Origin of the sequence: Providencia sp. NPDC089933 (assembly GCF_049545585.1) — a bacterium.
Classification (GTDB): domain Bacteria; phylum Pseudomonadota; class Gammaproteobacteria; order Enterobacterales; family Enterobacteriaceae; genus Providencia; species Providencia huashanensis.
The window spans coordinates 150,559-203,904 of record NZ_JBMWDT010000010.1 but is presented as its reverse complement, the minus strand read 5'-3'; the positions used below and the strand labels follow the sequence as shown (position 1 = coordinate 203,904).

At 41.4% G+C, this 53,346-nt stretch carries 44 protein-coding genes and 6 tRNA genes; 39 read left to right on the top strand and 11 right to left on the bottom strand.

Annotated features, from left to right (window positions below):
* Positions 1-12: 12 nt before the first annotated feature.
* Together ACPEH5_RS15485 and ACPEH5_RS15480 are read left to right on the top strand one after the other, a co-directional pair.
* A tRNA-Asp gene (locus ACPEH5_RS15485) sits at positions 13-89 on the top strand.
* 8 nt (positions 90-97) lie between these two features.
* Positions 98-173 (top strand) — tRNA-Trp (locus ACPEH5_RS15480).
* 662 nt (positions 174-835) lie between these two features.
* Here ACPEH5_RS15480 and hdfR read toward each other — a convergent pair.
* On the bottom strand, positions 836-1,693 hold the full coding sequence (gene hdfR, locus ACPEH5_RS15475; protein ID WP_042845915.1) for an HTH-type transcriptional regulator HdfR: 858 nt from the start codon (positions 1,691-1,693) through the stop codon (positions 836-838).
* 112 nt (positions 1,694-1,805) lie between these two features.
* Here hdfR and ACPEH5_RS15470 point away from each other — a divergent pair, with 112 nt between their 5' ends.
* Complete coding sequence (locus ACPEH5_RS15470; protein ID WP_042845913.1) at positions 1,806-2,144, top strand: DUF413 domain-containing protein; 339 nt, start codon at positions 1,806-1,808, stop codon at positions 2,142-2,144.
* A gap of 77 nt (positions 2,145-2,221) precedes the next feature.
* Here ACPEH5_RS15470 and ACPEH5_RS15465 read toward each other — a convergent pair whose 3' ends face one another.
* Positions 2,222-3,748: a YifB family Mg chelatase-like AAA ATPase gene (locus tag ACPEH5_RS15465; protein WP_129466660.1), complete on the bottom strand. Its 1,527-nt coding sequence runs from the start codon at positions 3,746-3,748 to the stop codon at positions 2,222-2,224.
* Positions 3,749-4,233: 485 nt separating this feature from the next.
* Here ACPEH5_RS15465 and ACPEH5_RS15460 point away from each other — a divergent pair, with 485 nt between their 5' ends.
* From ACPEH5_RS15460 to ilvA, 6 genes are all read left to right on the top strand, one after another.
* The gene (locus ACPEH5_RS15460; RefSeq protein ID WP_071548712.1) at positions 4,234-4,335 is read left to right on the top strand and encodes an IlvGEDA operon leader peptide; all 102 of its coding nucleotides are present in this window, start codon (positions 4,234-4,236) and stop codon (positions 4,333-4,335) included.
* 134 nt (positions 4,336-4,469) lie between these two features.
* Positions 4,470-6,116 carry an acetolactate synthase 2 catalytic subunit gene (gene ilvG / locus ACPEH5_RS15455; RefSeq protein ID WP_281110888.1) on the top strand — a complete coding sequence of 549 codons (1,647 nt, stop codon included), beginning with the start codon at positions 4,470-4,472 and terminating at the stop codon, positions 6,114-6,116.
* Positions 6,113-6,382 carry an acetolactate synthase 2 small subunit gene (ilvM, locus tag ACPEH5_RS15450; protein WP_042845909.1) on the top strand — a complete coding sequence of 90 codons (270 nt, stop codon included), beginning with the start codon at positions 6,113-6,115 and terminating at the stop codon, positions 6,380-6,382. The genes ilvG and ilvM overlap by 4 nt, the downstream gene beginning before the upstream one ends.
* Before the next feature lie 11 nt (positions 6,383-6,393).
* Positions 6,394-7,320, top strand: a complete 927-nt coding sequence (locus tag ACPEH5_RS15445; protein ID WP_042845908.1) for a branched-chain amino acid transaminase — start codon at positions 6,394-6,396, stop codon at positions 7,318-7,320.
* A gap of 67 nt (positions 7,321-7,387) precedes the next feature.
* Positions 7,388-9,238, top strand: a complete 1,851-nt coding sequence (gene ilvD, locus ACPEH5_RS15440) for a dihydroxy-acid dehydratase (RefSeq protein ID WP_042845907.1) — start codon at positions 7,388-7,390, stop codon at positions 9,236-9,238.
* Positions 9,239-9,240: 2 nt separating this feature from the next.
* Positions 9,241-10,815: a threonine ammonia-lyase, biosynthetic gene (gene ilvA / locus ACPEH5_RS15435; protein ID WP_042845906.1), complete on the top strand. Its 1,575-nt coding sequence runs from the start codon at positions 9,241-9,243 to the stop codon at positions 10,813-10,815.
* Here ilvA and ilvY read toward each other — a convergent pair.
* Positions 10,807-11,703: an HTH-type transcriptional activator IlvY gene (gene ilvY, locus ACPEH5_RS15430; RefSeq protein WP_042845904.1), complete on the bottom strand. Its 897-nt coding sequence runs from the start codon at positions 11,701-11,703 to the stop codon at positions 10,807-10,809. The two genes, ilvA and ilvY, sit on opposite strands and share 9 nt — an antisense overlap.
* A gap of 174 nt (positions 11,704-11,877) precedes the next feature.
* Between ilvY and ilvC the strand changes: the two genes are divergently transcribed.
* Positions 11,878-13,350, top strand: a complete 1,473-nt coding sequence (ilvC, locus tag ACPEH5_RS15425) for a ketol-acid reductoisomerase (RefSeq protein ID WP_129466659.1) — start codon at positions 11,878-11,880, stop codon at positions 13,348-13,350.
* A 281-nt stretch (positions 13,351-13,631) separates the two neighbouring features.
* Positions 13,632-15,665: a DNA helicase Rep gene (gene rep / locus ACPEH5_RS15420; protein ID WP_042845901.1), complete on the top strand. Its 2,034-nt coding sequence runs from the start codon at positions 13,632-13,634 to the stop codon at positions 15,663-15,665.
* Positions 15,666-15,706: 41 nt separating this feature from the next.
* Here rep and gppA read toward each other — a convergent pair whose 3' ends face one another.
* Both gppA and rhlB read right to left on the bottom strand, forming a co-directional pair.
* A complete protein-coding gene (gppA, locus tag ACPEH5_RS15415) occupies positions 15,707-17,209 on the bottom strand; it encodes a guanosine-5'-triphosphate,3'-diphosphate diphosphatase (RefSeq protein WP_129466658.1) in 1,503 nt (500 codons plus the stop codon).
* A gap of 11 nt (positions 17,210-17,220) precedes the next feature.
* Complete coding sequence (rhlB, locus tag ACPEH5_RS15410; protein ID WP_042845897.1) at positions 17,221-18,507, bottom strand: ATP-dependent RNA helicase RhlB; 1,287 nt, start codon at positions 18,505-18,507, stop codon at positions 17,221-17,223.
* Positions 18,508-18,624: 117 nt separating this feature from the next.
* Here rhlB and trxA point away from each other — a divergent pair, with 117 nt between their 5' ends.
* From trxA to ACPEH5_RS15315, 19 genes are all read left to right on the top strand, one after another.
* Positions 18,625-18,951: a thioredoxin TrxA gene (gene trxA / locus ACPEH5_RS15405; protein ID WP_042845895.1), complete on the top strand. Its 327-nt coding sequence runs from the start codon at positions 18,625-18,627 to the stop codon at positions 18,949-18,951.
* A gap of 710 nt (positions 18,952-19,661) precedes the next feature.
* The gene (rho, locus tag ACPEH5_RS15400) at positions 19,662-20,921 is read left to right on the top strand and encodes a transcription termination factor Rho (protein WP_042845893.1); all 1,260 of its coding nucleotides are present in this window, start codon (positions 19,662-19,664) and stop codon (positions 20,919-20,921) included.
* 628 nt (positions 20,922-21,549) lie between these two features.
* Positions 21,550-22,635: a UDP-N-acetylglucosamine--undecaprenyl-phosphate N-acetylglucosaminephosphotransferase gene (gene wecA, locus ACPEH5_RS15395; protein WP_042845892.1), complete on the top strand. Its 1,086-nt coding sequence runs from the start codon at positions 21,550-21,552 to the stop codon at positions 22,633-22,635.
* A gap of 29 nt (positions 22,636-22,664) precedes the next feature.
* On the top strand, positions 22,665-23,723 hold the full coding sequence (gene wzzE / locus ACPEH5_RS15390) for an ECA polysaccharide chain length modulation protein (protein ID WP_042845890.1): 1,059 nt from the start codon (positions 22,665-22,667) through the stop codon (positions 23,721-23,723).
* A 98-nt stretch (positions 23,724-23,821) separates the two neighbouring features.
* Positions 23,822-24,952: a non-hydrolyzing UDP-N-acetylglucosamine 2-epimerase gene (gene wecB, locus ACPEH5_RS15385; protein ID WP_048605856.1), complete on the top strand. Its 1,131-nt coding sequence runs from the start codon at positions 23,822-23,824 to the stop codon at positions 24,950-24,952.
* The gene (wecC, locus tag ACPEH5_RS15380) at positions 24,949-26,211 is read left to right on the top strand and encodes a UDP-N-acetyl-D-mannosamine dehydrogenase (RefSeq protein WP_042845888.1); all 1,263 of its coding nucleotides are present in this window, start codon (positions 24,949-24,951) and stop codon (positions 26,209-26,211) included. Before wecB ends, wecC begins: the two co-directional genes overlap by 4 nt.
* Positions 26,208-27,275 (top strand): dTDP-glucose 4,6-dehydratase, encoded by a 1,068-nt coding sequence (gene rffG / locus ACPEH5_RS15375; RefSeq protein WP_042845886.1) that lies wholly within the window; start codon positions 26,208-26,210, stop codon positions 27,273-27,275. Before wecC ends, rffG begins: the two co-directional genes overlap by 4 nt.
* 8 nt (positions 27,276-27,283) lie before the next feature.
* Entirely contained in the window at positions 27,284-28,165 is an 882-nt protein-coding gene (gene rfbA / locus ACPEH5_RS15370; RefSeq protein WP_048605787.1) for a glucose-1-phosphate thymidylyltransferase RfbA, read from the top strand.
* Positions 28,143-28,883: a dTDP-4-amino-4,6-dideoxy-D-galactose acyltransferase gene (gene rffC, locus ACPEH5_RS15365; protein ID WP_166687219.1), complete on the top strand. Its 741-nt coding sequence runs from the start codon at positions 28,143-28,145 to the stop codon at positions 28,881-28,883. The genes rfbA and rffC overlap by 23 nt, the downstream gene beginning before the upstream one ends.
* Positions 28,870-30,000: a dTDP-4-amino-4,6-dideoxygalactose transaminase gene (gene rffA / locus ACPEH5_RS15360; RefSeq protein WP_166696435.1), complete on the top strand. Its 1,131-nt coding sequence runs from the start codon at positions 28,870-28,872 to the stop codon at positions 29,998-30,000. The genes rffC and rffA overlap by 14 nt, the downstream gene beginning before the upstream one ends.
* A complete protein-coding gene (gene wzxE, locus ACPEH5_RS15355; protein WP_042845879.1) occupies positions 30,000-31,250 on the top strand; it encodes a lipid III flippase WzxE in 1,251 nt (416 codons plus the stop codon). The genes rffA and wzxE overlap by 1 nt, the downstream gene beginning before the upstream one ends.
* A complete protein-coding gene (locus ACPEH5_RS15350) occupies positions 31,247-32,329 on the top strand; it encodes a TDP-N-acetylfucosamine:lipid II N-acetylfucosaminyltransferase (protein ID WP_042845878.1) in 1,083 nt (360 codons plus the stop codon). Before wzxE ends, ACPEH5_RS15350 begins: the two co-directional genes overlap by 4 nt.
* Positions 32,326-33,681 carry an ECA oligosaccharide polymerase gene (gene wzyE, locus ACPEH5_RS15345; protein ID WP_042845876.1) on the top strand — a complete coding sequence of 452 codons (1,356 nt, stop codon included), beginning with the start codon at positions 32,326-32,328 and terminating at the stop codon, positions 33,679-33,681. The genes ACPEH5_RS15350 and wzyE overlap by 4 nt, the downstream gene beginning before the upstream one ends.
* A 9-nt stretch (positions 33,682-33,690) precedes the next feature.
* Positions 33,691-34,443: a lipopolysaccharide N-acetylmannosaminouronosyltransferase gene (gene wecG, locus ACPEH5_RS15340; protein ID WP_042845875.1), complete on the top strand. Its 753-nt coding sequence runs from the start codon at positions 33,691-33,693 to the stop codon at positions 34,441-34,443.
* 223 nt (positions 34,444-34,666) lie between these two features.
* Positions 34,667-36,043, top strand: a complete 1,377-nt coding sequence (gene thrP, locus ACPEH5_RS15335) for a bifunctional threonine/serine APC transporter ThrP (protein ID WP_042845874.1) — start codon at positions 34,667-34,669, stop codon at positions 36,041-36,043.
* Between the two features lie 167 nt (positions 36,044-36,210).
* A tRNA-Arg gene (locus ACPEH5_RS15330) sits at positions 36,211-36,287 on the top strand.
* 79 nt (positions 36,288-36,366) lie between these two features.
* Positions 36,367-36,442 (top strand) — tRNA-His (locus ACPEH5_RS15325).
* A 15-nt stretch (positions 36,443-36,457) separates the two neighbouring features.
* Positions 36,458-36,543 (top strand) — tRNA-Leu (locus ACPEH5_RS15320).
* Between the two features lie 46 nt (positions 36,544-36,589).
* Positions 36,590-36,666: transfer RNA gene (locus tag ACPEH5_RS15315), tRNA-Pro, on the top strand.
* Between the two features lie 767 nt (positions 36,667-37,433).
* On the opposite strand, the gene ACPEH5_RS15310 is transcribed toward ACPEH5_RS15315, so the two are convergent.
* Complete coding sequence (locus ACPEH5_RS15310) at positions 37,434-37,661, bottom strand: hypothetical protein (RefSeq protein WP_042845873.1); 228 nt, start codon at positions 37,659-37,661, stop codon at positions 37,434-37,436.
* 346 nt (positions 37,662-38,007) lie between these two features.
* On the opposite strand from ACPEH5_RS15310, the gene ACPEH5_RS15305 reads away from it, so the two are divergent.
* Complete coding sequence (locus ACPEH5_RS15305; RefSeq protein ID WP_281110886.1) at positions 38,008-38,805, top strand: DUF1460 domain-containing protein; 798 nt, start codon at positions 38,008-38,010, stop codon at positions 38,803-38,805.
* Positions 38,806-38,939: 134 nt separating this feature from the next.
* On the opposite strand, the gene hemY is transcribed toward ACPEH5_RS15305, so the two are convergent.
* From hemY to hemC, 4 genes are read right to left on the bottom strand one after another with little or no spacing between them, the layout of a single operon-like run.
* Positions 38,940-40,133: a protoheme IX biogenesis protein HemY gene (hemY, locus tag ACPEH5_RS15300; RefSeq protein WP_129466654.1), complete on the bottom strand. Its 1,194-nt coding sequence runs from the start codon at positions 40,131-40,133 to the stop codon at positions 38,940-38,942.
* Between the two features lie 2 nt (positions 40,134-40,135).
* Entirely contained in the window at positions 40,136-41,371 is a 1,236-nt protein-coding gene (gene hemX / locus ACPEH5_RS15295; protein ID WP_048605790.1) for a uroporphyrinogen-III C-methyltransferase, read from the bottom strand.
* Positions 41,372-41,374: 3 nt separating this feature from the next.
* Entirely contained in the window at positions 41,375-42,130 is a 756-nt protein-coding gene (locus tag ACPEH5_RS15290; protein ID WP_042845868.1) for a uroporphyrinogen-III synthase, read from the bottom strand.
* Positions 42,127-43,071 carry a hydroxymethylbilane synthase gene (gene hemC / locus ACPEH5_RS15285; RefSeq protein WP_042845867.1) on the bottom strand — a complete coding sequence of 315 codons (945 nt, stop codon included), beginning with the start codon at positions 43,069-43,071 and terminating at the stop codon, positions 42,127-42,129. Before hemC ends, ACPEH5_RS15290 begins: the two co-directional genes overlap by 4 nt.
* Before the next feature lie 668 nt (positions 43,072-43,739).
* On the opposite strand from hemC, the gene ACPEH5_RS15280 reads away from it, so the two are divergent.
* Positions 43,740-46,313 carry a class I adenylate cyclase gene (locus ACPEH5_RS15280; RefSeq protein ID WP_042845864.1) on the top strand — a complete coding sequence of 858 codons (2,574 nt, stop codon included), beginning with the start codon at positions 43,740-43,742 and terminating at the stop codon, positions 46,311-46,313.
* 16 nt (positions 46,314-46,329) lie between these two features.
* Here ACPEH5_RS15280 and cyaY read toward each other — a convergent pair whose 3' ends face one another.
* On the bottom strand, positions 46,330-46,647 hold the full coding sequence (gene cyaY / locus ACPEH5_RS15275) for an iron donor protein CyaY (protein ID WP_281110885.1): 318 nt from the start codon (positions 46,645-46,647) through the stop codon (positions 46,330-46,332).
* Positions 46,648-46,863: 216 nt separating this feature from the next.
* Here cyaY and lptM point away from each other — a divergent pair, with 216 nt between their 5' ends.
* The 7 genes from lptM to ACPEH5_RS15240 form a co-directional block, all read left to right on the top strand.
* Positions 46,864-47,049 carry an LPS translocon maturation chaperone LptM gene (lptM, locus tag ACPEH5_RS15270; RefSeq protein WP_042845861.1) on the top strand — a complete coding sequence of 62 codons (186 nt, stop codon included), beginning with the start codon at positions 46,864-46,866 and terminating at the stop codon, positions 47,047-47,049.
* Between the two features lie 21 nt (positions 47,050-47,070).
* Positions 47,071-47,895, top strand: coding sequence for a diaminopimelate epimerase (gene dapF, locus ACPEH5_RS15265; RefSeq protein ID WP_042845859.1), 825 nt, complete (start codon positions 47,071-47,073; stop codon positions 47,893-47,895).
* 41 nt (positions 47,896-47,936) lie between these two features.
* Entirely contained in the window at positions 47,937-48,641 is a 705-nt protein-coding gene (locus ACPEH5_RS15260; RefSeq protein WP_281110884.1) for a DUF484 family protein, read from the top strand.
* The gene (xerC, locus tag ACPEH5_RS15255) at positions 48,623-49,552 is read left to right on the top strand and encodes a tyrosine recombinase XerC (protein ID WP_210788859.1); all 930 of its coding nucleotides are present in this window, start codon (positions 48,623-48,625) and stop codon (positions 49,550-49,552) included. The genes ACPEH5_RS15260 and xerC overlap by 19 nt, the downstream gene beginning before the upstream one ends.
* Positions 49,552-50,268 carry a 5-amino-6-(5-phospho-D-ribitylamino)uracil phosphatase YigB gene (yigB, locus tag ACPEH5_RS15250; protein WP_042845853.1) on the top strand — a complete coding sequence of 239 codons (717 nt, stop codon included), beginning with the start codon at positions 49,552-49,554 and terminating at the stop codon, positions 50,266-50,268. Before xerC ends, yigB begins: the two co-directional genes overlap by 1 nt.
* Before the next feature lie 218 nt (positions 50,269-50,486).
* Positions 50,487-52,649 carry a DNA helicase II gene (uvrD, locus tag ACPEH5_RS15245; RefSeq protein ID WP_048605792.1) on the top strand — a complete coding sequence of 721 codons (2,163 nt, stop codon included), beginning with the start codon at positions 50,487-50,489 and terminating at the stop codon, positions 52,647-52,649.
* A 202-nt stretch (positions 52,650-52,851) separates the two neighbouring features.
* Positions 52,852-53,346, top strand: a 495-nt coding sequence (locus ACPEH5_RS15240; RefSeq protein WP_423727057.1) for a hypothetical protein, incomplete at its 3' end; no start/stop codon positions are given.

Sequence of the window (53,346 nt, the reverse complement as noted above, 5' to 3'; positions counted from 1 at the left end):
AAAAGAATAAGTGGAGCGGTAGTTCAGTTGGTTAGAATACCTGCCTGTCACGCAGGGGGTCGCGGGTTCGAGTCCCGTCCGTTCCGCCACTTAATTTAGGGGCGTAGTTCAATTGGTAGAGCACCGGTCTCCAAAACCGGGTGTTGGGAGTTCGAGCCTCTCCGCCCCTGCCAGTTACCAATTAAGTAATAATAAAAGAAGTATCTATTGATAACCCGATTACCTTAATCGGGTTTTTCTTTATATACCATCCGGTTGCCACGTAATAACTCCTTTCCATTTATATTAATAATCCCCTTACTAATCCATGAATAGCTCAATACTTCTGACTATTTATTTAATTTTTATTATTTAATTTTTAAACGCAAAAATTATCTACTTACCTATATCATTGTTTAATAATTGTGCTCTTTTGCTGTTTTAGTTAGCTAATCTATTAGTGGCTTAACTAATTATTTACTCTGAAATTTTTATACTGTGCTCACAGATAAAGGTTAAAGTTTCAGTTGAATAAAATCATAGTTATAAGAAGGATAAGTTAGCTAAAGTAGAGGGATGCATGAGTTTTTTTGTTGTTTTAAGATAACTAGTAATCAATAGACTAAAAAACGTTATAAACCATATGCTAATGGACGGTTACATTGCTTTTGGCTTCTGCCATTAATGACCAAGCACTATTATTCTTAACTTTCATTAATGAGCTTTGACATAAATTTGTATTATTCACTAGAAGTGATTAAAGCAACGTTTATTCATATTAACCCTTTAGTTGATACCCGCTAGGCGTTATTAGTAAATACGGGCAGCTCAGCAATAGTATAGAGACGAGTAAAGCTTACTCGTCTTTTGGGTTTTCTTCGGTCAATAGAGCGTTTTTTATTGGTGTTTTAATCAACTGATTAATAAGCGCTTGCTGATCATTTTTTTGTAACCAGACAGCATAGAGAGGTTTACTTATTGAAGTTTCTGAGAGAGTTTTTAAGCCTGGGTATTGATATACCCAATGTGCAGGTAAAAATGCAGCTGAAAGCGATACAGGAAGTAATTGACGGGTAATATGAGCAGAGGTGGTTATCATTACTGGCGTATCATCTTGCGTTAATATGGATTCACTTTTAGGCTGAAAATCGGCCCCCCACTCAAGCTTGATATAATTATATTTTGTTAATGCAACATTTTTTTGTGAAGCCATCAGTTGTAAGTCAATAGTACCAATAATGGTACTTTCGAACTCATCCATTTTGGGCGGTTCAGTTGCAATTAATAAATCTAATTCTCTTGAATGAAGCTGTTTGACTAATGATTGACGTGTAGAAACCCTTGCTTCAAGCCGTAACTCATCGTGTTGACTATAAAGAGCTTCTATCCAGTCTACTAAATAGCCTTCCCAAAGAGATGCTGTTGCACCAATTGAAAGCTCTGTATGTTGTGATGCATGGGATATTTCTTTTTTGGCTTGTAACCATGTATTCATCAATGATTCAGCATATGGAACGAGTCTTTCACCTGCTGCGGTTAAGCGGATATTATTTCTATGGCGGGTAAAGAGACTTGTTCCGAGTTGAGTTTCTAATTGTCGAATACGAAAGCTGACTGCTGATTGTGTCAAATAGAGTGATTCTGCGGCTCTACCGAAGTGCCTAGTTTTACTAACTTCTAAAAAAGTTCTCAATAACTCGCTGTCCACACTCATCTCCAATTTTTTTTGTCGTGATGATTTAAATGTTTTGTTTTACAGATTGCTTATGCTGTCTAATACTCCGCGCCATATAGAGTTTGACTGTAATAAGTTAGGAGTGTGTCAGATGGCAGATAGCTTCATCACGACTAATCGTTTTTTTGATAACAAAAATTACCCACGTGGCTTTTCTCGTCATGGTGATTTCACCATCAAGGAAGCCCAGTTACTAGAACGCCTAGGCCAAGCTTTTAATGAGCTAGATACTGGTAAACGTGCGGCACAGACAGAAGAAGAAAAACTTTTCGTTGCTGTATGTCGCGGCGAGCGTGAACCAGCTACCCCTGAAGAAAAAGTTTGGGCAAAATATTCTAGTCGTATTAACCGTCCAAAACGTTTCCATACTTTATCAGGCGGCAAACCTCAGATAGACCCATCGGAAGACTACACCGATACAGATGATTAATATTGTCATCGTATGTTAAGAGGGACTTCGGTCCCTTTATTTTTATCCGATAATTAATATTCTCTTCTCTACCCCGCTCAGCTTACTTGTTTTTGCAAATGAAGCAATAACTTATCCATTGTCCTGTACCCAAGGGCTTCTAATAAATGTGCCCGTTCTATATGCTCAGATGCATTAAGATCGGCAATGGTCCTAGAAACCCTTAATACCCTGTGCCAAGCCCGAATAGAAAGCCCTAACTTATTTAACGCATGCTCTAAGAATAACGCATCTTTAGCCTTTAGCGGGCAAAATTGTGTGGTTTCTCTCGACGTGAGTAAATTATTTATTTTTCCTGCACGCTCAAGTTGCCTATTTCTAGCCGTGATCACTCTTTGCCTGACTTGTTCACTAGTTTCACCTTGATAATTTTGATTGCTTAATGAGCCGATAGGTAATAATGGTATTTCAATCGAAATATCAAATCTATCTAGAAAAGGGCCTGATATATGCGAAAGATAGCGCAATATGCGGGCGGGAGATGAGCGGCTCATTTCACCTTGGTAGTGACCTGTTGGACTTGGATTAAGTGCAGCAATGAGTTGAAAGTTTGCAGGGTAGCAAACTTTTGCTTTTGCACGAGAAATACTCACTCTTTTTGACTCAAGAGGTTCTCTTAATGAATCAAGGACAGAACGACTGAATTCAGGTAATTCATCTAAAAATAAAATGCCATTATGAGCAAGAGAGATTTCGCCAGGTTTTGGAAGAGAACCCCCGCCGATTAATGCAGCTATTGATGTGCTGTGATGAGGCGTTCTGAAAGGCCTTATAGGCCAATTCACTTTATCACGAGTGGTTTCAGTCAGGCTATATAATGAAGCGACCTCTAGTGCCTCCTGAGGCGTTAATGGAGGCAATAAAGTCATTAACCTGCTGGCTAGCATTGTTTTTCCTGTACCAGGGGGGCCTAGTAGAAGTAAATTATGACCACCTGTGGCGCAAATTTCTAATGCACGTTTTCCTTGTTCTTGCCCAATAATATCATTGATATCACCTTCATATCGAGCCGATGAGGGGGCTTCGTGGATTTGTTGGTTACTGGCTAAGACCTGTTTACCATGTAAGAAGTGGCAAAGTTCTAACAAAGATGTTGCAAAATGGACGCTATTGTCAGCGAGTAAGCTTAATTGGTGCTGATTTTCAATTGAAAGTATTAATACTCGACGTTGTTCTAATGCTGATTGTGCTGCAGGAATGGCACTGTTGACGTAACGTATCAGACCAGATAATGCCAGTTCACCTAAAAACTCATGTTGATTTAATGTTTCATTAGGAATTTGTCCAGATGATGCAAGAATAGCAATTGCAATTGCAAGGTCGTAGCGCCCACTTTCTTTTGGTAAATCTGCAGGCGCTAAATTTACGGTCATTTTTTTAGCGGGATATTCAAACCCACTATTTAGTAAAGCACTTCTTACCCGATCCCTAGCTTCTTTGACGGCGGTTTCAGGGAGACCAACAAGTGTTAGGCCAGGAAGCCCATTACTAATATGAGCTTCAACAGTGACAAGTGGAGCTTCCATGCCAATCGATGCTCTAGTATAAACAATCGCCAATGTCATAAGCCCTCCAATATTATTTGAGTTAACAGAGTAATATTCTGTTGAGAATAAATTGATTTGTAGAGCTGTTTTGTTGTATTTGCGAAGCGGTTCGATAATTTAATTACTTAGTTTCATAGCTGTTTCAGTTTTTTAGAAAACGGCTCGAAATGTTGGTATAACAAAGGTTGCCGTTATTTAATAAAGAATTAAGAATGGAGATACCTTGGATAGGCATCAATAAAACTAATCAATGGGTAGGTGTATTTTTACCTGCTTTTATTTGTGGAGTCTGGATGATGTAGCTGATTGTGCTATCAATTACATTTAATATTACTGTGAAATTACCTTTTTAATGGTTTTTTATTCTTATTTTTATTTAACATTATGATTTTAAAGTAGTTAAATATTTTGAAAATAAATAAATTAAATAAAAGTTGTCAAAGTGATTTTAAAATGATACCTCTTTAATAAAGATAATTAAGAATGTTGAAAAATTAAAACTCATGAACGCATTTATCCAAGCAGTTAGCCTAATTATTATTCGTGTGGTGGTGATTATTATCCCACCGTGCGGGGCTGCACTTGGACGACGAAGGCTAAAATAACAGCCAGATCTCACGAGAACCCCGCACCGAAAGGCGCGGGGTTTTTTTTGACACTAAAGTTTGTTAAAGCAAATAAAATAGATAAAACATAATAAATACAAATAGATAAAAAGTGGACGGACAGGAGATAAAGCATGAACGGAGCACAATGGTTAGTTCAAGCATTGCGAGCACAAGGTGTTGATACGGTATTTGGCTATCCTGGTGGTGCAATTATGCCAGTTTATGATGCGTTATATGACGGTGGTGTGGAACATCTGCTGTGTAGGCATGAACAAGGCGCAGTGATAGCAGCAATAGGTTATGCGCGCTCAACAGGTAAAACTGGTGTGTGTATCGCGACATCAGGGCCTGGGGCAACAAATGTTATTACAGGATTGGCGGATGCTTTGTTAGACTCGGTTCCGGTTGTTGCTATCACTGGTCAAGTTGCCTCTGAGTTTATCGGAACAGATGCTTTTCAGGAAATTGATGTCTTAGGGTTATCTTTGGCCTGTACTAAACATAGCTTTTTAGTTGAAGCGATAGAAGATTTACCTCGCATCCTTGCTGAAGCTTTCGCAATCGCAAATAGTGGACGTCCTGGACCTGTACTGATTGATATTCCGAAAGATATTCAACTACAACATGCTGAACTATCTCCATTCCTAATGCCTGTTGAACAAGAGACGACCTCTCCATTATCTGAAATCCAGCAAGCAAGAGCATTATTACAACAATCCGAAAAACCGATATTGTACATTGGTGGCGGTGTTGGGATGTCTGGAGCTGTTAGTGAATTACGAAAATTTATTGAATTTACAGGTATTCCCTCTGTTGCAACATTGAAGGGCTTAGGTGCTGCACACCCATCTGATGAAAATTATTTGGGGATGTTGGGTATGCATGGCACTAAAGCAGCAAATATTTCCGTACAACGCTGTGATTTACTGATAGCTGTTGGTGCTCGCTTTGATGACCGAGTCACAGGTAAATTAAATACTTTTGCTCCGAATGCTAAAGTCATTCACCTTGACATCGACCACGTTGAGCTGGATAAGCTAAGGCAAACTCACGTTGCATTACATGGTGATGCGAAGGCTTTATTACCTGAACTGGCACTTAAAAAATCAATCGCTCCTTGGCAGCAGGAAGTTCAGCAACTGAAGAAAGAATTTGGTTGGCGTTATGATCACCCTGGAGAGCTCATCTATGCGCCACTCTTATTGAAACAACTATCAGATAAAATGAAGCCAAATACGGTGATTACGACGGATGTCGGACAACACCAAATGTGGTCTGCACAACATATCACCGTCGATGGCCCAGAGAATTTTTTAACATCAAGTGGCTTAGGCACGATGGGGTTTGGTATCCCAGCGGCAATTGGAGCCCAAGTTGCAAGACCTGAAGATGTTGTTGTCTGTGTATCTGGTGATGGTTCTTTTATGATGAATGTCCAAGAACTTGGAACCATTAAACGTAAACAGCTTCCCGTAAAAATTCTGTTAATTGATAACCAACGCTTAGGCATGGTTCGCCAATGGCAAGAACTGTTTTTTGAGCAGCGTTATAGTGAAACTATTTTGACAGATAACCCAGATTTTATCGCATTAGCTAGCGCATTTGGCATTAAAGGCCGACGTATTACTGACAAATCTGAAGTGAATGCTGCCCTTGATGAGCTGTTAAATAGTGAGGGCGCTTATTTATTACAAGTGTCCATTAATGAATTAGAAAATGTCTGGCCATTGGTTCCACCTGGGGCTAGTAATGAAAAAATGATGGAGAAACCATTATGATACAACATCAACTCTCAATATCGGCCCGTTTCCGTCCTGAGGTTTTAGAGCGTATATTAAGGGTCACCCGCCATCGCGGATTTCGTATTAGTGCCATGAATATGGGCCAGTCAATAGATGGCGATAATGTTAACATTAAACTGACCGTAAGTAGTCCGAGGCCGTTAACGCAACTTTGTGCTCAGTTAACTAAGCTCTCAGATATTACGGAAGTTGAAGTACTACAACAAGAATCACGACTATTAAGCACACAAAGTGCAATGTAAGGAATATACAAATGACTAAGAAAGCTGACTTTATTTGGTTTAACGGTGAAATGACGCCATGGGCTGATGCAAAGGTTCATGTAATGTCTCATGCTCTGCACTATGGTACATCTGTGTTTGAAGGCGTCCGTTGCTATGATTCACATAAAGGTCCTGTGGTCTTTCGCCATCGTGAACACATGCAACGTTTGCATGATTCAGCAAAAATTTACCGTATGCCTGTCAGCTATAGCGTTGAAGAATTAATGGAAGCATGTCGTGAGACGCTGCGTAAAAATAACTTAGTCAGTGCGTATATTCGTCCATTAGTATTTATTGGTGATGTCGGCATGGGTGTAAACCCACCAGAAGGCTACAACACCGATGTTATTTTAGCTGCTTTCCCATGGGGTGCCTATTTAGGTGAAGAAGCACTTGATCAAGGTATTGATGCAATGGTGTCTTCTTGGAATCGTGTCGCACCAAATACTATTCCTACAGGTGCAAAAGCGGGTGGTAACTATTTATCATCTTTGTTGGTTGGCAGCGAAGCACGTCGCCATGGCTATCAAGAAGGTATCGCACTAGATGTTCATGGCTATCTGTCAGAAGGTGCGGGTGAAAATATTTTTGAAGTGAAAGACGGTATCTTGTACACCCCACCATTTACCTCTTCAGCTTTACCGGGGATTACGCGTGATGCAATCCTAACACTAGCAAAAGATATGGGCATTGAAGTACGTGAACAGACACTGTCTCGCGAATCACTGTATTTAGCAGATGAAGTCTTTATGACAGGAACCGCAGCAGAAATCACCCCTGTTCGTAGTGTTGATGGCATTCAAGTAGGAATTGGCCGCTGTGGCCCTGTGACGAAAAAAATTCAGCAAGCATTCTTTGGCCTGTTCACTGGAGCAACTGAAGACAAATGGGGCTGGTTAGATCAAGTAAACCCTTAATAACTAAATTGAAATAGATGTTACAGGCGGACGTTCCCCGCCTGTTTTAAACACGGGAGTTAAAGATATGCCTAAGTACCGTTCAGCAACAACAACTCATGGTCGTAATATGGCTGGCGCTCGTGCATTATGGCGCGCGACAGGTATGACCGATGCTGATTTTGGAAAACCCATTATTGCAGTTGTTAACTCATTCACACAGTTTGTTCCTGGCCATGTGCATTTACGTGACTTAGGCAAACTAGTTGCAGAGCAAATCGAAAATGCGGGTGGCGTTGCGAAAGAGTTTAATACGATTGCCGTTGATGATGGGATTGCCATGGGGCATGGCGGAATGTTGTATTCCTTACCTTCCCGTGAATTAATTGCTGATTCAGTTGAATATATGGTGAATGCACACTGTGCGGACGCGATGGTGTGTATTTCAAACTGCGACAAAATTACTCCGGGTATGTTGATGGCGGCATTACGTCTAAATATTCCTGTTATTTTCGTTTCAGGTGGGCCGATGGAAGCTGGAAAAACCAAGCTTTCAGACCAAATTATCAAGCTCGATCTAGTCGATGCAATGATCCAAGGTGCTAACCCAAATGTTAGCGATGCAGATAGTGAACAAATCGAACGCTCTGCTTGCCCAACCTGTGGTTCATGTTCAGGAATGTTTACAGCAAACTCAATGAACTGTTTAACGGAAGCGCTGGGGCTTTCTCAGCCGGGTAATGGTTCATTATTAGCGACACATGCAGACCGCGAAACACTCTTTATTAATGCGGGTAAGCGTATTGTCGAATTAACTAAACGTTACTACGAACAAGACGATGAAAGTGCGTTACCACGCAATATCGCTAATAAATCTGCATTTGAAAACGCGATGACTCTTGATATTGCTATGGGAGGGTCAACGAATACGGTACTTCATTTGTTAGCAGCAGCACAGGAAGCCGATATTGACTTTACCATGGACGATATAGACCGATTATCACGTCAAGTTCCTCATTTGTGTAAGGTTGCACCAAGTACGCAAAAATATCATATGGAAGATGTTCACCGTGCTGGTGGTGTTATCGGTATTTTAGGTGAATTAAGCCGCGCAGGCTTGCTGCAAGAAAATGTAACGAATATTTTAGGGTTAACCTTCCAAGAGACATTGGCGCAGTATGATGTGATGTTAACCAAAGACGAAGGTGTGAAGTCGATGTTTTCCGCGGGCCCTGCCGGTATCCGCACGACAAAAGCGTTTTCACAGAACTGCCGCTGGCCGTCATTGGATACTGATCGTGAAAATGGGTGTATCCGTAGCATTGAACACGCCTATAGCTTAGATGGTGGCTTAGCCGTCTTGTCCGGCAATATTGCCGAAGATGGTTGTATTGTGAAAACAGCAGGGGTTGATGAAGGCAGCTTAACATTCCGTGGCCCAGCCAAAGTATTTGAAAGCCAAGATGACGCAGTAGAAGCCATTCTGGGTGGTAAAGTCGTTGAAGGGGATGTGGTTGTTATTCGTTATGAAGGGCCTAAAGGTGGTCCGGGTATGCAAGAAATGCTTTATCCAACCTCTTACTTAAAATCAATGGGATTAGGCAAAAGCTGTGCATTAATCACGGATGGCCGTTTTTCGGGGGGGAGCTCCGGTCTCTCTATCGGTCATATTTCACCAGAAGCGGCAAGCGGCGGGCTATTAGCATTAGTTCATGATGGCGATATTATTGATATTGATATTCCAAACCGGACAATGGTGCTTGATGTTAACGAAAGTGAATTGAACCAACGTCGTGAGGCTGAATTAGCTCGTGGTGATAAGGCCTTTACTCCACGTGGTCGTCAGCGTGAAGTTTCTTTTGCGTTACGTGCTTATGCTTCCCTCGCTACCAGTGCTGATAAAGGTGCGGTGCGTGATAAGTCGAAGTTGGGAGGCTAATTGTGGCTGCAGCAAAACCCTTACCCGCAACTCCAACTGGAGCGGATTACTTAAAAGCGGCGCTAAGTGCGCCGGTTTATGAAGCTGCGCAAGTTACGCCTCTTCAGCAAATGGATAAAATATCTTCGCGTTTAGGTAATACAATTTTAGTGAAACGTGAAGATAGACAACCCGTGCATAGCTTTAAGCTACGTGGTGCGTATGCCATGATCGCTAGCCTAACAGAAGAACAAAAAGCTAAAGGGGTAGTGACTGCTTCAGCAGGAAACCACGCCCAAGGTGTTGCATTATCAGCAAACCGTGTTGGTGTAAAAGCAAAAATTGTTATGCCTGTGGCAACGGCAGATATCAAAGTTGATGCAGTGCGCAGTTTTGGCGGTGAGGCTATTTTGCACGGTGCTAATTTTGATGAAGCCAAAGCTAAAGCTATTGCGATGGCGCAAGAAGAGGGTTATACCTTCGTCCCACCTTTTGACCACCCTTCTGTGATTGCAGGCCAAGCGACCATTGCTCTGGAATTATTACAACAAGACGCGCACTTAGATCGTATTTTTATTCCTGTCGGTGGTGGTGGTTTGATTGCTGGTGTTGCTGTTTTAATCAAACAGTTGATGCCAGAAATTAAAATTATTGGTGTTGAATCGGAAGATGCTGCTTGCTTAAAAGCGGCATTGGAAGCTGGTCATCCTGTTGATTTACCTCGCGTTGGGTTATTCGCTGAGGGAGTTGCAGTAAAGCGTATTGGTGATGAAACTTTTAGGCTGTGCCAACAATATGTTGATGACGTCATAACTGTTGATAGTGATTCTATTTGCGCAGCCCTTAAAGATATTTTCGAAGATGTCCGCGCAATCGCAGAGCCTTCAGGCGCATTGGCTTTAGCTGGGTTGAAAAAGTATGTTCAGCAGCACAATATCAAAGGTGAGCGATTAGCGCATATTCTTTCTGGCGCGAATATGAATTTCCATGGCCTTCGTTATGTTTCTGAACGCTGCGAAATTGGTGAGCAACGCGAAGCCTTGTTAGCGGTGACTATCCCTGAGCAAAAAGGCAGTTTTTTACGTTTTTGTCAGTTACTCGGCCATCGGTCAATTACTGAGTTTAATTATCGCTATACGGATGCCGACCCAGAACGTGCTTGTATCTTCGTTGGGGTGCGTTTAAGCGGCCGTGAAGGGGAACGTGGTGAGATTATCCAAGAACTCAGAAATAATGGTTATGAAGTCGATGACTTATCTGATGATGAAATGGCAAAACTACACGTACGCTACATGATTGGTGGTCGTCCTTCTAAGCCACTAGATGAACGCTTATACAGTTTTGAGTTCCCTGAGTCTCCGGGGGCATTATTGAAGTTCTTAGAAACACTCGGAACATATTGGAACATAACGCTATTTCATTATCGTAGCCATGGTACGGACTACGGGCGTGTACTTGCCGCATTCGAACTTTCTGGGCCAGAAGTGCGCTTTGACCGGCACCTTGATGCGCTAGGTTATGAATATCATGATGAAACTGGAAATCCGTCTTTCCGCTTTTTCCTAGCGCCACAAGATAACCAAAAAGTTTTAGATTGATTGGTCTGGGAGCAGTTCCCAAAAGGCTTTAATCAATGGCTCGCTAAGGCGTTTGCTTAATAAACAGACGCCGAGCTCGAATGGTTCGACCATCGAGATATTATCGAGCTGTGAAATACGGCTACGGACTGGTTCAGGGCTGTTGTCGACAACCACACTGGGGATTAGGGCGATACCACAACCGAGAGCCACCATTGACACTATTGCTTCATGGCCAGAGACAGTTGCATAAATAACTGGGTTGTTTATGTTGTGGCGACGAAACCAGAGTTCAATACGTTTACGAGATGGCCCATGCTCGGGCAAGATAAACGGTACTGTTGACCAATCAGGTTCGGCTTCGGTTACCATCGTTCGTACGGCACATGGCAGTGATGGCGCAATCAATACCAGTGGGATTTCACCAATTTTAGTGAATCGGACGTTGTCAGGTAAGCGCTCTGGTTTCCCTGCAATACCAAGGTCGGCTTCATTTGTTTCGACCTTTTCGACTGCATCAGCGGCATCACCTGTTGTGAGTTTTATTTCCACTAGAGGGTGCAATGCTCGGAATTTATCGAGCACTTGAGGTAAGTGGCTATAAGCCGCGGTAACAGAACAAAATAGACGTAGTTCTCCACTCAGCGAGGGGCTTTGTTGGTTAAGGGCATGTCGAAGTTGTTGGTATTGCAATAATGTTTGTTGAGCAAACTGTTTCAGGTGCTCACCAGCCTGAGTTAGCTTTACGGAACGGTTATCCCTTACAAACAATGGATGGCCAAGCTGCTCTTCTAGGCGCTGTATTTGCCTAGAGAGAGTTGATGGGCTGACATGCATCGCTTTAGAGGTGCGCCCGAAATGTAAGCTCTCCGCCAAATGTAAAAATAGCTTTAAATCACGGATATCCATTTTGCCCTCGATGAAGTAATTAATGGTGTTGCAAATATCGCAACATTGTATTGTTAATATATCAATTTAAGCAATGCAAAACATCGCATATAGTAAATCCATAACCGCTCAAAATGAGCGACAGGCAAATAACTGCCTGACATAACGAACACAACAGAACAATGGAGTATGACAATGGCGAATTATTTTAATACATTGAATTTGCGTGAGCAGTTGGCTCAATTAGGCAAGTGTCGCTTTATGAAGCGCGAAGAATTTGCAGACGAAGCAGGTTATCTGAAAGGTAAAAAAATCGTCATCGTCGGTTGTGGTGCTCAAGGTCTGAACCAAGGCCTGAATATGCGTGATTCTGGTTTAGATATTGCTTATGCATTGCGCGCTGAAGCGATCAGTGAAAAGCGTGCTTCATGGCGTAAAGCAACGGAAAACGGCTTTAAAGTTGGGACTTATGAAGAACTTATCCCAACAGCAGATTTAGTTATTAACTTAACGCCAGACAAACAGCACTCTACTGTTGTTCGTGCTGTTCAGCCTATGATGAAACAAGGTGCGGCTCTGGGCTACTCTCACGGCTTTAACATTGTTGAAGTTGGTGAAGAGATCCGTAAAGATATTACTGTTGTGATGGTTGCTCCAAAATGCCCAGGTACAGAAGTTCGCGAAGAATACAAGCGTGGTTTCGGTGTTCCGACATTGATCGCTGTTCACCCAGAGAATGACCCTAAAGGTGAAGGTATGGCCATTGCTAAAGCATGGGCGGCAGCAACAGGTGGTCATCGTGCAGGGGTACTGGAATCTTCATTTGTTGCCGAAGTTAAATCTGACCTGATGGGCGAACAAACTATCCTGTGTGGTATGTTGCAAGCCGGTGCGTTATTAAGTTATGACAAAATGGTTGCAGATGGCGTAGAGCCGGGTTATGCAGGTAAATTGATTCAATTTGGTTGGGAAACTATCACTGAAGCGCTGAAGCAAGGTGGTATCACGTTGATGATGGACCGTTTATCGAATCCAGCAAAAGTACGTGCGTATGCATTATCTGAGCAATTGAAAACCATTATGGCGCCATTGTTCCAAAAGCATATGGATGACATTATTTCAGGTAAATTCTCATCAGATATGATGGCAGACTGGGCAAATGATGATAAAAACTTGCTGACATGGCGTGAAGAGACCGGCAAAACACCATTTGAAAACTACCCTGAGTATGAAGGTAAAATTGCTGAGCAAGAATATTTTGACCATGGAGTTCTGTTAGTCGCGATGGTTAAAGCAGGCGTTGAGTTAGCATTTGATACGATGTTAGAAGCAGGTATCTATGAAGAATCAGCCTATTATGAGTCGCTGCATGAGTTGCCGTTGATTGCCAATACTATCGCACGTAAGCGTCTGTATGAAATGAACGTTGTTATTTCAGATACTGCAGAGTACGGTAACTATTTATTCTCATTTGCGGTTGTTCCAATGCTAAAAGATTTTATGACTAAATTGCAAGCAGGGGATTTAGCAAAACCAGTTGCTGATAATGGAACTGATAACGCGCAGTTACGTGATATCAATGAAGCAATCCGTAATCATCCTATTGAGAAAATCGGTAAGACATTACGTGGTTATATGACGGATATGAAGAAGATTGCGGTCGGCTAACTCATTTTTCGTCACTCTTCGCGTGATAGGCGCGTTGGCAGCACTCGGTTACCCAAGTCACATACTTAATATATGCTCCTTGGGCTAACCTCCTTTGCCGCCTTCCTCTAACACGAATAGTTTAGAAAAATGCATTATTGATATAACCACATTGTTCTAGTGAATAGTGTGGTTTTTTTGTTTTTTATAAATAGACGGGATCGTTGCTCAAGAGTTGGTTGGGTTTCTGCTACAATCTGTAGCGAGTTCCATTTTGAATAACTAGGTGATGTAGAAAAACCATGCGATTAAACCCAGGCCAGCAACAGGCAGTTGAATTTGTCGATGGTCCTTGCCTTGTATTGGCAGGGGCAGGATCAGGCAAAACACGTGTTATTACGAATAAAATTGCGCATTTAATTCGCCAGTGTGGCTATCAACCTCGGCAAATTGCAGCGGTGACTTTTACCAATAAAGCGGCTCGCGAAATGAAAGAGCGTGTTGCTCAAACATTAGGGAAAAAAGAAGCCCGTGGTTTGATCATTTCTACCTTTCATACATTAGGACTAGAAATTATTAAACGTGAATATAAGGCATTGGGTATTAAAGCCAATTTTTCATTGTTTGATGACCAAGACCAGCTAGCACTACTTAAAGAGCTGACTTTTGATTTGCTTGAAGAAGATAAGGATCTTTTACAACAGCTGATCTCTTCGATCTCTAATTGGAAAAATGATCTTCTTTCACCAGAAAAGGTGGTGGGGCAGGCTCGTAGTGAGAAAGAGCATCATTTTGCCGAGTGTTATCGCCGCTATGAGTTACATTTAAAAAGCTGTAATGTGCTGGATTTTGATGACCTTATCAGCAAACCCACTTTGTTGTTATATCATAATGAAGAAGTGCGTGAACGCTGGCAGCAAAAAATCCGTTACTTGCTGGTGGATGAGTATCAAGATACCAATACGAGTCAATATCAACTTGTTAAATTACTCGTAGGAAAGCGAGCAAGGTTTACCGTTGTGGGGGATGATGACCAATCAATCTACTCATGGCGTGGTGCTCGCCCACAAAACCTTGTTTTACTTAGCCAAGATTTCCCTAAGTTGAATGTCATTAAACTTGAGCAAAATTACCGTTCTTCTGAGCGAATTTTGAAAGCTGCGAATATTTTAATTGCGAATAACCCCCATGTGTTTGAGAAAAAGTTATTCTCTGAATTAGGATATGGCGCACCATTAAAAGTCTTAACTGCCAATAATGAAGACCATGAAGCGGAAAAAGTTATTGGGGAACTGATTGCTCATCATTTTATCAATAAAACAGAATATAAAGATTACGCTATTTTGTATCGTGGTAATCACCAATCACGTATTTTCGAAAAAATGTTGATGCAAAACCGCATCCCATATCGTATTTCCGGCGGGACATCATTCTTTTCACGCCCTGAAATCAAAGACTTATTAGCTTATTTGCGAGTACTAACTAACCCTGAGGATGATAGTGCATTTTTACGTATAGTGAATACACCGCGTCGGGAGATTGGCCCCAAGACAATTCAAAAACTAGGTGAATGGGCGAACCAACGAGGTAAAAGCTTATATCAAGCTAGCTTTGATTTGGGGCTAGAGCAAACACTAAAAGGTAAAGGCTTAGAAGCATTACAACGATTTACACATTGGATGGATGGAATTGTACAAACTTCGCAAAGAGAGCCTTTGATTGCTGTACGTGATTTATTGCGAGAAATGGATTACGAAAGCTGGTTATATGAAACATCCACGAGTACTAAAGCGGCTGAAATGCGAATGAAAAACGTCAACCAATTGTTCACATGGATGAGTGAAATGGTTGAAGGCGATGAACTTAATGACCCAATGACTTTGAGCCAAGTGGTAACACGTTTTACGCTACGTGACATGATGGAGCGTGGAGAAGACGATGAAGAATCCGATCAAGTTCAGCTTATGACATTGCATGCATCTAAAGGTCTTGAATTTCCATATGTTTTTCTTGTTGGTATGGAAGAGGGGTTACTGCCACATCAAAGTAGTATCGATGAAAATAATATTGATGAAGAGCGCCGTTTGGCTTATGTAGGGATCACTCGAGCACAAAAAGAGCTGTTTTTTTCTCATTGTCGTGAGCGTCGGCAATATGGCGAATTAATCCGCCCTGAACTGAGCCGATTTTTACTTGAGTTACCTCAGGATGATGTGTTGTGGGAGCAGGAACGCAAAGTGGTTAGTGCGCAGGAGCGTATGCAAAAAGGGCAATCGGCATTAGCAGATATTAAAGCGCGCTTAGGGTTAAATAAGAAAACAGAGAATAACAATTAATTAGGTTCCACACTAGGTTTCCCCTAGTGTGGAAAGAACTCTCAATTTGAACTATTACGTTCTTCTAGCTCTAATAGCCAATTTACATAACCTTGCCATTGGACTTCTTGCTGTAAATTTTCTGCGCGCAAAGGGTGCTCTGCTAACCAACGATAAGGCAGCATAATTGTTAACCCATTAGCATCCGTATTGAGTCTCAAAGCTGGTAATGTATCATCACGTCTACGGCTAGAAAAAATAATGGCTAGCCGCAGTAAACGGCATAAATAGTATGCCTGCTGTATGGGTAATGCATTTTGTTGGCTCAAAGATGCTAAGTCGACAGGGCCTTGTTGGTTTCTTAATAGTGCTGCGAGTAACCGTTTTTGCGCAGGGGTAAAACCGGGCAAATCAAGGTGTGTTATTAGATAGCTGGCGTGTTCAGGGCTTTTACGGAAATCAACGCTGAGGCCTATTTCGTGTAAAGCACAAGCACTTGATAATAAATCACGACAACGAGTATCTAACCCCCAATTTTTTGCCACTTGTAGGAAAAAGTACTCCGCAAGTTGACGAACTCGACTCGCTTGCTCAATGTCAACTTGGAAGCGGCGTTGAATATTACGAACAGTACGGGCTCGAATATCTTGCTCGATAGGTAATTGCAACATACCGTAGACGAGCCCTTCTCGAAGAGCGCCCCCAGCTAGTGTCATGTTATCAATCCCCAAAGCTTCGAAAATTGCGATTAGAATCGATAATCCACTTGGAAAAACAAGGGCTCGCTCAAAGGTTAAACCCTCAATTTCAAGTTCTTCAAGTTTTTGGCATTGAATTGCTTTACGCTTAAGCTGTTGTAACTTTGAGAGGGTGATTAATTCATCCATGCCTTGAGCAATCATAATTTCTTGAATTGCTTGGACTGTTCCTGATGCTCCAACACAAATTTTCCATCCATGGGTTTTTAAGGCGTCAGCAATTGGGGCGATGACTTCTTGTGCAGCGGTTTGGGCTGCAGAAAAATTTTCTTCTGTTAAACTTCGGTCGCTAAAATAGCGTTCAAGCCAAGTAACACAGCCCATTTCAAGGCTATAAAGTTGCTCCGCTTTAGCACCAGTCCCTGTGACTAGCTCAGTGCTGCCCCCGCCAATATCAACGACTAAACGTTGATCAGGGCCGCCTGTCGTATGTGCGACACCTTGGTAAATTAGGCGAGCTTCTTCTTCTCCTTGAATAACTTTAACGGGGTTTCCTAGGATATTACTGGCTTTCTCGATAAATAGGTCAGCATTTTTAGCTAAGCGTAATGTCGCTGTGGCGACGACTCGAATTTGCGTGTTCGGAATATCTTGTAGGTGTTCCGAAAATAGGCGCAGACACTGCCAGCCTCGTTCCATCGCTTGTTCAGAAAGAAGGTTGTTTTTATCTAACCCAGCCGCAAGCCGAACTTTGCGTTTAACCCTAGAAATAACCTGAATGCTGCCAGCAGTTTCGCGCACTACTAGCATATGAAAACTGTTTGAACCCAAATCGATGGCAGCATAAAGAGAAGAAGATTTCAGCATATCGTTTTTACTCAGCCTGGACGTTTATGGTTATTACGTGGGCCATTGTGGCGACGCGGCGAATTTGAATTGCGGCGAGGGCCCCCAGGGCGAGGACGATGACGGCGTTTTGGTGCCGGTAAATCATCCAATAGTGCTTCGCTATTATATTTACTCACAGGGATTGAGTGTTGAATATACTCTTCGATAGCCGGTAAGTTGAGTGCATATTCTTCACACGCGAGGCTGATTGAGCAACCACTTTCGCCAGCACGGCCAGTACGACCAATTCGGTGAACATAATCTTCACAATCGTCAGGTAAATCATAGTTAAAAACATGAGTTACAGATGGAATATGTAAACCCCGAGCAGCCACGTCAGTTGCGACGAGAATATCAAGGCTACCTTGTGTGAATTGCTCTAAAATACGTAGGCGTTTTTTCTGTGCGACATCCCCAGTAAGTAGCCCCACTCGGTGACCATCTGCAGCTAAATGAGCCCAAATATCATCACAACGATGCTTTGTATTAGCGAAAATGATACAACGTTCCGGCCATTCCTCTTCAAGTAAGGTTTGGAGTAAACGCATTTTTTCTTCATTAGAAGGGTAAAATAACTCTTCTTTGATACGATGACCTGTTTTTTGCAAAGGTTCTACCTCAACATATTCAGGGTTATTCATTTGTTCAAATGCTAATTCTTTGACGCGGTAAGATAGTGTTGCGGAGAACAGCAGGTTAAGCCTTTCTGTTGCAGCCGGAATACGGCGAAATAGCCAACGAATATCTTTAATAAACCCAAGGTCATACATGCGATCAGCTTCATCGAGAACAATGACTTGGATTGCGCTTAAATCGACGTAGTTTTGTTTGGCATAGTCGATAAGACGACCCGTTGTGCCAATTAAAATATCGACGCCATTTTGTAGAACTTTTAATTGTTCATCATAACCATCACCACCATAGGCTAGTCCCATTTTCAGGCCAGTATATTCAGCAAGCTCTTTAGCATCTGAGTATATCTGAACTGCCAGTTCACGAGTTGGTGCCATAATTAGCGCGCGAGGCTGGTTAGTTTTTTTCCCCTCAATAGCGGGATGAGTTAATAAATAATGAAATGTAGACGTTAAAAATGCTAACGTTTTACCTGTACCAGTTTGCGCTTGACCCGCTACGTCTTTGCCTTCGACAGTAAAAGGCAAAGTGGACGCCTGAATTGGCGTGCAATAATCGAAGCCTTTTTTATTAAGAGCTTCAATGACTTTAGGGTGCAATGCGAAGTCGGAAAACTTCTTTTCTGTCAAGTGTGCTTTACTCATAGTATGTTAGAATATCAGTTAACGGTTGGTTTACGAAAGTGTATCTTTTGAAATAAAGCATACTGCTGCCAATAATGTTACACTAAGTCTGCAAAAGATGAATTTTTGGAGTACAACATGAGCGATAAAATTATACATATAACTGATGCAAGTTTTGCAACTGAAGTTTTGAACGCAAGTTCACCTGTTCTCGTCGATTTCTGGGCAGCATGGTGTGGTCCTTGTAAAATGATCGCGCCTATTCTTGATGAAATTGCTGATGAATATACAGGCAAATTGACCATCGCAAAACTGAATATTGATGAAAACCCGGCTACCGCCCCAAAATATGGAATTCGTGGTATCCCGACACTTCTTTTATTCAAAAATGGTGAAGTTGCTGCAACCAAAGTGGGCGCATTATCAAAAACGCAACTGAAAGAATTTCTAGACGGAAATCTGTAAGTTATCGTTATATACAAGCCAAAACGTTTAGCGGTATATCTATTTTATCTAGAGAGCCGCTAGACGTCTTCACTTAAGCATGATAAGTTATCATTATTCCTCGTATAGCACCCATATGAATTACTTTGTATTCCATTGCTCTTATCTTATATATCTAGTTTGTTAGTTCTGTATTGTGATAATTGTTTCGTAATGATTGTTAATGATCAAAAACTGATGACACAATGATTTTAAATATGAGAATTTAGACGTTGAGTTCAAGCTACTGCTGCATTCAATATCATTTATTCCAATGTGTTTTTCATCTTAGTTAAAGATAGTGCATAAGCTACAGTAATCTAATGTTATTAGATCTTAGGGGATAGTAACAAACTGGGAAAAGTTAACGTTCAGTTCAAATGTGTTATTTAATGCGGTTCTGGCGTTAAATTTGCGATATTGGGATAGATGTTGTCCTAAATGTACAAAAAACTATTGCTAATGTTGTGTGTGTTTCTAATAATATACCGAACATCTTTCAGGTGAATCGTAGTCACATGTTAGAAAAATCATTAGTAATGACTAGCAAAAATTTTTATGCATTGTTGTGAGCGTATGATGAATCCGTTACCAACAGGGCTGTATAAAGTTAAACTGGCACTTAGTTATTAAGTTGCCGTCAATTTACGTTCATAGTTCGAGAATTACCCCGAGTTAAAGAACCCACCATTATGAATCTTACCGAATTAAAAAATACGCCAGTATCAGAATTGATTACGTTAGGCGAAAACATGGGGCTAGAGAACTTAGCCCGTATGAGAAAGCAGGATATTATTTTCTCTATTTTGAAGCAGCATGCAAAAAGTGGAGAAGATATTTTCGGCGACGGCGTACTGGAAATATTGCAGGATGGATTTGGTTTCCTCCGTTCAGCTGATAGTTCTTACCTCGCAGGTCCTGATGATATCTACGTTTCTCCTAGCCAAATCCGCCGTTTTAACCTACGTACAGGTGACACAATTTCAGGAAAAATTCGTCCTCCTAAAGAAGGTGAACGCTATTTTGCCCTCCTGAAAGTCAACGAAGTTAACTTCGACAAACCTGAAAATGCCCGCAGTAAAATCCTTTTTGAAAACTTAACACCATTACATGCCAATAGTCGTCTGCGTATGGAACGCGGTAACGGTTCTACGGAAGATTTAACTGCGCGTGTACTGGATTTAGCTGCACCAATCGGTCGTGGGCAACGTGGTTTGATCGTGGCTCCACCTAAAGCAGGTAAAACAATGTTACTGCAAAATATTGCAGCAAACATTGCACATAACCACCCTGATTGCGTTCTGATGGTACTGCTTATTGATGAGCGTCCAGAGGAAGTGACAGAGATGCAGCGTTTAGTTAAAGGTGAAGTTATTGCTTCGACTTTTGATGAGCCAGCTGCACGTCATGTTCAAGTTGCTGAAATGGTGATTGAAAAAGCTAAACGTCTGGTTGAACATAAAAAAGACGTTATTATCTTACTTGATTCCATTACGCGTCTTGCTCGTGCATATAACACCGTCGTTCCTTCATCCGGTAAAGTATTAACCGGTGGGGTTGATGCCAACGCATTACATCGCCCAAAACGCTTTTTTGGTGCTGCTCGTAACGTTGAGGAAGGTGGAAGCCTAACAATCATTGCGACTGCGTTAGTCGATACCGGCTCTAAAATGGATGAAGTTATCTATGAAGAGTTTAAAGGTACAGGTAACATGGAATTGCATCTTTCTCGTAAGATTGCAGAAAAACGTGTATTCCCTGCTATCGATTACAACCGCTCTGGTACCCGTAAAGAAGAGTTGCTGACGTCGCAAGATGAGCTACAAAAAATGTGGATCTTACGTAAGATTATTCATCCTATGGGTGAAATCGATGCGATGGAGTTCCTCATTAGTAAACTCGCAATGACTAAAACAAATGAAGAGTTTTTTGACTTCATGAAAAGAGCATAGCAGCTAAGATTTTCAAATCTTATAAATAGGTGCCATTATTGGCACCTATTTTTTTGCACCCATATCTTTGCTGAATACAAAAAATGAAGTTATAAAATAAGCTATAAATGATATTTATTGTTGTATGGTGTTAGTTTAGATAAATTAACCCTATGTTTTATTTCTTTATTTACACGCTGTATTAGTTAAACAAGTGTATATTCTCTACGCTACAATAATTAAAGACATACAAAACAATGGGTTTCTTTTAGTTCATTGAATTTAAAGAAATTAATTGGTTTTATATATTTTTGTGATTGAAATTAAATTTATTTAGGGCGTTTTATTATTTAATCTTTAAATGATTATTTAATGGTCAATTGATTAACTCTATTTTAGCGTATTGATTTTATGGCATGCATATTGCAGCTATAAAGTATAAACTTGGAAATGTTTCGTTATCGAATTAAAAACACACGTGTAGTGTGTATATTGATAATGTTATAGGAGTCTTTGTACGAATGAAGATTCGTCTTATAGCGGATTTTATTGCCAAGATGATAATGCATTGGCGCTTGCTTACTTATCGGCATTCACCAAAAAAAATTTAGTTTTGAAAGTTAAATATAAAGATTAAGAGAGTCGAACAGTGGACACCATACACTTTGTAACCAACCTCTTCTACGTTTTCTTGTTTTCGTTAGCCTTTATTTTTCTGGCCCGAGTTGTTGCGATAAAAATCGGGTTAGTTGATAAGCCTAACTTCAGGAAAAAGCACGTAGGATTAGTTCCTCTTGTTGGGGGAATTTCCGTTTTCTTTGGGATCTGTTTTGCGTTTTATATAACTGAAGAGTATATACCTCATAAATGGCTGTATATCAGTTGTGCAGGTTTATTGGTCTTTATCGGTGCGCTAGATGATAGGTTTGATATTAGTGTAAAATTAAGGGCAGGGATCCAAGCTATTGTTGCGGTTGTTATGATGACAGCAGCAGGGCTAAAACTTGAATCATTAGGCCATGCATTTGGGCCATGGGAACTCGTTCTTGGTCCATTTGGTTATATTGTCACTCTCTTTGCCGTATGGGCTGCAATCAATGCATTTAACATGGTTGATGGTATTGATGGGTTACTTGGGGGGTTATCTTCGGTTTCCTTTGGGGCACTCGGCTTTTTACTTTATCAAAATGGTAATTTTGCATTAGCCTTTTGGTGTTTTGCCTTTATTGCAGCTATCCTTCCTTATATTCTGTTAAATTTAGGCGTGTTAGGGCGTCGTTTTAAAGTATTTATGGGGGATGCAGGAAGTACTTTGATCGGTTTCACCATTATTTGGATCTTAGTCGCTTCAACTCAGGAAGAAGTTCACCCTATTAACCCAGTAACAGCTTTATGGATTATTGCGATCCCATTAATGGATATGGTTGCCATTATGTATCGCCGAATTCGTAAAGGTATGAGTCCATTCTCACCAGACCGCCAACATATTCATCATTTGATTATGCGTTCCGGTTTCACGCCAAAAGGTGCATTTGTATTGATTACTTTATCTGCAGCTATCTTGGCATGTATCGGAATTATTGGCGAAAGGTTAACATTTGTACCAGAGTGGGTAATGTTGGCATTATTTTTGCTTGTATTTATGATGTATGGTTATTGCATCAAACGAGCTTGGAAAGTCGCCCGTTTTATTAAACGAGTTAGACGTAGAGTCCGTCGAGGTGCAGTACGGTAACGACAAAACGAAAATAGAGGTTCTGTGCAGTGAATAACTCAGAAACACAACCGAGTCAGCATCAAACACCAATAGAGCCGGAATTGGATATCCGTGGTTTATGCCGCTCATTGTGGCAAGGCAAAATTTGGATCATTGCATTTGCAGTTATTTTTGCTGCAATTGCATTGGGAGCATCTTATTTTATGCAACCCAAGTGGAGCGCAACCGCAATCACGGATTTACCAACTGTAAATAATCTGGGAAGCTATTACTCTCAGCAGCAATTTCTGCGCAACCTCGATTCCCGTATAAATAATACCGGGCAAGAAGGGCAATTACCGACGATCGCAAAAGAAGCGTACCAAGAGTTTACAAAACAACTTGGTTCTTATGATACACGCCGTCAATTTTGGTTGAGTACTGATTACTATAAGCAACGCTTGGAAAATGACCCAAAAGCGGATGCTGCATTATTGGATGAACTCATCAATAATATTGAATTTACTCCCGCCGATGAAATCAAAAACCTAACAGATAGTATTAAGTTAGTGGCTGAAACATCAGCAGATGCGAATCAATTATTGCGCCAGTACACTCAGTTTGCGAATCAACGCGCAACAACGAACCTGAACGATGAAATTAAAGGTACTTGGGCAACTAAAATGCAATCCATGAAAGCCTTAGTTAAGCGTGAAGATATGGTTGCCAACGCGGCTTATGAAAGACGTCTGAATGTCTTAGAACAAGCACTTAAAGTCGCGGAAAAACAAGGTATTGTGCGTAATCAAAGTACAACACCAGTGGATGAACTCCCTGACTCTAAAATGTTCATGTTAGGTGCCCCATTATTACAGGCACAAATTGAAACATTGAAAGCTACAGGTCCTGATCATGATACCGATTATGATCAAAATATTGCCATGTTATCAACATTGAGCGTAGGACCAACTCTCCAAGATAATTTCCAAGCATATCGCTACCTGCGGACTCCTGAAGACCCCGTAAAACGCGATAGTCCTCGTCGAGCCTTTATGATGGTTCTTTGGGGAGCCATAGGGTTGTTAGTTGGTGCCGGAGTGGTACTTGCTCGCCGTCGCCCATCTTGATTTTGGGATATGCCACTGATGTTTTCATCAGTGGCATTATGAAGTCATTAAGATTACAAAAGCAGCACACTGCGAAAGATAAATATAAGAGAGTCACTGTGAAAGTATTGACTGTATTCGGCACACGGCCTGAAGCTATTAAAATGGCACCGTTGGTTCATGCACTTGCTGCGGATGAATTTTTTGAAGCAAAAGTATGTGTCACCGCTCAGCATCGTGAAATGCTAGATCAAGTACTGAAACTGTTTGAGATCACTCCCGATTATGATCTCAATATTATGAAACCTGGGCAAGATTTAACCGATATTACATGCCGTATTCTCGAGGGGTTAAAAGCTGTCTTTGCTGATTTCCAACCTGATGTTGTCTTGGTTCATGGAGATACAGCAACAACGATGGCGACTAGCCTCGCCGCATTTTATCATCGTATCCCAGTCGGGCATGTTGAAGCTGGGTTACGCACTGGTGATCTTTATTCACCGTGGCCTGAAGAAGCAAACCGTAAAATTGCAGGCCATTTAGCCATGTATCATTTTGCTCCAACTGAAAATTCGCGCCAAAATCTATTAAAAGAGTCAATCCCTGATAGCCATATTTTTGTCACGGGTAATACGGTTATTGATGCACTATTGTGGGTGCGCGATAAAGTGATGAGCGACCAGTATATGATGGAAAAATTGGCAGCTAATTATCCATTTATTGACCCAAACAAAAAAATGATTTTAGTGACAGGCCATCGTCGCGAAAGTTTTGGTGGTGGTTTTGAACGTATTTGCCATGCATTAGCAGAGATTGCCCAAGCACACCCAGATGTCCAAGTTGTTTACCCAGTTCACTTGAACCCTAATGTGGGTGAACCAGTTAAACGTATATTGCATGACATTGATAATATTATTTTAATTAGCCCTCAAGAATATTTACCGTTCGTTTACTTGATGAATCATTCCTATTTGATTTTGACGGATTCTGGCGGTATTCAAGAGGAAGCTCCTTCTCTCGGTAAGCCGGTTTTGGTTATGAGAGACACCACAGAACGCCCTGAAGCAGTTGATGCAGGTACAGTTCGCCTTGTGGGGACAGATACACAAAAAATTGTGGAAGAAGTTAATCGGTTACTGACAGATGACGCGGAATATCATGAAATGAGCCGCGCACATAACCCGTATGGGGATGGTCATGCATGTCAGCGTATTCTTGCAGCATTAAAAGGTAATCAGGTGAAATTATGAGTTTTGAAACTATTTCTGTTATTGGCCTTGGTTATATTGGTTTACCGACAGCAGCAGCCTTTGCATCACGTAAAAAGCAAGTGGTTGGTGTAGATGTTAATCAACACGCCGTTGACACCATTAATCAGGGGAAAATCCACATTGTCGAACCTGAGCTGGATGTTGTGGTGAAAAAAGCCGTTGAAGAAGGTCACCTGAAAGCCTTTACTACACCACAGCCTGCCGATGCTTATCTTATTGCTGTGCCAACACCGTTTAAAGGTGAGCATGAGCCTGACCTCACTTATGTTAGGGCTGCGGCAGAGTCGGTCGCTCCAGTGCTGAAAAAAGGCGATTTAGTGATCCTTGAGTCGACATCCCCAGTGGGAACGACTGAGCAAATGGCACAATGGATGGCAGAGGCTCGTCCTGATTTAACTTTCCCTCATCAAGCTGGTGAAGAGGCAGATATCGATGTTGCATATTGCCCTGAGCGTGTATTACCGGGGCAAGTCATGGTCGAATTGATTAAAAACGACCGTGTCGTGGGTGGAATGACGCCAAAATCTTCCCTACGAGCCAGTGAGTTGTATAACATTTTCCTTGAAGGTGAATGTGTTATTACCAACTCTAGAACAGCTGAAATGTGTAAACTAACGGAAAATAGCTTCCGTGATGTTAATATCGCTTTTGCAAACGAATTATCATTGATTTGTGCTGAACAAGATATCAATGTGTGGGAACTAATTAGCCTCGCTAATCGCCACCCTCGCGTTAATATTCTTCAGCCGGGACCGGGTGTTGGAGGGCACTGCATCGCAGTTGACCCATGGTTTATCGTATCGCAAAATCCAAAACAATCCCGCTTAATTCATACGGCGCGCTTGGTCAATGATGGCAAGCCTATTTGGGTAGTTGATCAAGTAAAAGCTGCGGTTGCAGATTGTTTAGTGGAAACGGGTAAAAAAGCCAACGAAGTGACGATTGCGTGCTTCGGTTTATCTTTTAAACCGAATATTGATGACTTACGTGAAAGCCCAGCGATGCACATTACTAAAATGGTGGCGAACTGGAACCCGGGTAAAACCTATGCGGTTGAGCCTCATATCCATGAATTACCAACCTCTTTAAAAGGTATTTCTGAATTAGTATCGATTGAACAAGCCGTTAATGAAGCGGATGTGATCCTCATGTTAGTTGATCACAATATGTTTAAAGGTATTCAAGGTTCAGCTATTCCACAAAAATGGGTTGTTGATACAAAAGGAGTGTGGCGTTGAAACGCATATTAATTACTGGGGGCGCAGGGTTTATCGGTTCTGCGGTTGTTCGTCACATCATTGAGAACACTGGCGACAGTGCGGTCGTGGTTGATTGTTTAACTTATGCTGGCAATTTAGAGTCCTTAGCGGCTGTTGCCAGTCACCCCCGCTATGCTTTTGAGCAAGTGAACATTTGTGATAGAACGGCACTAGACAAAGTATTTGAACAATATCAACCAGATGTAGTCATGCATCTGGCTGCTGAAAGCCATGTTGATCGCTCCATTGATGGCCCTGCTGCATTTATTGAAACCAATATAGTAGGGACTTACACACTGTTAGAAGCCGCGCGTTCCTACTGGTCTGCATTGGATGAAGAAAAAAAAGCTGCATTCCGCTTTCATCATATTTCCACTGATGAAGTGTATGGCGATTTAGAAGGCCCAGAAGGGTTCTTCACTGAAACAACACCTTATGCACCAAGTAGCCCATATTCTGCGTCTAAAGCATCGAGTGACCATTTGGTAAGGGCATGGGAAAGGACTTATGGTTTACCAACCATGATCACTAATTGCTCGAATAATTATGGTCCATATCATTTCCCTGAGAAATTGATCCCATTAATTATTCTCAATGCATTAGCGGGCAAGCCATTACCTGTATACGGTAAGGGGGAGCAAATTCGTGATTGGTTATTTGTTGAGGACCATGCGCGTGCATTGCATTTAGTGGCAACAACAGCTGAACCGGGCACCACTTACAATATCGGCGGGCATAATGAGCGCCGTAATATCGAAGTGGTAGAAGCGATTTGTGAGTTATTGGAAGAGCTACAACCACAGAAACCACAAGGCGTTGCTCACTACCGTGATCTCATTACCTATGTGAAAGATAGGCCGGGCCACGATATGCGTTATGCGATTGATGCTGAAAAAATTGAGCGTGAATTGGGGTGGAAGCCCCAAGAAACATTTGAGTCTGGCATTCGCAAAACCGTGCAGTGGTATTTGAATAACGAAACCTGGTGGCGTCGTGTGCAAGATGGTTCCTATGCCGGCGAGCGCTTAGGTCTTGGCAATTAGGTGAAAGTATGAAAGGTATTATATTAGCAGGAGGGTCGGGGACGCGATTGCACCCAATCACTCGTGGCATTTCTAAACAGTTATTGCCTATCTACGATAAGCCCATGATTTATTACCCGCTATCAGTACTGATGCTAGCGGGGATCCGTGAGATTTTAATTATCTCGACACCTGACGATTTACCCATGTTCAAACGCTTATTAGGTGATGGACATGAATTTGGTATTGAGTTGAGCTATGCGGAGCAGCCATCACCGGATGGTTTAGCACAAGCCTTTATTATTGGTGAAGAATTTATCAATGGGGATTCATGTTGCTTAGTGCTGGGTGACAATATTTTCTTTGGTCATTCATTTAGCCCGAAATTAAAAACAGTCGCGCAAAGGCAGCAGGGGGCAACCGTATTTGGCTACCAAGTGATGGACCCTGAACGTTTTGGTGTGGTGGAGTTTACTGATGATTTTAAAGTGCTCTCCATCGAAGAAAAACCTAAAAAACCAAAATCTAACTGGGCTGTTACAGGGTTATACTTCTACGACCAACAAGTCGTTGAATTTGCTAAGCAAGTAAAACCTTCTGAGCGTGGTGAATTAGAAATTACTTCAATTAACCAAATGTATTTAGAACGCGGTGAGTTGAATGTTGAGCTATTAGGACGAGGTTTTGCTTGGTTAGATACTGGTACGCATGACAGCTTAATTGAAGCGGGCACATTTGTACAAACTGTTGAAAAACGTCAAGGTTTTAAAGTTGCTTGTTTAGAAGAAATAGCATGGCGTAATGGCTGGCTTACTGATGAGCAAGTTCAGGCTTCAGCAGAGCAACTGAAAAAAACCGGTTATGGGCAATACTTAGAGGATTTATTACGTGTCCGTCCGCGCCAGTATTGATAGTTTGCAATGGGAGAGCGATTTTTTTCAACGCTCGACCGCAAAATTAAATTTCACGGGGGAAAACTCCAATATTATTCTTGCTTATCAAATGGATAAGTTTGATATCGTACAGGCTAAAGTCACGGCGTCTGAAACGGGGCTAATCGATGACTTAGCAAGTATGGGGTTTTCTTTTGTTGAAGGTGAAATTGACTTTGCTCTCACTATTGGCACAGAAAATGCTTATCTTAAAGCAGGTTTAACAGCGGCAGATAATATTGTTACAGCGCAAGTGGATGATATCCCTGCACTGAAACAAGCTGCTGCTTCTGTCTTTAGCAAAAGTCGCTTCCGAGCACCTTGGTATAATGAAGGTGATAGCGGGCGGTTTTATGCTTTATGGATAGAAAAATCAGTACTTGGTACGTTTGATCACACTTGTTTATTAGTTAAAGACGCATCTGGCACAATTTTAGGGTTTGTGAGTTTACGCCATCTTGATGCAGACACAGCACGTATTGGGCTGTTAGCGAAAGTGCCAGAAGCGACAGGGCAAGGAGTGGGTCGTAAGTTGATGTCAGCCGCATTTGATTGGTGTGTACAACACCAAAAAAGACAGTTAAATGTTGCCACTCAAATCAGTAATGTTGCTGCATTAAATCTTTATTCACGTAGTGGTGCTGCCATTGCAAGCACTGCATATTGGTTATACAGGGGACAACATGATTCCATTTAATAAACCGCCAATTGTAGGTACTGAATTAGAGTATATGAAACAAGCCATGGAAAGTGGCAAACTGTGTGGTGACGGTGGTTTTACTAAACGTTGTGAAGAATGGATGGAAAAACGTTTTGACTGCCCGAAAGTTCAATTAACACCCTCTTGTACTGCTTCATTAGAGATGGCGGCGATTCTAATCGATATTAAGCCGGGCGATGAAGTGATCATGCCTAGTTTTACGTTTGTATCAACATCAAACGCATTTGTGCTGCGCGGCGCAAAAATTGTTTTTGTTGATATCCGTCCAGACACAATGAATATTGATGAAACTAAAATTGAAGCGGCGATTACAGAGCGTACGCGAGCAATCGTGCCAGTTCATTACGCAGGTGTAGCCTGTGAAATGGATACCATCATGGACATTGCCAAAAAGCATGATTTATTCGTTATTGAAGATGCCGCACAAGGTGTGATGTCAACCTACAAAGGTAAAGCGCTGGGTACCATTGGCCATATCGGTTGCTATAGTTTTCATGAAACCAAAAACTACTCTTCGGGTGGTGAGGGTGGGGCAACATTGATAAATGATAAAGATTTAATCAATCGTGCTGAAGTGATCCGTGAAAAAGGGACCAACCGTAGCCAATTTTTCCGTGGGCAAGTCGATAAATATACTTGGCGTGATATTGGCTCAAGCTATCTGTTATCCGACTTACAAGCTGCTTACTTGTGGGCTCAATTAGAAGAAGCTGACAAAATTAATGATCGCCGTTTACTGCTTTGGCAACGTTATTACGACGCGCTACGACCTCTGGCAGAAGCAGGGCGTTTAGTTTTAGCCACAGTACCGGAAGGTATGAAACATAATGCCCATATGTTCTACATTAAGCTTAAGGATGTGGAAGAGCGTACGGTGTTTAATGACTATATGAAATCTCACGGTATTTTGACTGTATTCCATTATGTGGCATTGCACACGAGCCCTGCGGGCTTGGAGTTTGGTCGTTTTCATGGTGAAGACCAATATACAACGTCTGAAAGTGACCGTTTAGTACGCTTACCGATGTTTTACAATATGACGGATGACGAGCAACAAGTCGTCATTGAGCGAATCAAAGCGTTCTTTGCCTAATGTCGTTAGCTAAAGCATCGGTTTGGACTGCTGGCTCTACCCTAATTAAAATTGGGGTAGGCCTGTTAATTGTCAAATTATTTGCTGTCTCGTTTGGCCCTAGTGGCGTCGGGCTGGCGGGGAATTTCCGTCAGTTAATTACGGTACTAGGGGTACTATCTGGTGCAGGGATCTTTAATGGTGTCACAAAATATGTGGCGGAACATCATCAAGACCCACAGAAACTGCGTGCAGTACTCGGGACGTCATCAACGATTATCCTTGGTTTTTCGACCTTATTGGCGATTGTTTTTTTACTTTGCAGTGTGCCAATTAGTGTAGCGCTATTTGATAGTGAGAAATATAGCTCTGTTATTCAAGTAGTTGCCTTGATTCAAATGGGGATAGGTTATTCAAATTATTTCTTGGCTATTCTAAAAGGCTATAGGGACGCATCTGCTAATGCATTAGCGATTATTTTAGGTAGCATAATTGGGGTTTTTGCCTATTATTTATGCTATTTAGTGGGTGGCTACGAAGGGGCACTCGCAGGGTTAGCATTGGTGCCAGCATTGGTCGTATTACCTGCGGCTGGTATGGTTATTAAACGCAAACAGTTTGCGTTGTCATCGCTAAAACCTGCATGGGACAAAGCGATTGCGACTAATTTGGGTAAATTTACCGTCATGGCAATGTTAACTGCGGTGACTTTGCCAGTTGCCTATATCATGATGCGAAATTTACTGGCCCAAACCTATAGTTGGGATGACGTTGGCTTATGGACAGGGGTTACTACTATCTCTGATGCCTATTTACAGTTTATTACCGCCACATTTTCGGTTTATTTGCTGCCAACATTATCTCGTTTGCAGCATAAAAGTGAAATCTCAGCAGAGATCATCAAAGCATTGAAGTTTGTCTTACCCGCAGTGGCCGCAGTGAGTTTCACAGTTTGGTTATTGCGTGACTTTGCGATTTGGTTGCTATTCTCTGAAAAATTTATAGGAATGAGAGACCTTTTTGCTTGGCAGTTAGTTGGAGATGTACTGAAAGTAGGGGCTTATGTATTCGGCTATCTAGTGATTGCCAAAGCCGCATTACGTTTTTATGTTTTAACTGAAGTGAGCCAGTTTGTGCTATTGATGGTTTTTGCACATTGGTTTATTCCAGAGCATGGCGCTGTTGGGGCCACGCAGGCATATATGGCTACCTATATTGTATATTTTACTCTCTGTTGTTGCGTATTTTTGATTTACCGTAGGCGAGCATGACAACCTTAATACATGTACTGGGATCAAACCTCCCACACCATAATCAGACGGTATTGACGTTTTTTAATAACGTAATTTGCCAAGAAATGGCACCGTCAACAAAACCGCATTTTATGGTCGTAAGTGATGATGCGCAGCTTGCTGACGCATATCCACAGCTCGAAATAGAAGTTTTTAGTAGTAAAAAGTCGGTTGCTAATTGCGTGATCCAGCGGGCAAAAGCTGAGCGTCGGACCCGGTTTTTCTTTCATGGGCAATTTAACGCACCAATTTGGCTAGCATTGCTATTTGGCCAAATTAAATCCCATCAGTTTTGGTGGCATATTTGGGGGGCTGATCTTTATGAGGAATCTAACTCATTAAAGTTTAAATTGTTTTATATTCTGCGCCGTTTGGCTCAGAAAAAAGTCGGCCATGTTGGGGCAACACGTGGCGATTTGTGTTATTTCCATCAATCGAATCCGAAAGTGCCTGCATCGGTCTTGTATTTTCCGACTCGAATGGACCCTGCATTGACGATTACTGAGCGTAAGCCCCGTGAAGGTGAGCAATTAACTATCTTACTCGGTAACTCAGGTGATCGTTCTAATCGCCATGTAGAGGCTCTGAGCGCGATTAAACAGCAATTTGGCGATAAGGTTAACGTTATTGTCCCAATGGGCTACCCAGCGAATAACCAAGGTTATATACAGCAAGTCGAACAAGCAGCAAACAGTGAGTTCACCGCAGGGCAAGTGCAAATTCTAAAAGACCGTATGGAATTTGATGATTACCTTAATTTGCTGAAGTCTTGTGACCTTGGCTATTTTATTTTTAATCGCCAACAAGGTGTGGGGACGGTCTGTTTACTTATCCAGTTTGGGGTTCCATTTGTGATAAGCAGGCAAAATACATTTTGGCAGGATTTAACTGCGCAGAATGTACCTGTATTTTTCTATGGTGATGAACTGACAACCTCGCTGGTGGATGAGGCTCAACGTCAAATGAGCTTACTTGATAAACAACATATTGAATTCTTTGCTCCTAATTTCACTGAGGGTTGGAAAGATGTTCTCAGTGCCGCGGAGGAGCGAGCATGACACATGCAGAATTAGGTGGCTTAGCGTTTGTCTACCTGATATCAATTATTTTTATTGGTACTTTGCTTTATAAAGAGTTTGTGCGTGTTCGCTTTAATTTCAATATTTTCTTTTCAATGTTGTATTTATTAACATTTTATTTTGGCTTTCCGCTAACTTGCGCTTTGGTATTCCAATTTGATGTCGCAGTGGTACCGGCGGATTATTTGCTTTATGCACAGTTAGCTGCGACCAGCTTTTATGCAATCTATTACGTTGCCTATAAAACGCGGATTTCGAAGCGTACAGAGGTATCAGGGCGTGCTCTGTTTAGCATGAACAAAGTTGAAACCAATCTAACGTGTATGCTGTTGATATTAATAGCTGTAGTAACAGTTGGTATCTTCTTCATGCAAAATGGTTTCTTATTGTTTAAGTTGAAATCTTATAGCCAAATCTTTTCTAGCCAAGTGTCCGGTGTCGCACTAAAACGCTTTTTCTATTTCTTTATTCCTGCGATGTTGATCGTTTATTTCTTACGACCAACCCAAAAGCGTTGGGTATTCTTCCTTGTGAGTACCGTTGCCTTTGGCTTTTTAACGTATGTTATCGTGGGTGGAACAAGAGCGAATATTATCATCGCTTTTGCTTTGTTTTTATTCATCGGTATCGTGCGTGGTTGGATCACCTTGTGGATGCTAGCTGCAGCAGGGGTAGCTAGTATTGTTGGTATGTTCTGGCTTGCTCTTAAACGTTATGGCCTTGATGTGAACGGAGCAGAAGCTTATTACACTTTTTTATATTTGACCCGAGATACTTTCTCACCGTGGGAAAACTTGGCTCTGCTACTCAGCCATTATGATGAAATGGATTTCCAAGGCCTTGCGCCAATTATCCGTGACTTCTATGTTTTTATCCCATCTTGGGTTTGGCCAGAACGGCCAGATACCGTTTTGAACTCTGCTAATTATTTTACGTGGGAAGTGCTAAATAATCACTCAGGACTGGCGATTTCACCGACGCTTATCGGCTCTTTGGTCGTGATGGGCGGTGTGATTTTTATTCCGCTGGGCGCGATAGCCGTTGGCTTAATTATAAAATGGTTTGACTGGATTTATGGCATGAGCCTAAAAGAACCGAACCGTTATAAAGCCGCCATTATGCAGGCCTTTTGCTTCGGCGCCATCTTTAACATTATTGTTTTAGCGCGAGAAGGGGTCGATTCTTTCGTCTCACGAGTGGTTTTCTTCTGCTTAATATTTGGACTTTGTCTGATTTTAGCAAAATTATTGTATTGGCTATTTGAAACTGCGGGGCTTATCCGCATAAAAACAGCTTCTCTTTTGAGAAGCCAACAGCGTGAAAGTCGCTAAAGGAGTATCATGGAACCGTTATCAACTCAGGCTTCATCCGTTCCACAATATTGCATTCGTGGTCATAATATTTGGGGCTTCAAAAATATGGCCCATTTTTTAGATTATTTGTTTGCAGATGGAGAAACCAAAACGGGAACACTAGTTGCGATTAATGCGGAAAAAGTGATGATCGCTGAAAAAGATACCGCGTTAAATACCTTACTAGGCCAAGCAGAGTACTTGTATGCTGATGGTATTAGTATCGTACGTGCTATTCGCCGTAAATACCCACAAGCGGACGTTTCTCGTGTTGCAGGTGCCGATTTGTGGGAAGGCCTGATGGAAAGAGCAGGAAAAGAAGGCACTCCCGTTTTTTTAGTCGGTGGGAAACCTGAAATTTTAGAGCAGACAGAAAGTAAACTTCGCGCTCAGTGGAACGTGAATATTGTCGGGTCTCAAAACGGTTATTTTACTGCAGAAGAAAGGGATGCGTTGTTTGAACGTATCCATGCGAGCGGTGCGAAAATAGTGACTGTTGCAATGGGCTCTCCAAAGCAAGAAATTTTCATGCGTGACTGCCGACAGGTACACCCTGAAGCTTTGTATATGGGCGTGGGAGGTACTTATGACGTGTTTACTGGTCATGTCAAACGCGCCCCTAAAGTATGGCAAAACTTAGGGTTAGAATGGTTGTATCGTTTGTTATCGCAGCCATCACGGATCACTCGTCAATTTAAGCTGCTGAAATTTTTAGGCTACTATTACGGTGGTAAGTTGTAACTCTTCCAATAAAGAGACTTGCGTAATTGCTGGTCTCTTTCTTCAAATATTTCTATAATCCCTCAAAAATTAAAGCAATAACGTCGGTTTGTGCTCAATTTTCCTCACAATATGTTTTTAAAATTTGCCTAACTGACATTTTTCGACTGATTACAGTGGTGATGACTACTAAGCTTTAATTAACGCTGTAATTTAACCATGGTAATTTTTGACAGGGGTATTTATGGAAAATCCACAACAGGGACTTCAGCGTGGGCTAGAAGCTCGCCATATCGAGCTTATTGCACTTGGTGGAACCATTGGTGTTGGGCTGTTTATGGGCTCAGCCAGCACGTTAAAATGGGCAGGGCCTTCTGTTCTATTAGCCTATATCATCGCGGGTATTTTTGTTTTTTTCATCATGCGCTCGATGGGAGAGATGCTATTTCTTGAGCCTGTCACGGGGTCTTTTGCTTCTTTTGGTTATAAATACCTTAGCCCATTTTGGGGATGCCTGACTGCTTGGGGTTATTGGTTTATGTGGGTTGCCGTTGGGATCTCAGAAATCACCGCAATCGGTTTTTATGCGGAATACTGGTTTCCTGAGGTACCACAATGGGTTTTTGCTATTATTGCAGTGGTATTAGTTGCTTTAGCAAACTTAGCGGCTGTACGTTTGTATGGGGAATTAGAGTTTTGGTTTGCTATGATCAAGGTCACCACGATTGTGGTCATGATTTTGATTGGTTTAGGGCTAATATTCTTTGGTATTGGTAATAACTTTGAACCTATCGGTTTAGGGAACTTAACAGAGCATGGGGGCTTTTTTGCTGGTGGCTGGAAAGGTTTTCTATTTGCTTTGTGCATTGTTGTAGCTTCATATCAGGGTGTTGAATTAGTAGGGATTACAGCAGGGGAAGCGAAGAACCCCAAAGTCACGTTGAAAAAAGCCATTAATAATATCTTATGGCGTATTTTGATTTTTTATGTAGGGGCGATTTTTATCGTTGTTACGCTTTTTCCTTGGACTGAAGTGGGTCAACAAGGAAGCCCATTTGTTTTGACCTTTGCAAAAGTTGGTATTGTCTCTGCGGCAGCAGTCATCAATTTTGTGGTGTTGACCGCTGCGTTATCAGGTTGCAATAGCGGTATGTATAGCGGTGGGCGGATGCTATACGCATTGGCACAAAATAAACAATTACCAAGTTCATTTTTAAAACTCACAAAAAATGGCGTTCCTGGGCGTTGTGTGGGCTTTACTATCTTGTGTCTGGTTGCAGGCTCTAGTCTCAACTATATTATTCCAAACCCTGAGAAGGTATTTGTGTATGTATATAGTGCTAGTGTTTTGCCGGGGATGGTGCCATGGTTAGTGCTTCTTACTAGCCAGATCCGCTTTCGCCAGCAAAATAAAGAAAAGCTTGAGGGGCACACTTTCAAGTCGATACTATTTCCATGGGTGAATTATGCCACATTACTTTTTCTGGCTTGTGTGTTGATTGGAATGGCGATTAACCCAGATACACGCTTGTCATTAATCGTAGGGGCAATATTTTTATTGGTGGTTTCGGTTCTTTATTTTTTAATTCGCTGGGTGAATAGAGAAAATCAACAGGCCTAGCTAAAGTATTTTGGGGTATTTTTAGCGGAAATTGGTTGTCTGAGGGGGTGAATATGCTCTCTTTCTCAGCGAAATGGATAAAAGGCAAGCAATCGATATTTTTATTTCAAAAAGGACTAGACAGCGAGAGGATAAATCCGTACTATCCTCTCCCGCAACGGCGTTAAGCGCCCGTAGCTCAGCTGGATAGAGCGCTGCCCTCCGGAGGCAGAGGTCTCAGGTTCGAATCCTGTCGGGCGCACCATTTTTAGTACGCCGCTACGGTTGGCAAAATGACGTTGTATGTAGTAGAATAGCAACGCTTTGAAAAAAGTGAAGTTATGGTGGCTATAGCTCAGTTGGTAGAGCCCTGGATTGTGATTCCAGTTGTCGTGGGTTCGAGTCCCATTAGCCACCCCATTTTTTTGTGACATTGCGAGGGTGGCGGAATTGGTAGACGCGCTAGCTTCAGGTGTTAGTGTCCTATGGACGTGGGGGTTCAAGTCCCCCCTTTCGCACCACGAAAAAAGATAACTAATGCTATAAAAATCAGTACTACAAAAATTTCGGCGAGTAGCGCAGCTTGGTAGCGCAACTGGTTTGGGACCAGTGGGTCGGAGGTTCGAATCCTCTCTCGCCGACCAATTTAAAGAACCCCGCTTAATAGCGGGGTTTTTGCTTTTTATTGCCTGGTCTTTTTATTGGCTTCTTTGTCAAAACTTCTTTTCTTTCCCCTTCAGTTGGATCACTTTTGTTGATTGTGTTTTCACATAAGTTTTTTTAAAACAGGTAATATTTTGGAACTGTGAGAATTGCTATTTAACTTATTGTTTTTTCTTGAGAAGAAGATAAGTGTCGTGATCTTGATACAACCCTCTACTTACTTGTCTCCAAAAGGAGACATTTTAATCATTGATTTATAAGAAAAAATAAATAATGAATTTATGATGTCTCTAAATTGAGACAAGCAGGTGTAACGAAATATGAGAAGGGACACTCATAGAGAGAAATTATCTAGCTAGGTTGGATTGATGATTAAAAATAGCGAGTCAATCCGAGGGGTAGAGAGAAATAAAAAAAAATAGGCCCAAAAATATAGCTTTTATAAAAGTTGGCACGCATCCTGCATTATTATAGATGTAGATGCTCATCTCACTTCTTATGACAGCAAAGCTTCATAAACCCAGAGATGACGCAAAGCCGATTATCGGTGCCTATTGTCCAACTTAGATGATCAAGAGCTCATCCTCTTACCATCAACGAACGGGCGAAACGTTGAGTGAGGCACCATCCGTCTGTAGACCTGATTGTATTTTACACCTGCCTTGTGCAGGTGTTTTTTTTTCTGCAATACAAGCGACTTAGCCCCTTTACTGAAAACGTGAAAGAGGCTGTTAAACAAGATAAGAGACTATTTTTTGCCTTTACTAAACCATTTGCTGAACCAGCGAGTAATGTAGGTATAGCAGAGGATGATGAACGTAATAATAAAAATGTCTTTACTGAGGTCTTCTGTATTAAAGCCAATAAATAGGATAAAAACAAAAGGCGATAAAACTAGCAGAAGAAGATCAAAAAATATTTGTAAACGGTTTGGACTTGCAATAACCCAACGCCAAATAGTTTTAATTACATTCATATAGATATCCCACATTCATTCAAGCCAAGATGTATATTATGCTTTATACACTATGTATTTCCTTTATGACATAGTAATCACAAAATTTGTTTATACCTTGGCACATAAGTGGTTTTATTTTTTTATGATTATGTCACCTAGCGTGATATTTGTATCTTGTTTCTTTATTTTTGACAGCGTAAAACATTCGTTTGAATTAAAGTGAAACGCTGTTATTTTTCGCTTAAAAATACACATTATTAGTATTTAAATTAAACCTTAAATAAACAATTTCTTACTTTACCTTGTCAGTAAAAATAAATCATCTTTAACTGATGATTCATTTTCCCAAGGAAAGGTATTTAAAATGAAATTTTTATTTTTTGCATTGCTTTCTTTTTGTGCAGTCTCTTTTTCATCAACTAACCAGCCAAATTATTTATTAGATATGAGTGATGATTCTAAATTAGCATTGGATCAGGTTATTCATAAAGTAATAATACCAAATCAAGGTCTACCCTATGGCAATCTTATTGAGCAAGTTTCTAGTGTTTTTCTGGGGATGCCGTATGTCGCCAACACATTAGTTGGTGGACCAAACGTCAGTGAAGTACTTGTTGTTAATTTAGAAGGTGTTGACTGTTTTACTTATCTGGATTATGTCGCGGCACTAAGCAAATCAAACAGTAGGAATACGTTTTTAAGCGTCCTTGTGAATACGCGTTATAAAGACAGTGATGTTGCTTATTATAAAAGAAAACACTTTTTTACTGACTGGTATGCGGTATCACCACAAAATGCGACAGATGTGACAGCATTAATTAGCTCTGAGTCGGTTACAGTTGAAAAAAAATTAAATCAAAAAGCAGATGGTAGTGAGTTTATTAAAGGATTAGGTATTCACTCAAGAAAGGTAACCTATATTCCTACTCATGCAATTAATGAAATGGTTCTTAATAACTTAAAAACAGGCGATTATATTGGTATTTATTCACCAATTAAGGGGTTAGATGTTTCCCACACAGGTATTGTGATTAGAAAGAATAATCAGGTTTTGTACCGAAATGCATCATCACTTTCAAAGAATATGAAGGTTGTTGATACAAACTTCCTAGAATATATATCCTCCAAGACGGGTATTATCGTTCTTCGTCCTATTATCTAATTGGATATATGGGGCTAACAAATATGAATTAGCCCGTTATTTTACTTAACGATAAACTAACGGGTAGGTTTGTATACTAAATAAAATAGCCCCTAAGGTAACTTCTTGGGGGCTATTATAATTAATATAGCCTTTTATGAACGCTCTTGGTTCAATGAGTGTATTAAGGCCTCTTGGCGAATTTTTGCTGCTTCATTCGGTTTATGTAATTTGTCGAAAGCATCAGCTAACCATGATGCATCTTGTACATCAAAACGTTGAGCTAAGGCAGCTTTGAAATAAGTTTCTGCTTTATCCCATTGAGCATGCTGCAGTGACAAAACCCCCAATGTACTGTTTAGTAATGGCGTTGCCCCATTTTGCTTTTGCAGATGTAAAAGCGTTTTTTCAATAATTTCAGGGTGTTCGCTATTAAGCTTCGGCACTAACAATAACAAGCGCTCATCATATTGCTGCTTTAAGCCGTCAATGATCATTTTTTCAGCACTGTTAATGTCGCCACATTCAATTAAGTGTTCTGCTAAAAAAGCCTGCAATGCAGTTTCATGGCGGACGCGGCGAGGCTGAGCTTTCCACCAAGCCTTCAAGCCATCACTCCCACCTTCAGCCATACATTGGTTCATTAACCCTTTGTAAGCTTTCAGTTTTAATGCGTCTAACTCGTCTTCAGTGTGTAATTGTACTTTGGCCATTACAGGTAATAATTCGATCAGTGCTTGGTAAGCCCCTGAACGTAAATAAGCTTGTTCGGCTAGGCGTAAAACCTCTGGGTGCCTCGGTGCTTTATCGAGAAGTTTATCAATGCCGTTACGAGCCGCGTGTACTTCGCCTTCAGCTAATTGGATGCGAACGCGACTAATATCAACAGGGAGTTGATCATTACCTGCGGCTTCTGCTGCCCTATCTAAGTATTGGTGGGTACGGTATTCATCACCGCGCTGTTGCGCCGCCTCTGCTGCCATTAAATAGTTGATTACAGGTTGTTGGGAAAAATCAGCATGCTTGCTCATCAATTTTTCAACCTGCTCAAAATCACCTTCAGCTAACTTGAGTAGGGCTTTTTGCGTTTGGGTGTGTGCTTTATGATATTTACGCCCACTTACCCAACCTTTAGTCCGTGATGTGGTGCTCATAAAGCGGCGGTAACACCAACCAAGAAATAGCAACACGAATTGGAGTAAAATAAAGCCCAATATCAGGCTCGTTACACTGGTTGTAATGTCGTAGTTATCGGTGCGAATAAAAACATAGCCTTGGTGACCGGCTAATAGTGGCCCTAAGATGACACCTGCGATAAGAACAATAAATAGGATCAGTACCTTAATCATTGTTACCCCCTATTTCCAGCAGGCTCAGTTGACTCAAAAGGGTGTGGTGTATCTGCTGGTTCTGCTTTTTGTGTCTCAGTCGCGGGAACTGCGGCATCTGCTGCTGCATCAACAGCACCATCATTTGCCTTAGTATTGTCAGAGGATTGAGCAAGTAAGCTACGCACTCGCGTTTGCATGACTTTCTCTAGCTTTTCTTGGCTTTCTAAGGCGTCAGGCATTTCAACATCAATCGGTTGATTAATTAGCTCGTCAATGGTTGATAAGAACGCTTTCGTTTCCGGCGCTTCAGTATCAAAATAAGCTCTTACCCATGTTGAAGCCTGCTCAAGCGACTGTTTGTATGTTTCTTCTTGGAAGCGAGGAACGGCTTGAGCTGCGATGAGCAACTGTGAACGAATGTTTTCACGAAGGTAAATGTCTTGATTTGGGGCTAGTAGTGGTGCTTCAGAACCGTCACGAGCCCTGACGGTGATGAAATCGTTAGTGAAGCTTTTCCAACTACGGGATAAGTTTTGTTGCCAATCAGAAATGTCATCACTGACTTCGGCATTATCTTCATTTTTAGCATCACCACTGTTTAAATCGGCTAAACGTAAGTTATCAACGTCGTTACTGAGTTGGTTTAGGCGTAAGATAATACCGTCATAGTCGACTTGATTGATGGCGGCTAATTTTGCCATGTCATTGTTAATTGACTTGCGAATATCGAGCAGACTTGGGTCGTTCATTTCAGCCAAACTAGAGTCTGCACTTTTTAATAGGACAGCTGCTGTGACAGGGTCGTGGTCGTTCCACAGTTTTCTTCCTGCCATTTTTACCATAAAGTCAGCTTGTGCAATCAGCCAGCTTTTAACATCACTACTGGAAAGGGCAGTCACGTGAGCTTGCAGTTCTTGCATGCGACGATTGAGCCTATCTTCATACTCGCGAGATTGGTTTTTCATCTCAGTATTCGCGGTAATTAGGGCATCTAAACGTTGTCTATCTGAATTTTGTTGTTCGATTAAATCACTCAATTGCTGTTTTAGTTCATTGTTTTCATTTACTAAAGTTGCATTGTTTTGTTGAGTGAAATAATAAAGACCACCACCAATGGCGATGATAATAGCGATAGCAATTACTCCGCCAATGAGACCAGAACGTTTTTGTTCCGAAGAGGTTTTTTTTTCGGAGTGCTGTTGTTTTGCACCTGTTTCTGGGGTAACCGTCTCGGTTGTTTTATCGTGTTCCGTCATAAATTAGCATCCCATGTCGGTTGAAATTAATGCTTCTAATAAAGCATTATTATCTGCACTATTAGCTACACAGACCCTCTGCCATCCAGCTTGGCGAGCTTGATCTGCAATCCGTTCACTGACAACGAGTAAGCGGCGGGTAAACCACCAATTTTGATACTCTTCAGCGATTAATTCTTCTAGTAAAGCTAACATTTGGCCACTGGTTATCACAATGTCAGTGATATCAACTTGAAACCATTTGCGATTAAATTCGTTTTTTTCGTAAGGGATTGGGTGCCTTGCATAACATTCACAATAGTCGACTTGCGCACCTCGAGCCCTTAATGTTGAAGCAAGAAGTTCTCGGCCACCATTTCCACGCAATAAAAGGGCGTGTTTCCCTTCGAGAAACTGGAGATCAGGAAGCGTGAGTAGCACTTCGCTGGTTTCCCCTTGTTCAGCCCAATGGGCTGGCTTCCCGGTTACTTTCTTGAAAAACTGGGCGGTAGAGCGACCAATACCATAGTAAGATAGCTTATCTGACCAGTTACGTCCCATTTGTTCAAGTGTTAAATTTGCGTACTCGACTGCATTTTTAGATAAAAGAAAGACTAAGTCGTTTGTATTGAGGTGATCAAGGCGTGAAACTAGCGTGTTTAATTCAGCGCCTGGTCCAATACTGATCAAAGGGGAAGAGTAGGCTTCTCCCCCTTTAGCGGTGATTGCCGTTATTAGCTCCGAACCTGTGGGTTCAGGGCGTGTAACAAGAACCCTCATGCAGGTGGGTTCCCGTTATAAACTTCGGCTAAAATTTCCCTTGCACCGCGTTCGAGGAGTTCTTCCGCGAGTGATACACCCGCTTGGCTTGCTTCATTTGGGGCGACAAGCCTTTCTCCACGAATAATAATACTCCCATCAGGTGCGCCAACAAGAGCACGTAGCCATATTTTATCGTCTTGCCAAATAGCATAACTACCAATAGGGACTTGGCAGCCCCCTTCTAAACGCATATTCATTGCGCGTTCAGCAAGAACACAAATAGAAGTCGTATCATTATTAAGCTTAGCGAGCAGCTCTCGTGTAACACTATCGTTTAATCGACACTCAATGCCAACGGCCCCTTGTCCAACAGCAGGGAGACATTGTTCCGGTGCAAGAGCTGTGCGTATACGTGCTTCTAACCCTAAACGTTTTAGCCCTGCTACCGCTAAGATAATGGCGTCATATTCACCATTATCGAGTTTAGATAACCGTGTGCCTACGTTACCGCGGAGATCCCGAATGACTAAATCCGGACGAAGTTCTCTTAATTGGCATTGGCGACGTAAGCTAGATGTCCCAACGATGCTGCCTTTTGGCAACGCATCAAGATTGTCATAGTGGTTTGAAACAAAGGCATCTCGAGGGTCTTCGCGTTCACAAATAGTGACTAGGCCCAAGCCTTCAGGAAATTCAACAGGAACATCTTTCATTGAATGAACGGCAATATCTGCACGCCCTTCTAATAAAGCCAGTTCAAGTTCTTTGACAAACAAGCCTTTTCCCCCCACCTTTGCGAGCGGAGTGTCAAGGATGATATCCCCTTTTGTCACCATCGGAACCAGCTCAACCTGCAAGTTAGGATGTAATTGCTCTAGCTTATCTTTGACAAAATGCGCTTGCCATAAGGCCAAAGGGCTTTTGCGCGTAGCAATGCGCACAATATTTGTTGATGTCATTTTACTGTTTTCTCTAGCGAAGAACGCCGTAGATTAACCATACAATTGACGTTAGTTTTAACATGTTAAGGATATTTTTTCCAGCTGAGCTCAAAGCCACCGCTGTGTGGCTATCTTAGTGTTTGCTGTTGTTTGGTTCATTCCACTACATTCTTTACCCACCTTCACTTACTCAACATGAAATTCGGCCCATACACTGACAAATCGTGATGTTACTTTTCGATGGTCTCTTGATAAATATTTTCCGGTGATGCGTGCTAACCAAAGAATTATTTTAGCTTTTCGTGCTGTTTTTTTTGTTGGGTTACCTGTAGGTTTCATCTGTTCATGTTGAAGCGTTCAAGCATAGATGCTGCATGTATTACGCTTACATGGCATTTTACATAGTGGTTTTGTTGTTCAATTTGCATCAAAAGTATTATTCCATTGAAAAACAAGGGATATTCTGATGCATTAAAAAATAAAAACCTTTTTATACAATATGTTGAAAAGCATTTGGTATCAAAAATAAGCACGTAAAATAATGTGATCTACTTTACCCTTTTGCTGCAAGGTGTTAAATTGATCACGTTTCCGACAATTCATTTGAAAACTTTTTTAAATCTATCTCTATCTGTTGGGTGCTGGGAAATTCCCAGATTTGTATTACATTCAGTCAGGTGTAACTCTTGTATCTCTATATTGAAACCTTAAAGCAAAGACTTGATGCGATAAACCAATTACGGTTAGAGCGCGCAACAGCATCTATGAGTGAAACCTTTTCGAAGGTTTATAACCTGCTGCCTGTCTTGTTTCATTATCATCATCCAATGATGCCTGGTTTTATTGAAGGTAATGTACCCCATGGCGTCTGCTTTTTCTCTCCAGATACAGAACAAATGAAGTGGTTGGGGCAATTTGAACGCTTCCTACCAATCGAAAAGCCCACTAATGGTGAATTACCCATAACTGGGATTTATTCAATGGGCAGTACCTCCTCTGTAGGGCAAAGCCATTGTTCAGATATCGATGTTTGGGTTTGTCACCCTTCTTGGTTAGATCACGAAGAAAAACGTTTTTTACAAAAGAAATGCACGTTAATTGAACAGTGGGCAGCGTCTTTAGGCATTGATGTAACCGTTTTTCTAATCGATGAGAATCGTTTTCGCCATCATGCGAGTGGGCATATAGGTGGGGAAAACTGTGGTTCAACGCAACATATTCTATTGTTAGATGAGTTTTATCGTACTGCGGTTCGAATGGCCGGCAAACGCTTATTGTGGGCGATGGTACCTGTTGAAGAAGAACAACATTATGATGAATATGTTATGGGGTTATATGCACAAGGTGTATTAACGCCAAATGAGTGGTTGGATTTAGGCGGATTGAGTGAACTTTCAGCCGCAGAATACTTTGGTGCAAGCTTGTGGCAACTTTATAAAAGTGTTGATTCCCCTTATAAAGCAGTATTAAAAAGTATATTATTAGAGTCTTATTCATGGGATTATCCTAATGGCAAACTACTGGCTATGGAGTTTAAACGCCATTTACATGCCGGTGAAATCGTGTGTTATGGCTTGGATTCCTACTGTTTAATGCTTGAACGCGTCACAAGGTATCTTGTTGAAATAAACGACTTAACTCGTCTTGACCTTATACGTCGTTGTTTTTACCTTAAAGTTTGTGAAAAACTTTCTGAAGAAGATAGCAATGCTTTTTCTGGTTGGCGTCGAGATGTCTTATCCCAATTGGTGGCATCATGGGGCTGGGGAGCAGAACGTTTAACAGTACTAGATACACGCAGCCAATGGAAAATTGAGCGTGTCCGTGAAGCGCATAATGAGCTACTCGACACCATGATGCAAAGTTATCGTAATTTAATTCGCTTTGCGCGGCGAAATAATTTAAGCGTTAGTGCAAGCCCACAAGATATTGGGGTATTAACTCGTAAATTATACGCAGCCTTTGAAGCGCTTCCGGGTAAAGTGACGTTAGTTAACCCTCAGATTTCACCGGATTTAAGCGAAGAGCACCTCACTTTTATTTATGTGCCAGCAGGGCGTGCAAATCGTAGTGGTTGGTATTTGTACAACCAAGCCCCGAATATTGATGCGATTATTGGGCACCAGCCTCTGGAATATAACCGTTACTTAAATAAATTAGTGGCCTGGGCATATTTTAATGGCTTACTAACTGAAACGACACAAGTTTATATGCATAATGGGCAGTCGCAGTGTGACGAAAGAAAACTGCTTGAACTTATGCATGACGTCTCAAATCATTTCCCAATTAGGTTGCCGGCTCCAACACCAAAAGCGCTATATAGCCCCTGTGAAATTCGCCACCTTGCAATAATCGTTAACCTAGAAAAAGACCCGACTCAAGTTTATTCAGAGCAAGTGGTTCATGTCGATTTTAGGAAATTAGATATTTTCAGCTTTGGCGAGTCACAGCAGTGTCTCATTGGTAGTATTGATTTGTTGTATCGTAATTCATGGAATGAGGTAAGGACGCTCCATTTCAGCGGTGAGCAGTGTATGCTAGAAGCGTTAAAAACGATTTTAGGTAAAATGCACCAAGACGCATCACCACCGGAAGCTGTTGAGGTCTTTTGTTATAGTGAGCACTTACGGGGGCTTATTCGTACTCGTGTACAGCAATTGATATCGGAATGCGTAGAACTGCGTTTATCAAGTAATAGTAATGACCCTGGGCGCTTTAAAGCGCTCCGCATAGCAGGGCAGACTTGGGGGCTGTTTTTTGAACGCCTGAATGTCTCAGTACAAAAACTAGAAAATGCGGTTGAATTCTATGGCGCAATTTCCCATAACAAGTTACATGGCTGGCCGGTCAAACTTCAGGCAAAAAGTGATAACCATTTGCCAGCTGTTGTTGATGGTTATGCGAGTGAAGGGATTGTACAGTTTTTCTTCGAAAATACGGCGGATAACACAGGTTTTAATATTTACGTATTAGATGAAGCTAACCGTGTGGAGATTTACTCTCACTGTGAAGGTTCCAAAGAAGACTTGGTGCGTGATGTCAGTAAGTTCTACTCCTCCTCCCATGACCGCTTTACCTATGGTGCTAATTTTATCAACTTCAATTTACCGCAATTTTACCAAATTATTAATCATGACGGTAAAAACCAAGTGGTTGCCTTTTCGGGCGCAACGTGGCCATTTACATCAGAGGATGATGACGAAGTGGGGCATGATATGCATTTAAGCCAATCAGGGCACCCACAAGCGCATTACTTTTAGTGATAGTTGTTTAAAACTAGAACGAAAATGGCTGTTGGCTTTGGAAAGCAATGGCTTCCGCTAACTGGTTTTTAAACTCATTGCCAGAACGGTCACAGACCCATTCCCCTTGTTTGTAATCATAATGGTATCCGCCTTGTTTGGTCGCTAGCCAAATTTGGTGAAATGCCTCTTGTTTGTTGATGATGACTTTGCTGCCATCTTCAAAACTGAGTGTCATAACACCGCCATTTATCTCACAATCGATATCGGCATCACCATCGTAATTGTCCAAATGCTCTTCAATAGAGCCCAGTAGCGCTTCTGCTAGCTGGTGAAATTCACTGTCATTCACGGTTAAAATCCTGTTTGCTCACAATTAGTTAATTAAAATTATAGGAGGGATCAAGCATTGGGGTCAATCTCAGTGCGCTGACTAAAAATTTCAGATTAAATTTAGCCTAGAGTATATAATATAAGCATGCTTGATAAACAGACGTGATTTGCTAGGTCACTCCTGTTATTGTGTAAAATATCAGATGTCAAAAGTTAGTATCACAGGCGAAAAAGAATGAAAAAAAGTTTATTTGGGCTTAGTGCACTTGTTATGTTATTTACCTTATCTGGTTGTGGCTTGAAAGGCCCTCTTTATTTCCCGCCGGAAGAAACTGTTGCTCCTGCTCAGGCGCCTGATGTGCAACCAACAGCGCCAAGCAGCTCAACCGAAGAGCCTGCTACAACAAATCATAACCAGTAAGTTGCCGCTATGGAGCGTGAAATGCAATTCTCTAAAATGCATGGCTTAGGCAATGACTTCATGGTTGTCGATGGTGTCACACAAAATGTGTATTTTTCGCCAGAACTTATTTGCCGGCTGGCAGATAGGCATACTGGTGTCGGTTTTGATCAGCTATTATTAGTTGAAGCCCCCTATGACCCTGACCTTGACTTTCATTATCGCATTTTTAATGCGGATGGCAGTGAGGTGTCACAATGTGGTAATGGGGCGCGTTGTTTTGCGCGTTTTGTTCGGCTTAAAGGTCTGACTAATAAGCAAAAAATTAAAGTTAGTACCCAATCAGGCCGGATGACATTAACCATAAATGAAAATGATGATGTCTGCGTTAATATGGGAGAGCCTGATTTTGAGCCTCAAAGGGTGCCATTTCGCGCTATTAAAGAAGAAAAAACCTATATTATTCGAGCTCAAGAACGTACAGTGTTATGTGGGGTTGTTTCAATGGGTAACCCACATTGCGTCATTCAGGTTGAAAGTATTCATACCGCAGAGGTTGAAATTTTAGGGCCAGCTTTAGAGAGCCATGAGCGCTTTCCCGAACGCGCTAATATTGGTTTCATGGAAATTATTAATGCTGAGCATATTCGCTTGCGCGTTTATGAGCGTGGTGCAGGTGAAACTCAAGCATGTGGTAGTGGAGCATGTGCCGCAGTGGCTGTTGGGATCACTCAAGGGTTATTGGCGAAACGAGTACGTGTTGATTTACCCGGCGGGTCGTTAAATATAACTTGGGAAGGTCCAGGGGCTCCGTTGTATATGACAGGCCCAGCAACTCATGTCTACGATGGGGTCATCCAGCTATAAAAGTCACACAGCGATAATTTTACCGAGTTGAAGAGGGGAATATGGATAAAACCGAAAAAGCACTGAAGAGAAAACATCAACTTGATGAATTCGATGTGGTGCAATATCTAAAGGAAAATCCTTACTTTTTTCTTCGTAATGCACAATTATTGGAGCAGTTGAAAGTTCCACATGTTGTACAAGGTGCTATCTCATTACCTGAATTAGTGATGAATCGCCAACGTTTGAAAATCAAAGAGCTTGAGCAAGATATCCGTTTTATGGTAGAGCAAGCGCATGAAAATATAGAGCTTTTTGATGAGTTATTGGTTCTGGTGATAGACATGTCATCAGCCAAAAGCTTACAAGAAATGTTACTTACTTTAAATCGCTGGGCAAAAAAATTAGGTTTATCAGGCGCATCGGTTCGTTTATTCAGTGATAGTTGGTATTTATCAGCCCCTTTAGATGCCCATCAACTGGTGATTTCGCGTCGTGTTTTTGAGTCTATCAGAATTCAACGATTTGGCGATAAACGTAACTATCTTGGTCGTTTAAATGGCCCTGAAATCCAATTGCTTTTACCAGATGCGCTCAATGTCGGCTCTGTGGCTATCTCATTATTTGGTCATCATGGTGAATCGGGCATGGTTATTTTTACTAGCCGCGACCGCGAGCATTATCAACATGGTATGGGGACGGTTATGTTGGAAAAAGTGGCTCAAATTCTCCCGAGGTTATTATGCCAATGGATAGAACGCCTGTAGAGTCTCAGCCGAAAGGGCTGATGATGCAAGTTGAGGCCTTCTTACGTTATCTGCGAGTTGAACGTCGGTTAAGCCCTGTCACTATTACTAATTATCATCGTCAATTGAGTGTTATTGTTGAAATGCTAACCTCATTGAAAATCACTGAATGGCAAAAAGTTGATACAGCTATCGTACGGAATATCGCGGCTAAAAGTCGCAAATCAGGCCTACAGGCTGCAAGTATGGCTTTACGATTATCGTCATTGAGAAGTTTTTTGGATTGGATGGTGCATCAAGAGGCGTTGCCTGCAAACCCAGCCAAAGCAATTCAAGCACCCAAATCCAAAAAACGTCTTCCTAAGAATATGGATGTAGATGAGGTCTCCCAACTGCTAAATATGGATAGCGGTGATCCACTAGTTGTGCGCGACCGTACTATGCTGGAAGTGATGTATGGTGCTGGATTGCGTTTATCTGAACTTGTTGGTCTTGATGTTCGTCACCTTGATTTAAGCACTGGTGAAGTTTGGGTGATGGGAAAAGGAAGTAAAGAACGAAAAATTCCAATGGGAAAAACAGCGGTGAGCTGGCTACATCGTTGGTTAGAAATGCGTGAGTTATATGAGCCAGAAGATAATGCTGTTTTTATCTCAACCCAAAGTGGGAAACGAATTTCGAATCGAAATGTACAAAAACGTTTTGAACAATGGGGAATAAAACAGGGGGTTAATAGTCACATTAATCCTCATAAATTACGCCACTCCTTTGCGACACATCTCCTTGAATCAAGTGGTAATTTACGTGGGGTGCAAGAACTTCTTGGTCATGCGAACTTATCAACAACACAAATTTATACGCACCTTGATTTTCAGCACTTAGCCAACGTTTATGATGTGGCTCATCCGAGGGCAAAGAGGGAGAAACCTTAATGCATTTTTACCGCCCACTGTCACCAATTATGGCGATTACGTTTGATTTGGATGACACGCTTTATGATAACCACCCAGTTATTGATAAAACGGAAGAGGAAGTCTTACGTTTTGTTCGTGAATACGACCCTCGATTCAATCATTTTAGCAATGATGACCTCTATGCTTTTCGCCGCCTTGTGGAAGAACAAGAGCCTGAGATCTGCCATGATATTTCCCGTTGGCGCTGGCTTTCTTCAAAAATGATGTTTTGCCATTATGGCTATTCGCGAGAAGATGCACAAAAAGGGGCAGATGACATCATGGCACATTTCACTTACTGGCGTAATAAAATAGATATCCCTGAATCTACACACGCAACACTTGCCAAATTAGCTGAAAAATTACCGTTAGTTGCGATAACCAATGGTAATGCAGAACCTGAAGCGTGTGGGTTAGGCCAATACTTTCAGTTTGTTTTAAAAGCCGGGCCAGATGGCCGTTCAAAACCTTATTGTGATATGTACCGTTTAGCTGCACAGCGCCTTGATCTTGAACCGAAATTCATTCTTCATGTTGGGGATAATCTACTGACAGATGTTGAAGGCGCAATCAATAGTGGTATGCAAGCCTGCTGGATTAACCTTGACCAAAAAACCCTAATGGGGGAGAAAGACGTGCGTTTATTGCCGCATGTAGAAATTTCTCAGTTGGCTTCTCTTTTATCATTGGTATAATCATTTCTCTGTATAAAAACACAGTGGTATTTGCTATTGTCGTGCTGCTACCAAACCTATTAAGGTTGGTAGTAAGTCGAATAGGTCATTTAAAATAAATCAGGAAAATCAATTTATTGGTTTTTGATTGATAACACAAAGTGGGAAATTACGTTTTTATTCCCCTTTGTTAACAACCTCACAGTGGTATTTTCCACTGCTTTGCTTTGATGGTAATTATGGACGTCTCTTATCTGCTTGAAGGTCTCAATGACAAACAGCGCGAAGCGGTTGCCGCACCGCGTACTAATTTACTTGTGCTCGCGGGGGCGGGCAGTGGTAAAACTCGCGTATTGGTACACCGAATTGCCTGGTTAATGTCGGTGGAAAATGCATCACCATTTTCTATTATGGCAGTGACGTTTACTAACAAAGCAGCGGCAGAAATGCGTCATCGAATCAATCAGTTGATTGGCAGTAGTGAAGGTGGAATGTGGATTGGCACATTCCATGGTTTAGCACACCGCTTGTTGCGCCAACATTATATGGATGCCAATTTACCGCAGGATTTTCAAATCTTAGATAGTGATGACCAATATCGCTTAATTCGACGTTTGCTTAAAGCAATGAATTTAGATGAAAAACAATGGCCCCCACGTCAAGGAATGTGGTACATCAACGGCAAAAAAGATGAAGGTTTAAGGCCCCAACATATTGAAAGCTATGGTAACCCTGTTGAAGCGACGTGGTTGAAAGTATATCAGGCGTATCAAGAGGCTTGTGATAGAGCAGGTTTGGTCGATTTCGCTGAGCTGTTACTTCGGGCTCATGAATTGTGGTTGAATAAACCCCATGTATTACAACACTACCGTGAACGTTTTACTAATATTTTAGTGGATGAATTCCAAGATACTAATAATATTCAATATGCATGGATTCGAGTATTAGCAGGGGAAACAGGCAAGGTCATGATTGTTGGTGATGACGATCAATCAATTTATGGCTGGCGTGGTGCCCAAGTAGAGAATATCCAACGGTTTCTTAATGATTTCCCCGGTGCAGAAACAATTCGTCTTGAGCAAAACTATCGCTCGACAAATAATATATTAAAAGCGGCGAATGCTTTAATTGCGAATAACAGTGATCGGCTAGGCAAGAATTTATGGACAGAAGGAGGGGATGGTGAACCCATTTCACTCTACTGTGCATTTAATGAATTAGATGAAGCCCGCTATATTGTTGGGCGTATTAAACAATGGCAAGAAAATGGCGGGGCGTTAAAAGATTGTGCCATGTTATATCGTAGTAATGCCCAATCGCGTGTACTTGAAGAGGCGTTAATTCAAACTAACATGCCTTATCGCATATATGGCGGCCAACGGTTCTTTGAACGTCAGGAAATCAAAGATGCACTTTCTTATTTAAGGCTGATAGCAAATCGTAATGATGATGCCTCGTTTGAACGCGTGGTCAACACGCCAACACGAGGAATAGGTGAACGTACTTTGGATACCGTTCGCCAAACAGCACGAGATCAACAATTAACTTTATGGGAAAGTTGTGAGTACTTACTTCGTGAGCAAGTACTTGGAGGGCGAGCTGCGGCAGCAATAGAGCGTTTTTTAGAGTTAGTTGAAGCGTTGGCGAAAGAAACGCAAGATATGCCATTGCATGTTCAAGCAGACAGGGTTATTCACGATTCTGGTTTGCGTGCAATGTATGAGCAGGAAAAAGGCGAAAAAGCCCAAGCGCGTATCGAAAACTTGGAAGAGTTGGTGAATGCAACGCGTGACTTTAGCTACCAAGAAGAAGACCAAGATTTAATGCCATTACAGGCATTTCTATCACATGCAGCTCTTGAATCAGGGGAAGGGCAAGCGGATGCCAACCAAGATGCTGTTCAATTGATGACTTTGCATTCAGCCAAAGGTTTGGAATTCCCAGTTGTATTCATTGTCGGAATGGAAGAAGGGATGTTTCCCAGCCAAATGTCAATGGATGAAAGCGGACGTCTTGAAGAAGAGCGTCGGCTCGCTTATGTGGGGGTTACCCGAGCAATGGAAAAACTTACCATTACTTATGCAGAAAGTCGTCGGTTATACGGTAAAGAAGTCTATCACCGTCCATCACGCTTTATTGGTGAGCTACCGACTGAATGTGTCGAAGAAGTTCGCCTAAGAGCCACAGTTTCTCGTCCGGTTAGCCATCAACGCCTTGGTACACCAATCAGTCAAAATGATTCAGGTTATGCGCTAGGGCAGCGGGTAATGCACCCTAAATTTGGTGAGGGGACTATTATTAACCTAGAAGGCAGCGGTGAACATTGTCGTTTACAGATAGCCTTTCAAGGACAAGGGATTAAATGGCTAGTGGCTTCATATGCACGGCTAGAGAATTTATAGTTACCATAAATTTCAAATATAACACCACCGTTCTAGGTGGTGTTATATATAATATAATAATTATATTATGTATTTCTAAAACTATTTAGTTTATTTGTTTTGATTTTTTATATGATCTATTAATTTGTTTTTTTATTTTTATCTTTTAATATTAAATTGTAGTTCATGGCTAACGTAATGGTAATAAATGGAGCTTAATTATATGGATAGTAAACGTATTTCTGCACTAAATGAAAGATTGATAAATATAAAAAATAAAATTAAAGATATAAATGGCTTATTAATGAGATATAAAAACAGTATAGATGAAATGTCAAATAATATGGAATTAGTAAAAATACAATTAGAGCAGTCTGAGCATCCTAATCGAGTCAAAATGAACAAAATTATGGATGAGGTTAAACAGAAAATAAAGGTCAGGGACAAAGAGCAGAGAGACGAGCTTAAATCACTAGGCGAGTTTTTTAACAAGAAAGAAAAAAATATAAAGACATTTATCAAACCAACAAGTACATATAAGGCAGTCAACTTTGTTAATGTGGGTGGGTTAAAACGTCGGATTTTTGATTTTATTGCAGTAGTTAATAGGGATAGTGAATTAGTGGAGAAGGAACTTAGTTCTCTTCAGATTGAACTGAACGAAGTTAGCACGAAATATCCGGGTATTAAGGGTGATTGGTTAGAGGCGTTGCTGAAA

Bases quoted from the DNA above. Each gene is read 5' to 3' on its own strand.
- hemX (WP_048605790.1), bottom strand. From the start codon at position 41,371: ATGACGGAACACGATAAAACAACCGAGACGGTTACCCCAGAAACAGGT.
- ACPEH5_RS15465 (WP_129466660.1), bottom strand. From the start codon at position 3,748: ATGACATTGGCGATTGTTTATACTAGAGCATCGATTGGCATGGAAGCT.
- ACPEH5_RS15310 (WP_042845873.1), bottom strand. From the start codon at position 37,661: ATGAATGTAATTAAAACTATTTGGCGTTGGGTTATTGCAAGTCCAAAC.
- ACPEH5_RS15445 (WP_042845908.1), top strand. From the start codon at position 6,394: ATGACTAAGAAAGCTGACTTTATTTGGTTTAACGGTGAAATGACGCCA.
- ACPEH5_RS15460 (WP_071548712.1), top strand. From the start codon at position 4,234: ATGAACGCATTTATCCAAGCAGTTAGCCTAATTATTATTCGTGTGGTG.
- hdfR (WP_042845915.1), bottom strand. From the start codon at position 1,693: ATGAGTGTGGACAGCGAGTTATTGAGAACTTTTTTAGAAGTTAGTAAA.
- wzyE (WP_042845876.1), top strand. From the start codon at position 32,326: ATGACACATGCAGAATTAGGTGGCTTAGCGTTTGTCTACCTGATATCA.
- ilvG (WP_281110888.1), top strand. From the start codon at position 4,470: ATGAACGGAGCACAATGGTTAGTTCAAGCATTGCGAGCACAAGGTGTT.
- wecC (WP_042845888.1), top strand. From the start codon at position 24,949: ATGAGTTTTGAAACTATTTCTGTTATTGGCCTTGGTTATATTGGTTTA.
- uvrD (WP_048605792.1), top strand. From the start codon at position 50,487: ATGGACGTCTCTTATCTGCTTGAAGGTCTCAATGACAAACAGCGCGAA.
- ACPEH5_RS15470 (WP_042845913.1), top strand. From the start codon at position 1,806: ATGGCAGATAGCTTCATCACGACTAATCGTTTTTTTGATAACAAAAAT.
- ilvY (WP_042845904.1), bottom strand. From the start codon at position 11,703: ATGGATATCCGTGATTTAAAGCTATTTTTACATTTGGCGGAGAGCTTA.
- thrP (WP_042845874.1), top strand. From the start codon at position 34,667: ATGGAAAATCCACAACAGGGACTTCAGCGTGGGCTAGAAGCTCGCCAT.
- xerC (WP_210788859.1), top strand. From the start codon at position 48,623: ATGGATAGAACGCCTGTAGAGTCTCAGCCGAAAGGGCTGATGATGCAA.
- dapF (WP_042845859.1), top strand. From the start codon at position 47,071: ATGCAATTCTCTAAAATGCATGGCTTAGGCAATGACTTCATGGTTGTC.
- wzxE (WP_042845879.1), top strand. From the start codon at position 30,000: ATGTCGTTAGCTAAAGCATCGGTTTGGACTGCTGGCTCTACCCTAATT.
- ilvD (WP_042845907.1), top strand. From the start codon at position 7,388: ATGCCTAAGTACCGTTCAGCAACAACAACTCATGGTCGTAATATGGCT.
- ilvC (WP_129466659.1), top strand. From the start codon at position 11,878: ATGGCGAATTATTTTAATACATTGAATTTGCGTGAGCAGTTGGCTCAA.
- ACPEH5_RS15350 (WP_042845878.1), top strand. From the start codon at position 31,247: ATGACAACCTTAATACATGTACTGGGATCAAACCTCCCACACCATAAT.
- rffA (WP_166696435.1), top strand. From the start codon at position 28,870: ATGATTCCATTTAATAAACCGCCAATTGTAGGTACTGAATTAGAGTAT.
- ACPEH5_RS15290 (WP_042845868.1), bottom strand. From the start codon at position 42,130: ATGAGGGTTCTTGTTACACGCCCTGAACCCACAGGTTCGGAGCTAATA.
- gppA (WP_129466658.1), bottom strand. From the start codon at position 17,209: ATGCTGAAATCTTCTTCTCTTTATGCTGCCATCGATTTGGGTTCAAAC.
- rhlB (WP_042845897.1), bottom strand. From the start codon at position 18,507: ATGAGTAAAGCACACTTGACAGAAAAGAAGTTTTCCGACTTCGCATTG.
- rho (WP_042845893.1), top strand. From the start codon at position 19,662: ATGAATCTTACCGAATTAAAAAATACGCCAGTATCAGAATTGATTACG.
- ACPEH5_RS15260 (WP_281110884.1), top strand. From the start codon at position 47,937: ATGGATAAAACCGAAAAAGCACTGAAGAGAAAACATCAACTTGATGAA.
- hemC (WP_042845867.1), bottom strand. From the start codon at position 43,071: ATGACATCAACAAATATTGTGCGCATTGCTACGCGCAAAAGCCCTTTG.
- hemY (WP_129466654.1), bottom strand. From the start codon at position 40,133: ATGATTAAGGTACTGATCCTATTTATTGTTCTTATCGCAGGTGTCATC.
- wecG (WP_042845875.1), top strand. From the start codon at position 33,691: ATGGAACCGTTATCAACTCAGGCTTCATCCGTTCCACAATATTGCATT.
- rfbA (WP_048605787.1), top strand. From the start codon at position 27,284: ATGAAAGGTATTATATTAGCAGGAGGGTCGGGGACGCGATTGCACCCA.
- yigB (WP_042845853.1), top strand. From the start codon at position 49,552: ATGCATTTTTACCGCCCACTGTCACCAATTATGGCGATTACGTTTGAT.
- ilvM (WP_042845909.1), top strand. From the start codon at position 6,113: ATGATACAACATCAACTCTCAATATCGGCCCGTTTCCGTCCTGAGGTT.
- ACPEH5_RS15305 (WP_281110886.1), top strand. From the start codon at position 38,008: ATGAAATTTTTATTTTTTGCATTGCTTTCTTTTTGTGCAGTCTCTTTT.
- trxA (WP_042845895.1), top strand. From the start codon at position 18,625: ATGAGCGATAAAATTATACATATAACTGATGCAAGTTTTGCAACTGAA.
- rep (WP_042845901.1), top strand. From the start codon at position 13,632: ATGCGATTAAACCCAGGCCAGCAACAGGCAGTTGAATTTGTCGATGGT.
- lptM (WP_042845861.1), top strand. From the start codon at position 46,864: ATGAAAAAAAGTTTATTTGGGCTTAGTGCACTTGTTATGTTATTTACC.